This is a genomic window from Virgisporangium aliadipatigenens, assembly GCF_016863615.1.
GTDB lineage: Bacteria > Actinomycetota > Actinomycetes > Mycobacteriales > Micromonosporaceae > Virgisporangium > Virgisporangium aliadipatigenens.
Window position 1 is genome coordinate 1 of record NZ_BOPF01000048.1, and the last position, 57,671, is coordinate 57,671.

The following is a 57,671-nucleotide window of genomic DNA, read 5'->3' on the forward strand; positions in this document are numbered from 1 at the left end:
GGTCCGTCCACGGGTGGATGCGGCGTGCGCATAGTGCGCATCCGCGATCCGCGTTGGCCGGGTTCGTCACCCGTCGGCACGCTCGTCCACATGATCCAGTCAGTCAGAAAAGCAGGCGTGGTCGTCGCCGCGACGGCTGCCGCCCTCGCGGCCCTGTCCCTGTCTCCGGCAGAGGCCGCCGACGCCGGCCGCGGGCCGGCCGTCACGCACATCGACCTGCCCGACGGGTTCCCACCCGAGTCCATCGCCGTCGAGAACGGCACGGCCTACCTCGGTTCCCGCGCCGACGGCGACATCTACGCCCTCGACCTGAGGTCCGGCCGGGGCAAGGTGATCAGCCAGGGTCCGGGAACGCAGTCCCTCGGGCTGGCCATCGACAGCCGGCGGCGCCAGTTGTGGGTCGCGGGCGGCGTGTCCGGCGACGCACGCGTGCTCGACCTGCGAACCGGCGCGATCCTCGCCGAATACCAACTGGTGCCCGCGGGGTCGCCGGCGTTCATCAACGACGTGCTGCTGACCCCGCGGGGCGCGGTGTTCACCGACTCGGTCCACGACACCCTGTACCGGGTCCGGGACGGCCGGGTCGAACGCGTTCCGCTGACCGGGGAGTGGGTGGAGACGCCGCAGTACAACGCCAACGGCATCACCACCACACCCGACGGCCGGGCGATGCTGATCGTCAACTCCACCACCGGCGAGCTGTTCCGCGTCGAGGAGGACGGCCGGGCGACGCGGGCCGATCTCGGCGGGCAGATCTTCACCCATCCCGACGGCGTGCTCCGCGAGGGCCGCACGCTGTACGTCGTGCAGAACGCGATCGACGCGATCGCCGTCGTCGAGCTCGACCGTTCCGGCACGGCCGGCCGGCTCGTCGAGACGCTGCGGACGGACGACTTCGACGTGCCGACCGCGGTCGCCCGATTCGGGGACCGGCTGTACGTGCCCAACGCCCGGTTCGGTGTGGAGGAGCAGCCGGACACCGAGTACTGGCTGACCGCGCTCAAGGTCGACCGCCACTGACCCGAACCGCGCATCGGGGGCACGCCTCACCACGAGACGTGCCCCTTCGCGTCGCGCACGTGGAGCGGAGTACTGGGTGGAGGACCAGTGTTTCGGGAGACCGGCGGTGGAATGTGCCGGTTGCACGGAGAAAGCAGCGGGGTCGCTTTCGGCGAATTTGTACTGTGGCCGGATGCGTGGCGCTGCCTATCAACTGGGGATCGACCTGGGATCGTCGACGACGGTCGCCGTTGTCCGGGGCGCCGACGGGCTGGTGCGGCCCCTGCTGTTCGACGGGTCGCCGCTGCTGTCCTCCGGCGTGTTCGCCGGCCCGGACGGCATCCTCACCGGCGCCGACGCCGAACGGGCGGCCGTCGCGCAACCGGCCGGCCTGGAGGCCAATCCGAAGCGCTGCGTCGACGACGAGAACGTCTGGCTCGGGGATCGCGCGTACCCGGTCGCGGACCTGCTCGGCGCGATTCTCGCCCGGGTGCTGGCCGAGGCGCGGCGGGTCACCGGCGGCGAGCCGGAACACGTCGTGCTGACGCACCCGGCCGGTTGGGGAGCGACGCGGCTGGCCGTGCTGAGCGAAGCGGCGCGACGGGGCGGGCTGGGGGCGTTCGGTCTGGTGCCGGAGCCGGTCGCCGCGGCCTACCACTTCGCCTTCACGCAACGGCGGCGGATCGAACCGGGGCAGACGCTGCTCGTCTACGACCTCGGCGCGGGGACGTTCGATGTCAGCGCGGTGCGCGCGACGGCGGACGGGTTCGAGATCGTGGGCTCGGCCGGACTGGTCGACGTCGGCGGGCTCGACCTCGACGCGGCGGTCGTGGCGTACGCGCGCGCGGCCACCGCGGGGGCCGTTCACGAGTGGCAGCGCCTCGACGCGCCGGCGAACGCGGCCGACCGGCAGGCCCGGTACGTGTTGTGGCGGGGCGCCCGGGCCGTCAAGGAACAGCTGTCCCGCCATCCGACCGCCGACCTGCAGGTGCCGCTGGTCGACACCGGCGTCCGCGTCGTGCGCGACGAACTGGAGGCGATGGCGACGCCGTTCCTGGATCGCACCGTCGAGTGCGTGCGGGGGCTGCTGCGCGAGAGCCGGCTGACCGGAGCCGACCTCAGCGCGATCTTCCTGGTCGGCGGCTCCACGCGGGTGCCGTTGATCGCCACGATGCTGCACCGGGCGTTCGGGGTGGCGCCGACCGTGCTGGACCAGCCGGAACTGGTCGTCGCGGAGGGCAGCCTGCACGGGCTCGCCGCGGTGCGGCCGGACGCGGCGGCGGGCACAGCAGAGGCCGCGGCGGCACCGGGAACGGCGGCACCGAGCGCCGTCGCGCCGGGGGTGACGGCCGCGTGGCCGGCGTACGGGCCGGATCTCGCGGGGCAGGTCCCGGTTCCGGCGCCGACCCCGGCTCGGCGGCCGAGAGGGCGCCTGCTCGTGGCCGGCGGCGTCGCGGCGCTGCTGCTCGCCTCCGCCGGCGCTGTCACGGCCTACAACGCCGCCGCGTCCCGCGGGGAGAAGAGCGGCCGGAAGACGTCGTCCACCGGACCGGCCTCGGCGCCGAGATCGCCCGGGCCGGCCGGGCCCGGTGTGTCGGGTGCGCCCCAGGCAGCGGGGGACCCGAAGGGGCAGGCGCTCGGCGGGCACACCGACATCGTGTCGGCCGTCGCGTTCAGCCCGGACAGCGCGGCGCTCGCCACCGCCAGCAACGACCGCACGGTGCTGCTGTGGAGCGTCGCTTCGCCCGACCGCCCGCGGTTCACCCTCGGCGGCCACAACGACTCGGTGCTCAGCCTCGCGTACAACCCGAAGGCGGAGAGCCTCGCCACGGGCAGCGGCGACGGCACCGCACGCATCTGGACGCTGCACAACAACCAGACCCTGCGCACGCTGAGCGGACAGTCGATCGCGGTGTGGAGCGTGGCGTTCAGCCCGGACGGGAAGACGCTGGCCACCGGCGGTGACAACGGGTCGATCCGGCTGTGGGACGCCGGCACCGGGGCGTTCCAGCGCGACCTCACCGGCCACACGCAGTCGGCGCACGGCCTGGCGTTCAGCCCGGACGGCAAGACCCTCGCCAGCACCGCGCACGACAACACCCTGCGCCTGTGGAACGTGGCGACCGGGGCGCAGAAGTCCGTCTACGAGGACTCGGCGTCCAGCGGCGTGGCGTTCAGCCCGGACGGGAAGTATCTCGCCGCGGTCACCGGCGACGAGGGGCTGCGGGTGCGGGACGCCGCGAGCGGCGCGGAGGTGCGGGTGATCCGGGCCGACTTCGGTGCCGCGGTCGACGCGGTGGCGTTCAGCGCCGACGGCAAGCGGATGGCCGTCGCTACGGACAAGGGGACGATCGCCCTGTACACCGTGGCGGACTGGCGCGCGGTGGGCTCGTTGACCGGACCCACCCAGTCCATCCGGTCGGTGGCGTTCAGCCCGGACGGGAAGTTCCTCGCGGCCGGGTGCGTCGACCGGAACGCGTGGCTGTGGCGGCTGTAGCCCCTACTTCTCCGGCGGGGCGTGGGGCTATCCTGCCGAGCGGCCGCCGTGTCGAAATCCCGGACGCGGTTCGGTATTTCGAAGGGACTGGATCCATGCCCCGTGTGGTGCCGGCGGTCATCCGCTCACTCGACATCCTCGAACTGTTCCTGGACAACGCCCGGCTGTCGGCCCGGGAGATCGCCGAACGGCTCGGCCTGCCCCGCACCACCGTGCACGAACTGCTCGTCACGCTCGTCGCCCGTTCCTACCTGATCTCCGTGCCGGGTCAGCCGGTGCAGTTCCGGCTGGGCATGTCGGTACTGCGGCTCGGTGCGGCGTTCGCCGGGCAGCTGGACCTGGTCCGCGAGGCGCAGGACGTGGCGCAGGACGTCGCCGCCGCCTGTGACGAGGCGGTGCACGTGGCCGTGCTCGACGGCACCGACGTGATGTACGTGGTGAAGGTCGACAGCACCCACCCGGTCCGGATGGTGTCGGCGGTCGGCCGGCGGCTGCCCGCGCACTGCACGGCGGTCGGCAAGATGCTGCTGTCCAGCCTCGAGCCGTTCGACCTCGACGCGCTCGTCCCGGACCGCGAGCTGGTGGGCATGACGCCGGCGAGCGTCACCGACCCGGTGCGGCTGCGCGCGGAACTCGAGCGGGTCCGCGTCGCCGGCGTGGCGTTCGACGACGGCGAGTCCGACAGTGCGGTGCGCTGTGTCGCCGCGCCGGTGCGTGAGCACTCCGGCCGGACCGTCGCCGCGATGAGCGTCTCGGCGCCGATCATCCGCTGGACGCCGGACACGCACGACGAGTGGACCCGGCTGGTCAAACAGGGGGCGGCCGCGCTCTCGTCCCGACTGGGGTTTCTCCCACCAGCCTGACCTCCGGCGCCGCCGGCGGGGCGCTGTTCATTGACACCTCCAGCGCCGTCCTCTAGCGTCGCGACCACTCGAATCGATATCTCGAACTCTGTTCGAAATTTCGAACCACGGGGAGGTGGCGCGAAGAACGGTCGACGCCGTGCCTTTTGCACGTGCGTCATTGCTTCATGTTCTTTTCGCTATTCCGTTCGGCACGCAGAAAATAGCCTATTGACCCGCTCCATTCTTTCGTCGTAGCGTGCGGCACGCGCGTAATCCATCGGGAGAATCACTCGGAAGTTTCGGAACATTGCGAGTGATGAATTGGCGCACGCCCCTCGCGCACCGCCTCCCGAGCCCCTCGTGCGTGCTGTGCTGAGGCGACGAAGGAGGCAACGTTCCATGGAAGCAAAGCCGGTGTGGACACGGCGTGGCGTGCTCGGGATGGGCGCGGGGGTACTCGGCGCGGCGGGTCTCGCCGCGTGCGGCGACGGCGGCTCGGGGTCGAAGCCCCCGGTCGCCGCGGAGGTCCCGAAAGAACTCGTCGACGCCGCGGCGTCGATGAAGGGCTCCTCGATGGGAGTGCTGTCCCAGAAGCTGTATTCGGTGGCGGCGAACGAGGCGCTCGACGTTTCCATCAAGAAATTCGCCGACGCCACCGGCACCAAGATCGAGAACAGTCTGGTCCAGGCCGACGCGGGTGACGTGGTGGCCAAGATCCACGCCGAGGTCCAGGGCGGCGTCGCGCGCGACCTCGCGTTCATGACCGACAACCGCTTCGTCGCGCAGTTCCAGGCGCTGGGCGACCTGGAGGACGTGACCGACGTCGTCAAGGCGCTGACGGCCAAGTACGGCGAGCCCAGCAGCGAGGCCAAGAACTTCTGCGTCTTCGACGGCAAGTGGGTGGCCATCCCGTATCACTTCATCGGCATCGGGTCGTTCCTGCGCAAGGACTGGATGCAGGAGAAGGGCATCACCCCCAAGGAGAACTACACCTGGGAGGAACTGCGCGACCTCTGCCTGGCGATCTCCAACCCGGACAAGCGCCGGTTCGGCTGGGGCATGACCGTCAACCGCTCCGGTGACGCCAACGGCATGATCGAGGCGCTGATCAACGCCTACGGCGGGGCGATCGCCTCCAACGACGGCCGCAAGGTCACCTTCGACTCGCCAGAGACGGTGCAGGCGGTGACCTTCCTCGGCGACATCTACACCAACAACAAGTACAAGCCGATGCTGCCGCCCGGTGTGCAGAGCTGGACCGACTCCAGCAACAACGAGAACTGGCTCGCCGGCATCCTGGGCTACACCCGCAACCAGTTCAGCGTCTACGCGGACTCCAAGACGAAGAAGAACCCCGTCTACGAGAACACCCACGTCTTCTCCGACTGCACCGGGCCGGCGACCGACAAGCCGCTGATGTTCGGCCAGTCCCAGGCGTTCGTGGTCTTCAAGGGCGCCAAGAACGCCCCGCTCGCCAAGCTCCTCGCGCAGTACCTGATCACCGCGCCGGCGCTGCTCGGCGTGGCGAAGGAGGCGCCCGGCCTGGCACTGCCCGCCTGGGAGAAGGTCTGGGACGCCGACCCGTACTTCACCAGCGGCGACCCCGGCTTCCCGATCATGCGCAAGATCACCCAGCAGCCGCTGCCGCTGACCACGAAGAACGGCCTCAGCTTCCCGCAGAAGGCCAGCGCGGGCCAGCAGGCCGCCGTCGCCGCCTACGTGCTCACCGACATGATGCAGGAGGTCGTGCAGGGCAAGGCGCCCGCGCAGGCGGTGAAGTCCGCGCACGCCAAGATGGTGCAGATCTTCAACCAGCAGGGTCTGCCGCAGTGACGACGCTCCGGCCGGCGCCGGCCCCGGCGAAGCGGGCATCCGCACCGCCGGGGTCCGGCTCGCTCACCCCCACCCAGCGCCGGCTGGGTCGCGACTGGCGGCTCGCGACGCTGTTCCTGGCGCCCATGGCCGTTCTGGTCGGCGGGCTCGTGCTGCTGCCGATCGCCCGCTCCGCCATCACCAGCACGACCGAACGCCACGGGTCGGAGAGCGTCTTCGTCGGCCTGGACAACTACGCCGCCCTCGTCGACGACGAGATGTTCCGCACCGGCGTGCTGAACTCCTTCGTCTTCACCGCCTACGCCGAGGTGTTCAAGGTGGTGCTGGGGCTTTCCGCGGCGCTGCTGCTGCACCATCGCAAGCGCGGGCGGGCCGTGCTGGCCGGGCTGCTGCTCCTGCCGTGGGTGGTGCCGACGGTGGTGACGGCGTTCAGCTGGCGTTCGCTGCTGGACCCCATCTTCGGCAGCGTCAACATCCTGCTCACCGACTCGGGGATCGGGCCGCTGCTGGCCCAGCTCCACCTCGTCGACAGCTGGCCGGCGGGCTGGCTGTCCGACCCGAACCTGGCCATGCCGTCGGTGATCATGGTGAACGTGTGGAAGGGCATCCCGTTCTTCACCGTCACGTTCCTCGCCGGGTTGAAGGCCATCCCCGCGGACCTGTACGAGGCGGCCACCATCGACGGCGCCTCGGCGTGGCAACGGTTCCGCCACGTGACGCTGCCCGGGCTGCGCCACGTCATCACCGTCACGGTGACGCTCTCCTCGATCTGGACGTTCAACAACTTCGACCTCATCTGGCTGCTGACGCAGGGCGGCCCGGGCGACGCGACCGCGCCGTACGTGCTCGTCGCCTACTCCAAGGCGATCCTGCAGCTCCAGTACGGCGCCGGGGCCGCGGTCACGCTCGTCATGCTGCCGATCATCGGCGCGCTGGTCTTCGTCCTGGTCCGGTTGATGCGACCGGACACCGGCGCCCCGGCACCGCGCAAGGCCCGCACGGAGGAACGGTTCGCGACGATGCGCAAGGCGCTGCCGTGGGCCGTCACCCTGCTGGTCACCGGCCTGCTCGCGGTGGCGTCGCCGCAGATCTTCTGGAAGGCGCTGGTGGTCCTCGCGGTGATCCTGCTGATCGCGGCGGCGGTCGGCAAGGTGGTGTCGACGCTGCAGACCCGGGGACGCCGCCGCGCGTCGTCGGTCGCCTCGCGGCTCGGCTCCGGGGTCGCCATCGCCGGGCTGCTCTTCTTCGTGCTGAGCCCGCTGTACTGGATCCTCGTCACGGCGTTCAAGTCCGAGGACCAGATCGTCATGCGCAACAGCGACCTGTGGCCGACGCCGTGGACGACGCAGCAGTTCACCGACCTGTTCACCCTGCAGCCGTTCGGCCGCTGGTACCTGAACACCATCCTGGTCTCGCTCGCGTCCACCCTGGTGGCGCTGGTCTGCGCGGCGCTCGCGGGGTACGCGCTGGCCCGGCTGCGGTTCCGCGGGGCACAGAGCTTCACCGTCACGGTCCTGCTCACCTACGTCATGCCGGGCGCGTTGCTGTTCATCCCGCTGTACCAGCTGCTGATCGGGTTGCGGCTCACCGACTCGCTGTGGTCGCTGATGCTCACCTATCCGACGTTCACGCTGCCGTTCGCCACCTGGTTGCTGACCGGGTACTTCGCCTCGATCCCGGTCGAGCTGGAGGAGGCGGCGCTGGTCGACGGCTGCACCCGGCTGCAGGCGTTCGGGCGGGTGGTGCTGCCGCTGGCCAAGCCGGGGTTGCTGGCGGTCGCGCTCTTCACCCTCACCAACGCCTGGAACGAGTTCCTCTTCGCCTTCGTCTTCATCACCAAGGACGAATACAAGACGCTTCCGGTCGGGATGCAGGCGATGATCACCGGAGACGTGACGCCGCAGGGGCAGCTCGCCGCGGCGTCGCTGCTGGTGAGCATCCCCGTGGTGATCATGTACGCCTTCGGGCAGCGCTTCCTGACGGAAGGGCTCACCGCGGGCGCGGTGAAGGGTTGAGGGTGGCGGACAGGATCTGGGAGCACCGCACGGCCGAGGTCACCCTCACGGTCGTGGCCGACGGGGCTCCCCTGGTCGAACGGGAGGTCGTGCTCGCGCAACGCGATCACAAGTTCCTGTTCGGCTGCATCGGTTTCGAGTTCGTGCCGCTGGCCAACGACGAGCCGGCGGCCGGGCCCGAACTCGCGCGGCTGGCGGAGCGATGGCTCGACGTGTTCAACTTCGCCACGCTGCCGTTCTACTGGGGCCAGTTCGAACCGGAGCGCGGAAAGCCGGACACCGAGCGGCTGCGCCGCGCCGCGCGCTGGTTCGTCGAACGCGGCGTGCCGGTGAAGGGCCACCCGCTCGCCTGGCACACCGTCACCGCGGACTGGCTGCTCGACCTGTCCAACGCGGAGATCGCGCGGGCGCAGGTCGACCGGATCCGGCGGGAGGTGGCCGACTTCCAGGGCCTGATCGACACCTGGGACGTCATCAACGAGGTCGTCATCATGCCGGTGTTCGACCGGTACGACAACGGCATCACCCGCGTCTGCCGCGAACAGGGCCGCATCCCCACGGTCCGCATGGTGTTCGACGCCGCCCGCGACGCCAACCCGAAGGCGACCCTGCTGCTCAACGACTTCGACCTGTCGACGGCGTACGAGTGCCTGATCGAAGGGGTGCTGGAGGCCGGGATCCGGATCGACGCGCTCGGCCTGCAGAGCCACATGCACCAGGGCTACTGGGGAGAAGAGCGGACGCTGGCGATCCTCGACCGGTTCGCCCGCTACGGCCTGCCGATCCACTTCACCGAGACCACGCTCGTCTCGGGCGACCTGATGCCGGCGCACATCGAGGATCTCAACGACTACCAGGTCCCGGACTGGCCGACGACACCCGAGGGTGAGGCCCGCCAGGCCGACGAGATCGTGCGCCACTACCGGACGCTGATGTCGCACCCGTCGGTCCGGGCGCTGACGTACTGGGGCATCGCCGACGGCGGCTGGCTCGGTGCCCCGAGCGGGCTGGTGCGGCGCGACGGTTCGCCGAAGCCCTCGTACGACGCGCTGCGTTCCCTGGTGAAGGAGGAGTGGTGGGTGGCGCCCACCACGCTGCGCACCGACGCCGAGGGCCGGGTGCGGTTCAGCGGGTTCCTCGGCGAGTACGGGATCACCGCCGGCGGCCGGGCGGCGACGTTCCGGCTGGAGGAGCCGGGCCCGATGAGTGCATCCATCAGCGTGGGAGAAAGGCGTGATCGGTGACCTTCGTGTTCCATGTGGCGACGGACGGCTCGGACACCGCTGACGGTTCGGCGGAACGGCCGTTGCGCACCATCAACCGGGCCGCCGCCCTGGCGCGCGCCGGCGACACCGTCGTCGTGCACGCCGGGGAGTACCGCGAACGGGTCGTTCCGCGCCACGGCGGCCTGAGCCCCACCCGCCGCATCACCTACGAGGCGGCCGCGGGCGAACACGTCGTCATCAAGGGCTCCGAACGCGTCACCTCCTGGGAACCCGACGGCGGCACGGTCTGGCGGGCGGCGGTGCCGAACACCCTCTTCGGCGACTTCAACCCGTACGCCGAGGAGGTCGCCGGCGACTGGATCGTCTACCGCGACGGCGCACCGCCCAAGCATCTCGGCGAGGTCTACCTCAACGGCGTGAGCTTCTACGAGGTCGCCTCCCGCGCGGAGGTGAACGACCCGCCGCGGCGCACCGAGGCGTTCGACAACTGGACCGGCACCACGGTCCCGATCCGCGACCCCGACCGGACCCGGCTCGTCTGGTACGCCGAGGTCGGCACGGACACGACCACGATCTGGGCCAACTTCCAGGGCGCCGACCCGAACGTCGAACCGGTCGAGATCAACGTGCGCCGCTCCGTCTTCTACCCGGAGGCGCACCACCTCGACTACATCACCGTGCGCGGCTTCGAACTCGCGCACGCCGCCACGCCGTGGGCGCCGCCGACCGCCGACCAGCCCGGCCTGATCGGCCCGAACTGGGCCAAGGGCTGGATCATCGAGGACAACGTCATCCACGACGCGAAGTGCTCGGCGATCTCGATCGGCAAGGAGGGTTCCACCGGCCACAACTACTCCACCGAACGCGGCGACAAGCCCGGCTACCAGTACCAGCTGGAGTCGGTCTTCACCGCCCTGCAGCACGGCTGGGACCGGGAGACCATCGGCTCGCACGTCATCCGCCGCAACACCGTCTTCGACTGCGGCCAGAACGCCGTCGTCGGCCACCTCGGCTGCGTCTTCTCCACCATCGAGGACAACCACATCTACGACATCGCCGTCAAACGCGAGTTCTACGGGTACGAGATCGCCGGGATCAAGCTGCACGCCGCGATCGACGTCACGATCCGCGGCAACTACGTGCACGACTGCTCGCTGGGCGTGTGGCTGGACTGGCAGACGCAGGGCTCGCGGATCTCCCGCAACGTGCTGCACAGCAACAGCCGGGACCTCTTCGTCGAGGTGAGCCACGGGCCGTACCTGGTCGAGCACAACGTCTTCGGGTCGGCCGCGGCGGTGGAGCTGTACAGCCAGGGCGGCGCGTTCGCGCACAACCTCGTGCTCGGCACGGTGCGCCTGGAACCGGTGCTGGACCGCGCCACCCCGTACCACCGCCCGCACAGCACGCAGGTCGCCGGCTACGCGGTCGTCATGGGCGGCGACGACCGCTGGATCGGCAACGTGTTCGCGGCCGTCGACCCCTCCGCCGCCTACGGCCCGAACGCCGAGGGCGTGGGGCCGCCGACGTTCGGCACGTCCGGCTACGACGGCCATCCCGCGTCGTTCGACGAGTACCTCGAACGCCTCGCCGCGCAGCCGCCCGGCGATCACCGCCGCTTCGCGGCCGTCGCGCAGCCGGTCTACGTCAGCGGCAACGTGTACCTGCCGGGCGCCGCGGCGTTCGCGGGCGAGCACGGCGCCACCGTCCTGCCGTCGGGCACGCTGTCGATCGTCGCCGAGGACGGGGGCTGTTTCCTGCTGAGTGAGCTGCCGGAGGAGTTCGACAAGGCGCGGCTCGCCCCGGTCGGCGGCCGGGACCTCGCCCGGGTGCGCCTCGTGGACGCGGACTTCGAGGAGCCGGACGGCACCCCGGCCGTGCTGGACGTCGACCTCGCCGGTGCGCGCCGGGAGGCCGGGCAGCCGGCCGCGGCGGGACCGTTGGCGGGGCTGGGCTCCGGCCGCGCGCGCACCCGCCTCCGGTAGCCGGCGGCCGGTCAGCCGCCCAGCGTGACCTTGAGGATCCGTTCGTTGCTGTTGTCGGGGATGCTGTCCTTGTCGCCGCCGGTGCTGGTGGTCAGCCACAGCCCGCCGTCGTCGGCCGGCTCGACCGTGCGCAACCGGCCGTAGGTGCCGACGAAGTACTGTTCGGCGGCGGCCAGGGTGTCGCCGGTGATCGCCGCCCGGTACATCCGGGTGCCGCGCAGGCAGGCGATGTAGAGCACGTCGCGGACGACGGCGATGCCGCTGCACGACGCCGCCGCGACCGGGTAGGTGCGCACGGGCGCGACCAGTCCGGCACCGCCGCACTCGCCCGAGGTGCCCTCGCAGGCCGGCCAGCCGTAGTTGCCGCCCTTGACGATGAGGTTCGTCTCGTCCATGACGTTGTTGCCGAACTCCTGCTCCCACAGCCGGCCCCGCGAGTCGAACGCCAGCCCTTGCGGGTTGCGGTGCCCGTAGCTCCACACGTAGCTGCCCCGGAACGGGTTGTCGCCCGGCACGCCACCGTCCGGGCGCAGGCGCAGCACCTTGCCGCCGAGGCTGGACAGATCCTGCGCCACGTCGGGATCCTGGCCGTCACCGGCCGCCGCGTAGAGCATGCCGTCGGGACCGAACCGCAGCCGCCCGCCGTTGTGGTACTTGTTGCGCGGAATGCCGGTGAGCAGGACCTGCACCGTGTCGGTGCGCAGCGTCCCGTCGTAGCGGATCCGCACGATCCGGTTGTCGGACGCGGTGGTGTGGTAGATGTACAGCCACCGGTCGGCGGTGAAGTCGGCGGAGACCGCCAGCCCGAGCACACCGCCCTCGCCGTCCGTGCCCTGCACATCGGGCACCGTGCCGATGCTGTGCTTGCCGCTGCCGTCGGGGCTCATCGCGACGATGTCGAAGCGGTCCCGCCGGCCGTAGAGGACGGTGCCGTCGGGCAGTTGCACCAGACCCCACGGCAGGTCCGACTCGGTGGTCACGACCGTGGCGGCGCACACCGGCGTGGCGCAGGCGGTGCCGGTCGACGCCGATGCCGGTGCGCTCTCCGCGGACCGGTTGCCCTGGGCATCGCGGGCCACGACGGTGTACCGGTAGGTGGTGTTCGGACGCAGCCCGCTGTCGGTGTAGGTGGTGGCGGGCGGGTTCGCGGCGGAGCCGCCGACGGTGGCGACCGTGGCGCCGTCGCGGAGGATCAGGTAGGCGGTGACGGCCACGTTGTCGGCCGCGGCGTTCCAGTGCAGCGTCACGGTGGTGCCGGTCGCGGCCGCGGTGAGTCCGGTCGGCGTCGCCGGCGCCTCGTCGTCGGGTGCGCAGAACGGCGGCGTGACGGTCACGGTCGGCCCGGCCTGCGAGACGTTGCCCGCGGCGTCCCGGGCGTTGACGTAGAAGCCCCAGGTGGCTCCGCCGACCACGGGCACCGACACGGAACGGGTGTCGCCCGGTACGGCGGTGACGAACTGGCCGTCGTGATAGATGTCGTAGCCGGTGACGCCGACGTCGTCGGTTGCCGCCGACCAGGTGAGCGTCACCGAGTCACACGCCAGGTCGTCGGCGCGCAGTTCGCCCGGCGCGGACGGCGGTGTGGTGTCCACCGGTGCGCTCCACCGCTGCCCCCGCTGATCGCGGCAGGTGCGCAGCGCCACCGTCGCGCCGTTGCCGCCCGAGCCGCCGTCCAGGCACAGCCCCGAGGACTGGGCGGTGATCCGCCCGTCGGCACCCACCCGGAAGCGCTGTGCCGCCGACGCGTCGCAGGCGAGGACCCGGGCCGACGACGAACCGGGGGCCGGGGTGGTGAGGCAGCGGGCGCCGTCGGCGGTGCGCACCTCGCCGGCGGCGCTCACGCTCCAGCGCTGCGCCGCCGCACCGGTGCAGTCGTACAGGCGGGCGGTGCCGCCGCGGGCGTCCAGACAGCGGTTGGTGGCGGCGTTGACGATCGCGCCGGTGGGCGCGGCCGTGGCCGGCGATTCGACGGTCACGAGTCCGGTGCCGCCGAGGCCGATCAGGGCCAGGACCAGGGCGCGCCGAGGTAGAGGTCGCATGCGTGCACCTTCGGGTGGTCGGGGGTTCAGTACGGATATCCGGGAACGGCGAGACGCACGGCGTACACGCCGAAGTCGCCCTGCTGGCCGGCGGTGACGTACAGCGTGCGGCGGTCGGCTCCGCCGAAGGCGGCGTTGGTCGCCCGCGCACCGGTGGAGACGGTGCCGAGTGCGGCACCCACGGGGGAGAAGACGTGTACCCGGCCCTCGTTGTGCGAGACCCAGTACACGTTGCCGGCACAGTCGACGGTCACGCCGTCGGGGCCGTTGACGGCGGCGAAGACGGTGCGCGTCCCGGTGCTGCCGTCGGGCCGCACGGGGTAGGCGTAGACGCGGTTCTCGGCGAACGCGCCCACGTACAGCGTGCGTCCGTCGGGCGACAGCGCGATGCCGTTCGGCTGGCGCACGGTGTCGTCGACGAGGGAGACCTGGCCGCCGGCCGACCGGAACACCCCGGTGCGCCCGCCCATCGCGTCGGGGCGGCGGCCGCGCTGGAAGTTCGGGTCGGTGAAGTAGACGACGCCGTCGGCGCGCACGGTGACGTCGTTCGGCGAGTTGAACGCCCGGCCCTGGTAGTCGGCGGCGAGCACGGCGCGGGAACGGTCGGCGACCCGGTACGTGGAGACCGTCCGGTTGTCGTGCGTGGCGGCGACGAGCTGCTGCCCGTCGGGTGTCAACGCCAGGCCGTTGCTGCCGGAGTCGGCGACCCACGTGTCCACGGTTCCGGCGGGATCCATGCGGCGGATCGTCGACGGCTGCACCCCCTGGCTGCCGGTCGCCGGGGCGAGGTCGGACATCAGCAGGTATCCCGGGTCGGCGATCCACACCGGCCCCTCGAGGAACGAGTAGCCGCCGCGCACGCGTGCCGCGGACACGTTCGCCGCGGGCAGCGGCGGGCCGTAGGAGGCGCCGTCCGGGCACACCCCGGGCGGCGCCCCGGCCGGTGGGTCGACGGCGACGTGCGAAGCGGGCACCGGAGCCGCGGCGGAGGCGCCGGCGTCGCCGAGACCGGCGCCGACGAGAAGGCACACGGCGGCCGCGGCGAGCCGTCCCGCCCAGCCGGCCCGATCGGATCCGTCAGGTGTCATGACCGGACCGTAATTCAGGGCAATCGATATGCAACCCGGATGGCGAACGACGTACCGCCCCATCGGGCCCAGAACCGCATCAAGTCCCTGGTCGTGGGGGTCGGGAGGCCGTCGGTGCGCGGACGGCACTCCCGTCGTCATCCTGAAAACGACGTCAGACTCGCGGGACAAGGTCGCCTCTCAACCGCGGATCCACGACTGGTTGGCGCCGCCGTTGCAGGTCCAGATCTGCACCGCGGTGCCGTTCGCCGTGCCGGCGCCGTTGACGTCCAGGCACAGGCCGGAAGCGACCCCGACGATCGTGCCGTCGGCGTTGACCCGCCACTGCTGGCCGGTGCCGCCGGTGCAGCCCAGGATCCGCGCGCGGGTGCCGTTGGCGGTGCCCGGCACGTCCAGGCACTTGTTGCCGTAGACCGTCAGCTGGTTGCCCGACGTGAGGGTCCACCGCTGGTTCGCCCCGCCGTTGCAGTCCCAGATCTGGACGACCGCGCCGTCGGACTGGCTCTGGCCGTTGACGTCGAGGCAGCGGTTGGAACCGGCGCCGCGGATCTCTCCGGTCGGACCCGACGAGCCGCCGAGCGGGGTGACGCTCAGGTTGTCGAACTGCGCGGTGACGCCCTGACCGGTGCCGTAGCCGACCTGGCCGGCGACCCAGGCGGTGTCGGTGGCGCGGCCGACGACGGTGCCGTCGATGCTCGCGGTGAGCGTGCTGCCCTCGACGGCCACGGAAAGGCTGTGCCAGCGACCGGTGCCCAGGGCGGCGACGGTCCCGGAGGCCAGCGTGCGCCACTGGCCGCTGGTGTTGTTGCTCAGGATCGACCAGGCTCCGGCGTCGGTGACCCGGAAGTAGTAGCCGTTGAGATTCTGCGGCCCCTGGTGGTTGTAGGTGTTGGCGCGGGCCAACAGTTGCGCGTAGCCGGATCTCTCGAGCATGACGTCGGAGGAGACGGTGTAGTTGCGCCAGGTGAGGTCGCCCAGCAGCGTGTACGGTTCGGCGCGGCCGGAGGTCCAGTAGATCGGCGCCTGTTCGGACATCTGGCGCACGCACTGCCCGGTGCGGCCGGCGCCGCAGCCGGCGATCTCGAACGAGCCCTGCTGATCCATGAGGTAGGTCGCTTCGCGGCCGGTCGGGTAGCTGTCGAAGGTGTCGCCGTAGGGCAGCTTCAGGGTGCCCTGCGCCGGGCTGGTCGCGGAGCCCTTACCCTGCCCCGTCGTGGTGGTGATGCTGTAGACGCGACCGGGCTGCACGGTGAGGGAGAACCCGCCGCCGGTCGGCGTGATGTCGGCGACCTTCGCCAGGTGGTCGGCGGGGTTGGTGGAGCGCACGTCGGTCGACCAGACGTGCACGGTGCCGGTGGACAGGCCGCCGGTCACGGTGAAATTGAGGGTCTGCGCGCCGCCGGCGTCGATGGTCTCGACGATGGTGCTGTAGTCGCGGTTGTTGGGGGACTTCAGCGAGACGTAGCTGCCGTTGTTGCGGTTGCCCTCCAGGTATCCGCTGGAACTGTCGAGGTAGCGCCAGCCCGGGGCGGTGAACTGCGTGGTCTGCGCCATCACCCACGCGTTGCGCCCGATCGCGTAGTAGCCGGACCAGGGCTGCGGCGCCACCGCCAGACCGGTGGTGGCCCACGGGATGTTGGGCGTGATCGCGGCGATGACGGGCCAGTTGATGTAACCGGTCATCCGGCCGTCGATGTAGCCGCGGTTGATGCCGCGGGCCAGTGCCTGGGCGCCGGCGTTGTAGTCGTCGGAGCCGTTCTCGCTGGCCCACAGCGGCTTTCCGGTCGCCTGGGCGTTGCCCGAGCTCGGGCAGCTGCTCTGTGCGCTGCGGTAGCCGCAGACGTAGTGGCTGCCGAAGACCGACACGGCGTTGCCGAACGCGGGGTCGCGCAGCGCCTCGTCGGCGGCGCCCCAGCCGAAGTCGTCCGAGGCGACGATCTTCACGCCGCTGTAGCCGCGGGAGTCCAGCGCGGAGCGCAGGTTCTTGTACCAGGTGGTGTTGTAGCCCTTCTCGTTCCAGCCGCCCAGGTAGTTGATGGTCAGGCCGTGCGAGGTGGCGCAACCGAGCCAGGAGAGCAGATAGTCGATCGAGTCGGTGGACCAGAAGTTGCCGTTGCCGATCCAGCCCGGGGCGCCCCAGGCGAGGCCGACGAGGGAGATGGCGGGGTTGCGCGCCCTCGCCTGTTCCATCAGCCACCACTCGTAGCCGCGGTCGCAGTTGACGGCGCCGCGGGTGTGTTGGTGGCTCGGCTCGGCGCCCGAGGTCGAGTTGGTGTCCCCACCGATCTCCACCTTCATGATCTGCATCGCGGCGCCGTAGCCGGGCTTGAACAGGTAGTCGAGGATGTCGCTGCGCTGCGGCTCCGGATAGTCGATCAGCAGGCGGCTGTTGCCGCCCCCGCCGCTGACGGCACCGACGCCGTCGAACACCCGCCCGCCCGAGGACCCGTTGACGGTGATCGCGGTCGCCGCCCGGGCGGGGGAGGCGACCGCGACCAGGACGGCGGCGGCGGTCAGGGTCATGGTCACGAGTGCTGTCAGGCGCCTGGACATCGGCGGTGCCCTCCGAAGATCGATCGACTCACTTCGATCGGACCACATCATACGTCTGATGACTTCGCAAGGAACCGGTCCGCAACCGCCCGGACCGGGAGCCGGGAGGTGAAACTTTCACCCCTGGAACGGGCTATCCGCCGATCGATGATGATCGCTTGACGGTCGCATCAGGGCCGCCCTAGCGTGGCCGCTGTTTACGTCATACGTCATACGAACCCGGGAGGGATCCATGGCCGTGTCGCCGTTCCCACCGCTTCGACGCGCACTGGCTGCCGCGGCCGCCGCCGTGCTGTCGAGTGCGACCGCCGTGCTGGCCTGCACCGCCCCGGCGTCGGCGGAGGCCACCACCGTCCACGCCGCCCCCTCGGGCACCGGCACCGCCTGTTCCGCGACGCAGCCGTGCTCCCTCGCGCAGGCGCAGGCAACGGTGCGGTCACTCAACGACGCGATGGTCGACGACATCGTCGTGCAGCTGGCCGACGGGACGTACCGGCTCTCGGCACCGCTGCGCCTCACCGCCGAGGACTCCGGCTCCGGCGGTCACACCGTCCGGTGGCGGGCCGCCCCGTCGGCGCGCCCCGTGCTCAGCGGCGCCCGGGCGGTCACCGGCTGGACGGTCGCCGACGCGGGCCGCAACATCTGGCGCGCCAGCGTCACCCCGGGCTTCGACTTCCGGCAGCTGTACGTCGACGGCGCCGTCGCCACCCGGGCGCGCACCCAGGTCAACCGCGCCGACTTCACCGCCTCCGCCACCGGCCTGCGCTTCTCCAACGGCGCGCTGGCCTACCTGAACAACCTGGCCGACCAGGGCCGCGTGGAGATCGAGAGCGTCAACTCGTTCACCGACCGGTACTCGCCGGTGCAGAGCATCGGCGGGAACGTCATCACGATGAAGCAGCCGGCGTGGAACAACAACAACTTCGGCTACGACACGTTCACCAGCCCGCACCGCGCCGGCCCGCTGTACCTGACGAACGCCTACGAGTTCCTCGACGCGCCCGGCGAGTGGTACCTCAACCCCGCGGCCGGGGCGCTCTACTACATCCCCCGGCCCGGCCAGAACATGGGCACCGTCGGCGTGGAGGCGCCGGCGCTGCAGTCCCTGGTGAACATCGGCGGGACCTACGACGCGCCGGCGCACCACATCGCGTTCAGCGGCATCACCTTCACCGGCACGACCTGGCTGGGTCCCAGCAGCAACCAGGGTTTCGTGGACCAGCAGACCGGTGCCTACATCACCGGCACCTGGAACTGGCCCGCCTTCTCCGCCTGCCACCAGGGCTGCCCGCAGTTCGAGGCCACCCGCCCGAACTGGTCGCAGATGCCGGCCGCCGTGCAGATCTCGGCCGCCGACACGGTGACGTTCAGCGACTCGCAGTTCGTCAACCTGGGCCAGACGGCCATCGGCATCGGCAACGACGCCAACGCCCACGCCAGCGGGGTCGGCCTGGGGGCCAGCAACATCACCGTCACCCGTTCGGAGATCGCCCGCAGTTCGGCCGGCGGGATCGTCGTCGGCGGCGTGCGCGCCGACGCGCACCACCCGAGCGACCGGCGGATGGTCAACCGCGCCATCACGCTCAGCGACAACCGCCTCCACGACCTCGGCCTCGAGTACCGCGGCATCGTCTCCGTCCTGGCCACCTACGTCACCGACGCGACGATCTCGCACAACGAGGCCTACAACCTGCCCTACACCGGCATGTCGATCGGCTACGGCTGGGGCTCCAACGACGCGGGCGGCAGCAACCACTACGCCGATCGCGGCCTGTACAACTACCAGCCGCGCTACGGCACCCCGACGACCGCCTCGGGCAACCGGCTGGTGGGCAACTACGTGCACGACGTCATGCAGCAGATGACCGACGGCGGGTGCATCTACACGCTGTCGGCCAACCCGAACGCCGTCATCCGCGACAACTACTGCCTGCGCACCAACGGCTGGTTCGGCATCTACTTCGACGAGGGTTCCCGCTATTACACCGCCACGAACAACGTCTTCTCGGGGACCGGCACCTGGGCCACGGCCAACTACTGGTTCGCCGAGAACATGGGCAACTTCACCGTCACGAACAACTGGACCGGCAACGGCAGCACGAACGTCACCAACGGCGACCGCGGCAACGTCGTGTCGGGCAACGTCACCGTCACCAACGGGAACTGGCCGTCGGGGGCGCAGGCGGTGATGGCCGCGGCCGGTCCGGGCACCGGCGCGCCGGACCCGGCCGCCGCGACGATCGTCGGCGTGCCGTCGGGGCGCTGCCTGGACGTGCCGAACGCGAGCACCGCCAACGGCACCCAGACGCAGCTGTGGGACTGCTCCGGCGGCGCGAACCAGGCGTGGACCTACACCTCCGGCCGGCAGCTGACGGTGTACGGCACCAAGTGCCTGGACGCCAACGGGCAGGGCGCCACCAACGGCACCACCGTGATCATCTGGGACTGCAACGGCCAGAGCAACCAGCAGTGGAACCTCAACGCCGACGGCACGATCACCGGTGCGCAGTCCGGCCTGTGCCTGGACGCCAGCGGGGCCGGCACGGCCAACGGCACGAGGATCACCCTGTGGGCCTGCCACGGCGGCACGAACCAGCGGTGGCTGCGCCGGTGACCGCCGCGTCAGCGCCGCAGCCGGGTCGGATTTCCCGGCCCGCTGCGGCGCACGAGCCACGCGTCGGTGATGTGCGCGAACATCGCGGCCGCCGCACCGGCGGGGTCACCGGCGGCGATGCGTTCGTAGATGCGCCGGTGACCGGCGTTGGAGGCGACGCACAGCGCGCGCGCTGTGCGGCCCACGTAACGCGCGGAGTGGATGACCTGGCCCTGCAGGGAGGCGACCACGGCGCGCGCGATCCGGTTTCCGGAGGCCCGCATGATGACGTCGTGGAACGCCCGGTCGTGTTCCTCGTACGTCGCGGGGTCGTCGACCAGCTCGTCCATCCGGTCGACGAGCTCGCGCAGCCGTCCGAGCGTCTCCTCGTCGGACTGGCGGGCGGCCACGTCGGCCATGTCCGACTCGAGCAGCCGTCGGGTGACCACGAGATCGTCGAGCACGGCGAGCGTCTCGTCCTCGGCGATGGTGGCCGCCAGCACCATCTCGTCCAGCAGGTTCCACCTCGACGGCGGCGTCACGATCGTGCCGGCGCCCTGGCGGACCTGGACGAGACCCTTCTCCTGGAGGATCTTGACCGCCTCCCGGGCGACGGTGCGACTGACCGAGAACGTCTCGCACAGGGCGGGCTCCGGCGGCAGCGGCGTGCCCGGCGGGTGGTGCCCGCGCACGATCCGTCCGACCAGTTCGGCGGTGACGGCGCGCCCGAGGTTGGCCGGCCGGCGGGTCCACGCGAGCGCCTCCGCGGCGGCCCTCTGCGGTGTGCTCATGTCTCCTCCGAACGGCCGCCCTCGTCGACTTCCGGCGCGGGCCAGTGTATGTCGACGCATTGACGGCCGACGTTCGCTGCCGTTGCGGGCCGCCCGGGGCCGCGGCGTGCGCGCCGGTGGTTCAGCCGGGGAAGGGCCGGTTGAACCGTTCGGGAGCGAAGGGGATGTACCGGCCGGCGGGCCCACCGGGGACGACCGCGGCGGCCCGGGCGTTCATGGCGCGCGGGCCGGTGTCGGGCCAGTGCCCGCCGCGCAGGCGGTCGACCATGACCGAGATCGCGGCCACCTGTTCGGCCGGCGTGAAGGCGCAGTGGCCGGCGGACTCCACATAGGACTGTCGCAGCAGCCGGCCGTTGCCGTGCGCGCGCACGATCGCCTCGTAGGACTGCTGCTGGGCCACCGTCGAGATCTGGTCGCCGACGTTGCTGACCGCGAGGACGGGGATGCGCAGGCGGCCGGTGAAGACGATCCCCTCGGCGAAGCGTTCGACGGCGGCGGGGTCGGCCACGGTGCGCGGTGCGGCGTTCAGCCGGGCGAGGTCGGCGTCCAGGTCCAGGCCGGCCTGCCGGTACAGCCGGCGCACCGCGTCGCGGTACTCCGGCCGCGCGGCCTGCCACTGCCGGGCGTAGTCCACGCCGACGTTCCACGACGGGTTGCCGCCGGTGACCTGTTCGATCTGGCGGCGGCTGCTCATCGCCTGGCCGATGTAGGGCAGCGGCCCACCGGCCAGCGCCAGGTACATGCCCTCCTGCACCGCCGCGGCGTCGCCGGGATCCGGCCGGGGGGTCGGCGAACCGTCCGGCGCCACACCCCAGCCCGGCAACTGTCCGACGGCGGCGGACAACGCGATCCGGGCGCGGCCCGGTGCGGTGGCCTGCGCCTGGCCCAGCGCGCCGATCCAGGCCCGCTGGGCCGCCGGCACGTCGGCCGGGATGCCGGTGACCGGCAGGGTCGTGTCGGGGAAGAGCAACGTCTTGAGCGCGTGGACGGTGTCGAGCTTCTGGTTCCACTGCGCGACGGACCCGCTGAGGCCGCCGCAGAACGCGACGGCCGCGTCGAAGCGCTGCGGGTGCACCTGTGCGACGCCCGCGGAGACGAATCCGCCCATCGAGTTGCTCGACGCGATCGCCCACCGGACCCGGCCGAAGGCGGCGGTGAACGCCGCGAGAGCCGCCGCCTGGTTGTCGATCGCCCGGCGGATGTTCCATCCGGTCACCAGGCGGGTGGTGCCGCCGCGGGCGAAGCCGCGCTCCAGCAGCCGTGCGGTCAGCGGGCTCTCCAGGCCGCCCGCGGCGAAGTCGAGGTCGACCAGGACGATCCGGTTCCAGTCGCGGGGAACGGCGAATCGGTACGCGGTGCCGTCGGGCAGCGTTCCCTCGGTGCAGACCGGCTGCGCGGACGACGACGGCAGGCAGGGGGTGGCGTCGGCGGGCGGCGGGCGGTCGCCGGCCGAGGCCGGCAGCGCGGCGCTCACGCAGAGCGCGGCGGTCAGGACGGCGGTGGACACCAGTCTTCTCATGGCGGGCTCCAGGCGGTAGATAGACGACACCGTAACGATCGACATAAAATATGTCTACTAACGGGTCGGGTGGAGGCCGGTCGGTCGGAGATGGTCCGCCGGGGTGATGACCTTGTAGATCCGTGCTTCTGCGTGAATGTTTCGTGCGACGAGTGGCAGATTTTGACACGAACGTCGAAACATAAAGTTCCTGACCTCGATGGCCGGATTTTTGGCGGCGGTCCGCGTGGCGGCCCGTTGACCCGCAAGATGTGCGCGTTAACACTCCCGGTGTCAGGCATTGACGTTCGTGATCCTGAAGCTCCGAACCCGCTGATGGAGGGGCATGTGAAACGCCACGTCGCCGCGGTGGCGGCCCTCGTAGTGGCCGCGTCGCTCGTTGCCGGATGTTCCGGCGACTCGGGCTCCGACCCGAAGACGTTCGAGTTCTGGTCGTTCACCGGCATCAACCAGAAGGCCGACGTCGAGGTCTACACCAAGGCGCACCCCGACATCAACGTGAAGCTCACCGAGGTCGGCAGCACCACCGAGACCGCGCAGGCGCTCACCGCCGCGCTCGCCGGCGGGAAGGTCCCGGACCTGGTGCTGATCCAGGGGGACGACCTACCCAAGTTCATGCAGGCGCCCGACAACTTCCTGGACCTCAACTCCCGGGGCGCCGACAAGATCAAAGGCAACTATCTCGACTGGGTGATGAACCAGTCCACGACCGGCGACGGGAAGATCATCGGCATTCCGACCGACGTCGGCGGCCTGGCGATCGCCTACCGCACGGACCTGTTCAAGGCCGCGGGGCTGCCGACCGACCGGGACGCCGTCTCCCGGCTCTGGCCGACCTGGGACGACTTCCTGGAGGTCGGCAAGCGGTACGTCGGCGCGACCGGCAAGCCGTTCCTGGACAACGCGCCGACCAGCGTCTACTTCCAGGCGGTCAACCAGGGCACCCAGCGCTACTACACCCCCGAACGCAAGCTCGACTACGGCAACGCCCAGGTGAAGTCGGCCTTCGACCTCACGCTGAAGTTCCTCGCCGCGAACGTCACCGCGAAGCAGAGCTCGTTCTCGGCGGGCTGGACGGCCGGCATGGACAAGGGCGAGTTCGCCGTCGTGGCGGCCCCGTCCTGGATGCTCGGCTCGATCCGCACGAACGCCCCCGGCACGGCCGGAAAGTGGGACGTGGCAAGGATTCCCGGCGGTTCCGGGAACTGGGGCGGCAGCTACCTCGCGATCCCCAAGCGCGCGAAGAACCCGACCGCCGCGTGGAACTACATCAACGAGATGCAGTCACCGAACGCCCAACTCGAACACTTCCTGACCTCCGGCGCACTGCCGAGCACGCCTTCGGTCTACGCGGACCCGAAGCTCACCTCCCGCTCGGAGCCGTTCTTCTCGAACGCGCCGATCGGCAAGATCTACACCGACTCGGTGACCGGCCTCAAGCCGTTCTACATCGGGCCGGACGACGGACCCATCGGCACCGAGTTCCTCAACGTGCTGGTCAGCGTCGAACAGGGGAAGGTGCCCCCGGACAAGGCCTGGAGCACCGCGTTGGCCAACGTCAAGAACGCCGTCGAGAAGTGACCTCGTGGCGACGATCCTCGACCCGGCCGTCGTCACGCGCAAACCGCCGCCGGCACCGCACGGAGGCATCCGCGAGAGCGTGCGCGAACGGCTGGCCCCCTACGGCTACATCGCGCCGTTCTTCCTCCTGTTCGCCGTCTTCGGGCTGTTCCCGCTGCTGTTCACCTTCTACGTCGCGCTGTTCGACTGGAACCCGATCGGGGAGCGCACCTTCGTCGGGCTGGACAACTTCACCCGGCTCGTCGACGACCCGCGGTTCTGGAACGCGGTACGCAACACCTTCAGCATCTGGGTGCTGTCGACCGTCCCGCAGCTGCTGCTCGCGCTCGGGGTGGCGCACCTGCTCAACCACGCACGACTGCGCGCGTCGGGCTTCTTCCGGATGTCGGTGCTCGTCCCGTACATCACCTCCGTCGGCGCCACGACGATCGTCTTCGGGCAGCTCATCGACCGCGACTACGGGATGGTCAACTGGTTCCTCGAGCTGCTGGGCCTGGCGCACATCGAGTTCACCGCGTCGGTCTGGGGCAGCCACCTGACGATCGCCGCGATGGTCATGTGGCGTTGGACGGGGTACAACGCCCTGCTGTACCTCGCCTCGCTGCAGGCCCTGCCGCGGGAGATCTACGAGGCGGCCGCCGTCGACGGTGCGGGCCAGTGGCGGCAGTTCCGCCACATCACCGTGCCGGCGCTGCGGCCGATCATCGTGTTCACCGTCGTCAACTCCACGATCGGCGGGCTGCAGATCTTCACCGAGGCGCTGCTGCTCAGTCCGTCGGCGGCGCAGACCTGCGGCGCGGCGCGGCAGTGCCAGACGCTCACCCTGTTCCTCTACGAACAGGGTTTCGGGCGCTACCAGTTCGGCTACGGCTCCGCCATCGGTGTGGCGCTGTTCGTCATGGTGGTGATCACCGCATTGGTCAACTTCCTGCTGGTCAGCCGGTCCCGGGCGGAACGATGACGCGACGACGCTCCGGCCACCGCGTTCCGCTGTGGGTGTACGCCGTGCTGACCGTCTTCTGCGCGATCTCCTACTTCCCGCTGTACTGGATGTTCGTGGTCGCCACGACCGACTCGGCCACGGCCACCCGGCTGCCGCCGCGGCTCGTGCCGGGCGACAACTTCCTGGACCTGGCGGGCCTGGTGCTGGAGACGGTGCCTTTCGTGCGGGCACTGGTGAACAGCTTCGTCATCGCCACCGCGATCGGGGTCGGCCAGGCGTTGGTGTGCTCCCTGGCCGGATTCGCGTTCGCCAAGCTCTCCTTTCCCGGCCGGCACACCCTGTTCGTGATCGTGGTGCTGACCATGACGGTGCCGTTGCAGTTGGCGATCATCCCGCAATACATGATCATCTCGCGGCTCGGCTGGGTGGACACCCTCCAGGGCGTGATCGTCCCCGGGTTCGTCAACGCGTTCGGCATCTTCTGGATGCGCCAGCACATCGTCGCGACGATCAGCGACGAGCTGATGCAGGCGGCCCGGGTGGACGGCGCGACGACCTGGCAGGTGTTCTGGCGGGTGGTCTTCCCGCTGGTCCGGCCGGGGGCGATCCTGCTCGGACTGTTCGGCTTCGTCTGGGCGTGGAACGACTTCCTGTGGCCGTTCATCGTGCTCAAGTCGCCGGAGCGCTACACCGCCCAGATCGCCATCAAGGCGCTGCAGAACAGCCGCGACATCGACCTGGGCCTGGCCATGTCCGGCTCGTTCCTGGCGACGTTGCCGCTGCTGGTGCTGTTCGTCTTCGTCGGGCGGCGGCTGGTCGGCGGAATCATGGAGGGCGCCTTCAAGGGATGACACACATCCGCCCATCTCCCCCCAGGAGGCAGTGCATGTCAGGAACACATCGGCTGCTGAGCGCGGCCCTGGCCGTCACACTCGGCATCGTCGGACTCGGCGCGTGGAGCGACGCGGCGACCGCGGAGTCCAACGGAGGCGTCCGGGTGATGCCGCTCGGCGACTCCATCACCGAGGGCACCCAGGTGCCGGGCGGCTACCGCATCGGTCTGTGGCAACGCCTGGCGTCCGCCGGGTACCGGGTCGATCTCGTGGGAACGCAGTTCAACGGCCCGTCCTCGCTCGGCGACCACGACCACGAGGGCCATCCCGGCTGGCGCATCGACCAGATCGACGCGAACATCACCACCTGGCTGCGCAACACCACCCCGCGCACCGTGCTGCTGCACATCGGCACCAACGACATCCTGCAGAACTACAACGTCGGCGGTGCCCCCGGCCGGCTCTCGACGCTGGTCGACCGCATCACCGCCGCCGCCCCCAACGCGGACGTCTTCGTCGCCACGATCATCCCGCTCAGCAACTCCGGCCAGGAGGCCGCGGCGCGCACGTTCAACGCCACGATCCCGGGCATGGTGCAGAGCAAGGTCTCGGCCGGCAAGCGGGTGCACCTGGTCGACATGCACGCCGCGCTCACCACCGGCGATCTCATCGACGGCGTCCACCCGACCGCCCAGGGCTACGACAAGATGGCGGCCGCCTGGTACGCGGCCCTGCGCGCGGTACCGGGCACCATCGGCGATCCCGCCACGGGCACCGGTTCGACGCTGGTCGGCGTCGGGTCGGGGCGCTGCCTCGACGCGCCGAGCGCCACCAACGGCGTCCAGCCGACCGTCCGGGACTGCACCGGCGCCGCCAACCAGAGCTGGACGAGCAGCGGCCAGGCGTTGCAGGCGCTCGGCAAGTGCCTCGACTCGCCGACCGGCGCGACGGCCGGGGCCAGGGCGCAACTGTGGGACTGCCACGGCGGGGCGAACCAGCGCTGGAACCTCAACGCCGACGGCACGATCAGCAACGCGCAGTCCGGCCTCTGCCTCGACGTCAGCGGCAACGGCACGGCCAACGGCACCGCGGTCATCCTCTGGACCTGCACCGCGGCGTCGAACCAACGCTGGACGAGGCGCTAACCGCCCGCCCGGTCCCCGCTCAGGTACCGCGTGACCATGTCGACGAGTTCGTTCTCGAACGTCTCGACCGGCGTGGCGCGCGGTGCCGCCATGAGCTTGTGCGCGTTGACCTCCACGGTGAACGTGATCAGCCCGGCCGCGGTGTCGAGGTCGCGCACCTTGACGTCCGGGTGCCGGGCGAGCAGGCCGCGCAGCTGGGCCACGCGGGTCCGCTCGTGCCGGTCGATGGTGTCGGCCAGTTCCCGGGAGAACGGCGCCTCCTCGATCATCATCCGCAGCAGCTGCGGGTCGTCGTCGTGGTTGTCGATCGCGTTGCGCACCAGTGCGCGGACCATGTCCCGGAGGCTGCCGGGGGACAGGTCGACCCGATCGGCCTGCGGCCAGGTGCCGCGGTCGATGTGCCGCACGAGCAGCGCGGCGAGGATGGCGTCCTTGTTCGGGAAGTACTGGTACAGCGATCCGATCGAGATCCGGGCGTGTTCGGCGATGCGGTTGGTGGTCCCGGCCGCGTAGCCGTGCTCGGCGAAAATGTGAGCAGCTGCGGTGAGGATGCGCTCGCGGGTGAGTGCGGCGCGCACCTGGCGGGGCTTGCGACGCGGGTCGAGGCGGCGGTCGGGCGACGGCATCCGTGGTCTCCTGCGGGGCGCTGAAAAGCGAGTAGCCAAAGAGCTGAGCTTTTATTCACAATAGCGCTGTGAGCTGCGAAAACAAGACCGGCAACGGCCGATGATCCCGAAGGTGCGGATGCCCGTGCGGCGTTCGATGATCACCCTGGAGGTGCGCCGCCGGGAGGTTCTCACGCCGGGCTTCGCGAGCGTCACCCTCGGCGGACCGGCGGTCCGGGATCTCGTCGTCACGGGCGCGGACCAGGCGGTCCGGCTGTTCTTCCCGCGCGGGTCCCGGTCCGCGCTGCGGATGCCCACGCTGTCGAACGAGGCGTGGATGGCGCAGCTGCTGATGATGCCGAAGTCGACGCGTCCCTGGGTGCGCAACCTGACCGTCCGGCGCGCGCGGCCCGCCGACAACGAGATCGACATCGAGTTCGCGCTGCACGGCGACTCGCCGATGTCCACCTGGGCGCGGCGGGCCCGGCCGGGCGACCCGGCCGGGATCTTCGACATCGGCGCGGTCTACCGGCTGCCGGAGGGCGTGCGGAGCCAGCTGCTGGTCGGCGACGAGAGCGCGCTGCCCGCCGTCCTGTCCATCCTCGACGCGACGCCGCCCGGGCTCGCCACGGAGGTGTACCTGGAGGTGGCGGCCGCGGCCGACGTCCGCGCCGTCGAGGCCCCCGCCGGCGTGCGGATCCACTGGTTCAGCCGGGACGGGCGCGACGTGCGGCCCGGCGCCCTGGCCCTGGAGGCGCTGCGCGACGCGACGCTGCCACCCGGCCGCTTCTACACCTGGGTCGCCGGCGAGTCCCGGCTGGCCACGACGGCGCGCCGGCATCTGGTCAACGACCGGGGGGCGGCCGGGCGCGACGTCTCGTTCGTCGGCTACTGGCGGCTGGGCCGCTCCGCACCCGGCTGAGGAGGCCGCACCCGTGAACCGCATCGCCACCGTCGCCGACCTCGAGGCGATCATCGGCCGGCCGCTCGACGCGGTGACCCGCAAGCAGATCGACGCGCTGGACGAGGGCTGCCGGCGCGTCCTGGCCGCCGCGCCGCTGGCCGGCTTCGGATACCGCGACGCCGACGGGAAGTCGCGCACCACGGTGGTCGGCGGACGGCCGGGCTTCGCCGCGGTGGACTCGCCCCGGCGGATCTCCCTGACGCCGCCCGCCGGCGAGCCGCCACCCGTTGCCGGCAGCGGGGCGTCGTTCGTGTTCCTGCTCCCCGGAGTCGGCGAGGTGCTGCGCCTCAACGGATCCGTGGCCGGCATCGGCGAACGGCTCACCGTCGACGTGCGGGAGGCCTACGTGCACTGCGCCCGGGCGGTGGGACGTTCCGGCCTGTGGGCGGCACCACGCGCGGCGCCGACCGGGGCGACCCGTGCGGCCGACGGGCCCCTCGCCGACCCGCGGGTCGCCGCGTTCCTGGCGGCCACGCCGTTCCTCATCGTCTCCTCGGTGGACGCGGGCGGCGGCGGCGACAGCAGCCCGCGCGGCGACAACCCCGGCTTCCTGCGGGTGCTCGACGGCCGCACCCTGGCCCTGCCGGACCGGCGCGGCAACAAGCGGGCCGACACCTTCCACAACCTGCTCGAGGACGAACGCCTCTCGGCCGTCGCACTGGTGCCCGGGCGACTCGAGGTGCTCCGCCTGAGCGGGACCGCCCGCCTGACCGACGATCCGCAACTGCTGCGGACGATGGCGCTCGGGACCCAGGTCCCGCACGCGGCCCTGCTCTTCACGGTGTCGGAGGCGGGCGTCGTCCCCAGCCCCGCCGTCGAGTCCGCACGCCCCTGGGACCGCAGCCGGCACGTCGACCTGACCGCTGTGCCGGATCTCAACGCGCTGGCCACGATCCACCTCGCCGCGAACGCGCCGCGCGGTGTCACGGGCCGGCTGCTGCGGCTGATCGCCCGGCGGCTGGACCGGTACCCGCGCCTGACCCGCCGGCTGATGGCGGCCCTGTTCAGCCGGCAGCTGCGCAGCGAGGGGTACGGGGCCGTCCCGGGAACGCCCGCCGCACCGGGGCGGCCGGTCCGCGTGGCCGAGGTGATCCGCGAGACGGCCGACGCGACCACGCTCGTCCTGGACAGCGTCGACGGTGCGCCGTTCGACTTCCTGCCCGGCCAGTTCTTCACCCTGGTGCTCACCATCGGCGGCAGAACCGTGCGGCGGGCCTACTCGGCGTCGTCCGTTCCCGGGTCGGGGCGGCTCACCCTCACCGTCAAGCGCACCGTGGACGGCTACGCCTCGGCCCACGTGCACGACGGCGTGCGGCCGGGTGACGAACTGCGCCTCCTCGGCCCGTCGGGTTCGTTCCGCGTCGCCCGGCCGCCGAAGGAACTCGTCCTGCTGGCGGCCGGCAGCGGCATCACCCCGATGATGAGCATCGTGCGCGCGACACTCGCCGGCACCGCGGACACCCGGATCACGCTGTTCTACGGCAACCGCACCGAGGCCGACATCATCTTCCACGCGGCGCTCACCGACCTGGCCCGCGCGCACCCGGACCGGCTGCGCGTGCACCACGTGCTCTCCCGCCCGACCCCGCGGTGGAACGGCCGGCGCGGGCGGCTCGACCGGCAGACCGTCCGCGACGCGCTGGCCGCGCTGGCGCCCGGCGACGAGGCGCACTTCTACAGCTGCGGGCCGGCGGGCATGTCGGCCGGTGTCCGCGACGTCCTCGACGAACTCGGCGTTCCCGCCGACCGGCGCCACGAGGAGACGTTCGCCGGAGCGCCGCTGCCGGCCGGCGACGGCGCCGAGCAGACGATGACCGTCGGCGACCTGGGCACCGTCACCGTCGCCGCCGGACAGACCCTGCTGGAGGCCGGCCTCGACGCGGCACTGCCCATGCCGTACTCGTGCACCGTCGGCAGCTGCGGGGAGTGCCGGGTCCGGCTGCGCGACGGAGAGGTCACGATGGCCGAACCGAACTGCCTCAGCCCGCGGGAACGGGCGGGCGGCTACATCCTCACCTGCGTCGCGCGCCCCCGCACCGGGACCACCGTCGAGATCGACGGGTAGCGGAGCCGGTGCGGGAGCACGGATCGCTCACACCTGCACGAGACGCCAGCGGTTGTCGGCCGAGCCGTTGTCGGAGTCCTGCACCGCCTGCGCGCCCCACGCGGTGGAGCCGTTCAGGACCGCCAGGAGCTTGCCGCTGTGGGCGTTGCGGATGCGGACGGTGCCGTCGCCGTTGTCCAGCAGCGTCCAGCGGTGGTCGGCCGTGCCGGTGTCGCTCCACTGCAGGACCCGGGCGTTGTCCGCTGTGGACATGTTCTCGACGCCGAGGACCTTGCCGCTGTTGACGTTACGCAGCTTCCGTGTGCCGTCGCCGTTGTCCACGACGTTCCAGCGTTGGTCCGCGGTGCCGGTGTCTCCCCATTGAACGGCCAGACCGCCGTCACCCGTCGCCATGTTCTGCACGCCGAGGACCAGTCCGGTGCCGGCGTTGACGAGCTTGTGCACGGGCGTGCTCGAACCGCCGCCGGTGTTCCAGTAGACGGTGTAGTTGAACCCGTGCGCGTCGTGGAACGGGCCGAGGTTCACCGTGGAACCGTTGGCGGTGGCCGTGAACGCCAGCGACGACGTGCCGGTGCGGGTGACCGACGCGGTGTTCAGCGCCGGCAGCGACGACAGCGCCGTGTTGCCGTAGTTGCCGGCCAGCACCACGGGGCCGAACGTGACGGCGGCGACGTTCGCGTTGTCGTTGGCCGGCATGAGGAGCACCCGCATCGGCAGCCGCACCGTGACGGTGTCGCCGGAGGCCCAGGAACGGGTCAGCGCCGCGTAGCTGCCGGGCGTCGTGGCGATCGACTGCACGGTGCCGTTGACGGCGATCGTGGCGCCGCTCGTCCACGCGGGGATGCGGATGCGCATCGTCCACGAGCCGCCGGCGTTGCCGGTGACGCTCAGCGTGGTGGTGTCGCCGACCGGGTAGGTCGTGGACTGCGTGACCGTGATGCCGCGCTGGGTCCAGTTCAGCGTCGACGGCGTGAACAGGTTGACCGTCAGCGTGCTGCCCTCGAAGAAGTAGACCGAGTCCATGAGGGCGGTGTTCACCTCGATGCCGGTGCCCTGGCAGCACCAGAACGAGGCGTAGTCGGTGCTCCACGTGCCGCCGCCCCACGCCGGTCCGACGCCGCGCCGGCCGCCGGGGCGAAGCGGCGTGAAGTAGGTGACGTGGCCGTGGCCGTCGGCCGGGTTCTGCGCACCGAGGATGTGGTTGAACAGCGCCCGCTCGTAGAAGTCGAAGTAGGCGGCCCGGTCGGGGTTCAGCAGCCACAGTTCCCGGGTGAGCTTCAGCATGTTGTAGGTGTTGCAGTGCTCGCAGGTGTCGTTGGCCAGGTAGCCGGCGATGGCGTTCGGCGCGCGGAAGTGCTCGGCCTGGCTGTTGCCGCCGATGGCGTAGGTGTGCGCGCCGACGGTGATGTTCCAGGCGTTGGTGGCGATGTCGCGGTACCGGGTCGTGCCGGTGGCCTTGTACTCCCGCGCCGCGCCGATCCACTTCGGCACCTGGGTGTTGGCGTGCAGGCCGTTCAGGCTGTCCACATTGGACGCCAGCGGGTTGAACACGGCGGCGTGGTCGAAGCGCTGCGCCACGGTGAGCCAGCGGCCGTCGCCGGTCTGCTGGCACAGGTCGGTCAGGACGGCGTTCATGCCGCCGAACTCGGTGCCGAGCATCGCCTGCATCTGACTGGCGGACAGCCGCGACGTGCGGGTGTCGACCCAGCCGGCCAGCGCCAGCAGGACCGTGCGCGCCTGGGTGTTGCCGATGAGGCGCCACGCGTCGAGCAGCCCGGCCAGGGTCTTGTGCACGCAGTAGTAGGGAACGTTGCCGTTCGACAAAGTCCTGTTCTCCAGCGCGGTGAAGTCCGACTCGGGGAACCCGGACAGATAACCGGCGGTGAACCCGGCCGCGCCGTTGTTCGCCTGGCACCTGGCCAGTTCGGCGACCATGTAATTGGCCTTGTCGCGGCAGGTGGTGTCGCCGAGCACCGCCCACGCCTGCGCCCACGCGGTCAGGAAATGACCCTGCACGTGGCTGCGGAAGGGAAAGGTCGGCGCGTCCCAGCCGCCGTTGGCCGCCGCGCCGTTGGTGGAGAGGCGATGGTTCGCCCGGAACACGTACAGCAGCCGCTCGACGTCGACGAAACGCAGGTAGGCGAGGGTGCGGTTCTGGTTGTCCAGCCAACGGCCGGAGGTCAGGCGCACCTGACCGGGTTCGAACGCATAGGCCGAGACACCGATGTCCGGACGCGTCGGCGGGACGACGGCGGCCGCGGCGGGGCGGGCGGCGGTGAGGCCGGCGGTGGCGAGCGCGCCGGCGCCGGCGGTCTGCAGGGCGCGCCGGCGGCTGATGGGAAGGGACAACGCAACTCCTGGGGGTGCGGAGGGGGACATGCCGCCCGACCCGTTGGCCGAGCGGCATGTCCCCCTGAACCGTGTGATGGATCTGGATGCCGGTCAGCGCTGCAGGGTCAGCAGGCCCGGGCGCCACGGCAGGTTGTTGTAGTCGCCGCCCGCGCTGGGGTTCTTGCCCTGGTACAGCAGTTGGAGGTTGCAGGGGTCGACGGTCTTGGTCTGGTCGGGGTTGGTGCGCACGAGGTCGCCGTGGCTGATGTCGTTGGTCCACGTGGCGCCGCTGTTCGCCCGGCCGGCGAAGGGATTGCTCTCAGTGGCGGCGTTCGGCGTCCACGAGCCGCTGAGGCTGCTGGACGTGAACGAGCGGAAGTAGCGGTTGCCCTGACTGCCGATCGCCTCGACGATCATCAGGTACTGGTTCTGCCCCTGCACCTTGTAGACCTCGACCGCCTCGAAGAGGTTGTTCGTCGAGTCGCTCATGATGGTCGTGTACGAGGAGCCGAAGCTGCTCGGGAAGTTGCCGATCGGCATGCTGGCCCGGTAGATCTTCCCGTTGTCGCCGGCGAAGAAGAGGTACATGTTCTGGCCGTCGGCGATGAGCGTCTGGTCGATCGGGCCGGTGCTGGAGCCGGAGATGCTCCCGGTGAACAGCGGCTGGGGAGCGGACCAGCCGTTGGGGTTCGTGGGATCGGTGGAGGTGCGGTAGATGAACGGCCACTGCCCCCACTGGTAGGCCAGCACCCACAGGTTCTTCGGCGCGAAGTAGAACAGCGTCGGCGCGACGGCGCCCTGGTTCATGCTGTTCTGGCTCGCCGAGGCCATGTCGGACCAGTTGGTGAACGGGGTGAAGTTCATCGACCCGTAGTTGCCGTTGGAGACGTTCGACGCGTACACGAGGTGCTTGCCGTTGTAGACGACGTTGGTGAAGTCCTTCAGCGACACCCAGCCCGACCTCGGGTTCGCCAGCACACCGGAGGAACTCCACCGGTAGCTCGACGGAAGGCTGCACGACGGTCCGGGCGAGGACGGCCCGGGCGACGACGGCCGCGGCGAGGACGGTGCCGGCGACGACGGGCCGGGGGACGACGGGCTTCCGGTGACCGGCGCGCCGGTACAGGTGGTGCCGTTCAGCGCGAAGCTGGCGGGTTTGGGGTTGCTGCCGTTCTGGGATCCGTTGAAGCCGAAATCGACGCTGGCTCCGGTGCCGATGGAGCCGTTGTAGGCGGCGTTGGTGACGGTCACGTTCGCGCCGGACTGGGTGTGGGTGCCGTTCCACAGCTGGGTGATGGTCTGGCCGGCGGTGAACGACCAGGTGAGGTTCCAGCCGTTGACCGGGTCGCCGAGGTTGGTGATTTTGACGGCGGCGCCGAAGCCGCCCTGCCACTCGTTGTTGATGGTGTAGTCGACGCGGCAGCCCGCGGCCGCCTGCGCCTCCGTCGTCGCGGCGAGCACGGCGGAGGCGCCGAGCGCGGCCACCGCCGCCCCGGTCAGCGCGAAGCGATGAGATCTACGCATGGGAATCCCTTCTCAGGAACAGGTCGGGGTGCCGCTGGGGGCGGAACCCGTGCCCTGGAAGCCGAACTCGGTGGTCTGTCCGGCGCCGACGGTGCCGTTGTAGGAGACGTTGGTGAACACGACCGTGCCGGTGCTGCCCGACGCGGTGGCGTTCCAGGTGTTGGTGACGGCCGATCCGCTCGGCAGCGTGACGTTCGCGCGCCAGCCGTTGAGGCCGCCCGATCCGGCGGTCACCCGGACACTTGCGGTGAAGCCGCCGTTCCACGCGTTCACGGAGATGGTGGCGGTGCAGCTACCGCCGGCGGGCGGCGGGCTCGAGGCCGGCGGGTTGGACGACGCCGGCGGGTTCGACGACGCGGGCGGGTTGGAGGTGCCGGGGCTGACCGGGACCCCGCTGCCGTTGAGGGCGTTCAGCGTCGAGGTGTAGGCCGCCTTCTTGTTGCCGCTGTTGTCGAAGAGCAGCGGGTTCTCGCCGGTGCGCCACGAGTCGCTGTCACGGATGCCCCACACGGTGATGCCGGTGCAGCGGGCGATCGCCTTGCACGCCCGCACGACGGACGCGAAACCGTTGGCCTGGCTGGATCCGGCGATGTCGAGCTCGGTGATCTGCACGTCCACACCCAGGTCCGCGAAGCGCTGCAGGTTGGCCTGGTAGTCCGAGGGCGGGCCGTTGGTCAGGTGGGACTGGAAGCCGACGCAGTCGATCGGGACGCCGCGGCTCCTGAAGTCCCGCACCATGTTGTAGACACCGGTCGACTTCGCGTTGATGCCGTCGGTGTTGTAGTCGTTGTAGCAGAGCTTCGCCGTCGGGTCCGCCGCGCGTGCGGCGCGGAACGCGGCCTCGATCCAGTCGTTGCCGGTGCGCTGCAGGTTGGAGTCGCGCCGGCCGCCGCTGCCGCCGTCGGCGAACGCCTCGTTGACCACGTCCCAGGCGAAGACCTTGCCCCGGTAGTAGGTGGCGACCTTCGTGACGTGGTTGATGGCGGCATTGCGCAGCGCCGTTCCGGACATGCCCTGCGCCCAGCCGGGCTGCTGCTGGTGCCAGAGCAGAGCGTGCCCGCGGACCTTCTGTCCGCGCGCCAGCGCCCGGTTGGCGATCTGGTCTCCCCGGCTGTAGTTGAACGAGTTCTGCGACGGCTCGGTCGCGTCCCACTTCATCTCGTTCTCGGCGGTGACGGAGTTGAACTCCCGGTCGAGGATGCCGGTGTACACCGAGTCCGAGAGCCGGCCGGCGGCGATGGCGGCGCCGAAGTAGCGTCCGGACTCCGCGGCCGACGCGCCGAGCGTGGTGCCCGCGTCGGCGGGCCGGACGAACACGACCAGCAGCAGCCCGGCCGCGAGGGTGGCCGGCACAGCCAACCAGTGACGACGTTTCATCGACATGACCTTTCTCAGGGGGTGGTGAGGCCTTCTCATGGCGTCGTGAGGTCGAACGACCGGACCGTGACGGCGCCGCCGAGCGCCTGCGTGGCGTGGTTGAACATCGCGTAGCGGTAGCCCATGAAGAACTGCCAGGCGTTGTTCAACGTGAAGGCGGAGCCGAGGGGGGTGAAGTTCGTGCCGTCGGTGCTGTAGGAGAAGCGCGCCGTGCGCCCGGAACCGGGGCGGACGTCGGCCGTGACCCGCAACCAGATGCGGCCGCCGGAGATGTTCGCGCCGGCCACTTCGGTGCCGGTGCCGGTGGTGTTCCAGGAACCGTCCATCGTGAGGCCGTTCACCATCACGACCCGGTTGGCGCCGTTGTCCTTCTTCACGCCGATGTAGGCGGACTGGTCGCGCAGCATCGCCAGGCCGGCGCGGTCGCCGTTCGCCATCGCCGAGTAGTCCAACTCGACGGTGGCCGTCGACGTGGGGCCCTGGATCCGGTGGGTCAGCGTGTTGCGGGCGTTGTAGAGGTCGTTCGTCACGGTGGCGGTGCGCAGGGTGAGGCCGCTGCCGACCGACCACTTGCTGTTGTCGGGGTTGTGGTTCCACTCCCAGCGCGGGCCCAACGTCGAGCCGGTGAACGTGTCCCGGCCGATCATCGGTGCCACCGTGCGGGTGGTCTGGATGTTCGGCTTCGGGTACGTGGTGCCCCACGCGCCGTTCACGGTCTGCAGCACCGGCCAGCCGTCGGCGGACCACGTGATCGGCGCCAGCGCCGGGACACGGCCGCCCGGATAGGCGTCCACGAAGGACATGTAGTACCAGTCGCCGGCCTGCGTCTGCACCAGCCCGCCCTGGTGCGGAACGCCGCCGCCGGAGATCGGGCCGGGCAGGTTCAACAGCACCTGGCGCATCTCGTACGGCCCCCACGGGCTCGAGGAGCGCAGCACGTACTGGCCGTTGGCCGGGCGGGTCAGCCAGATGTAGTAGTAGCCGCCCCGCTTGTAGAACCGGGCGCCCTCCAGGGTCCCCGGGTTGGACGGCGTGCTGAACACCTGCTGCGCCCGCACCTGGGACAGCCCGTCGGCGGACAACTGCGCGACGCTGATCTGGCTGTTGCCGTAGGCGACGTACATGGTGTCGTTGTCGTCGACGAGCAGCCCCGCGTCGTAGTAGCAGTTGTTGATCTGCGAACGCTTCGACCACGTACCGTCCACTGTGGACGCCGTGTACACGTACGTGCGGTTGAACTCGACACAGCCGATCCAGTAGTACGTGCTGTTGCTGCGGCGGTAGTTGAGGGTCGAGGCCCAGATGCCCTTGACGTAGGCCCGGCCGCCGCTGAGGTTGTAGGCGTTCGAGCCGAAGTCGAGACTCGGCACGGAGTGGCCGGCGTACTCCCAGTTGACGAGGTCGTAGGAGCGCAGGATCGGCGCGCCCGGCGAGTAGTGCATCGTCGAGGCGGAGTAGTAGTAGGCGTCCCCGACCCGGATGATGTCGCCGTCGGCGAAGTCCTGCCACACCACCGGATTCGTGAAGCGGGTCGACGGCGAGGGCGAGGTCGACGGTCCGGGCGAGGACGGGGCGGGCGAGGACGGGGCGGGGGACGAGGGCCCGCCGGTGACCGGTGCGCCGGTGCAGGTGGTGCCGTTGAGGGCGAAGCTGGCGGGTTTGGGGTTGCTGCCGTTCTGGGATCCGTTGAAGCCGAAATCGACGCTGGCTCCGGTGCCGATGGAGCCGTTGTAGGCGGCGTTGGTGACGGTCACGTTCGCGCCGGACTGGGTGTGGGTGCCGTTCCACAGCTGGGTGATGGTCTGGCCGGCGGTGAACGACCAGGTGAGGTTCCAGCCGTTGACCGGGTCGCCGAGGTTGGTGATTTTGACGGCGGCGCCGAAGCCGCCCTGCCACTCGTTGCTGACGGTGTAGTCGACGCGGCAACCGGCGGCCGCCCGTGCGGGGCTGAGGTTCACCGCCGTGACGAGGCCGGCGGTGAGAGCGGCGGTGGCCAGCCCGACGAGCAGCCGGTGCCGGTGCGGTGGACGTCTCATGGCGATGTCTCCCGGGGGTCGGCCATGCCGGTCGATGCACCTGACGCATTCTGTTACCGGTAACACTCACGGGCCGGTATGGGGGGTGGCCCGGACCGTACATGGCGGGCGGAGCAGGAAATCGGGGTCGGCCGAGAGTCCCAAACTGTTTTCCGATTTTCAAGGCGAGCCGTGGCGGGTGTCGGGTGGGGGCGGGCCGGCGAAAGCGAATCATCGTACGTTTGCGCACGTCAGTACCGTGGTGTGGGGCACCTCAGCGGGGGTGTGGTGCCCCTGAAACATTTTCGGTAATCAGTCGAGACCTTTACCGGTAAGGCGGCATAACACTTTTGGACGCCGGTCGCACGCGGCGGCGTTCGGTCAAAAGTGTTATGCCGGCGCCGGCCAAGAAGTCGCCATTTCCGTCGGCTTGCGCCGCCTGTGAGGAGTCTGTAATTCTCTGCTGATCCGGGGGTCCGCCCCCTCCGGATAGTGAACGTTCACACCGCGTTGTCCGCCTCAGATCGACACGCAGGAGCACCCCCATGAACCGTTCCCTACGATCGCGCGGCCTCATCTGCGCGGCGATCGGACTTCTCCTGACCGCCATGACCGCTCTCGCCGCCCCACCCGCGCAGGCGTTGGACAACGGCGTCGGTCGAGTGCCGCCGATGGGCTGGAACAGCTGGAACACCTTCGGCTGCAACATCAACGAGACGCTCATCAAGCAGACGGCCGACGCGCTGGTCAACAACGGCATGCGCGACCTCGGCTACAAGTACGTCGTCGTGGACGACTGCTGGATGGACTCGACCCGCGACTCGGCCGGCAACCTGCGCGCCAACCCGTCCCGTTTCCCGAGCGGGATGAAGGCGCTCGGGGACTATCTGCACGCCCGCGGCCTCCTGTTCGGCATCTACCAGGCGCCGCTGGACCGGACCTGCGCCCAGTACTTCGGCTCCTACCCCGGCGCGACCGGCAGCCAGGGCCACGAGTACCAGGACGCGCGGACGTTCGCCTCGTGGGGCGTGGACTACCTCAAGTACGACTGGTGCTCGCCGACCGGCACGATCGACGACCAGGTCCGCGTCTTCGCGCTGATGCGCGACGCGTTGCGGGCCTCCGGGCGACCGATCTTCTACAGCATCAACTCGAACAGCATCCACGACAAGACCGGCCCGCGGCGCAACTGGAGCGACGTGGCCAACATGTGGCGCACCACCGAGGACATCACCAACGCGTGGAACACCGGGCAGACCAACGGCTACCCGATGGGCATCCAGAACATCGTCGACGTGACGGTGCCGCTGGCGCGCTACGCCGCCCCGGGCGGGTTCAACGACCCGGACATGATGGAGGTCGGCCGCGGCGGCATGAACGACACCGAGATGCGCAGCCACTTCGCGCTGTGGGCAATCATGGCGTCGCCGCTGATCGCCGGGAACGACGTGCGTTCCATGAACGCCGCCACCACCACCATCCTGACCAACAGCCGGCTCATCGCCATCAACCAGGACACGCTCGGCCTGCAGGCCGGCCAGATCTCGTTCGACGGCACGCGCCGCGTCCTCGCCAAGCGGCTGGCGAACGGCGACGTCGCGGTCGCCCTGTTCAACCAGGGGAGCGCCACCACGACGATCAGCACCACGGCCGCCGCCATCGGCAAGTCCGGCAGCGCCTTCACCCTGACCGACGCGTGGACCGGCGCCACGAGTTCCACCACAGGTGCGATCAGCGCGAGCGTCCCCGCCCACGGCACGGCGGTCTTCCGGGTCAGCGGCGGCGGCACCACCGAACCGCCACCGCCGAGCACCACGACGTTGGTCAGCGCCTCCTCCGGCCGCTGCCTCGACGTGCCCGACAGCGCCACCGCCAACGGCACCCGGCCGGTCATCTGGGACTGCCACGGCAACGCGAACCAGCAGTGGACGCGCAACGGTGAGGCGCTCCAGTCGCTCGGCAAGTGCCTCGACGCGCCGACCAACGCCACGGCGGGCACGTTCGTCCAGCTGTGGGACTGCAACGGCGGCGCCAACCAGCGGTGGAACCTCAACGCCGACGGCACCATCAGCAACCAGCAGTCCGCGCTCTGCCTCGACGTGGACCGCAACCTCACCGCCAACGGCACCGGGGTCCTGCTGTGGTCCTGCGGCGCCGCCGCCAACCAGCGCTGGACCAGGCGCTGAATCCGTGCCCGCACGCGGATTACGCCGCGGTGACGAGCCGGGTGCCGGGATGCGAGTTCCCGATCGCAGACTGACCCACCTCGTCATCGCGGCGCAGGGCGGCGACCGCCGCGCCCGCGACGAACTGGCGGCCGCCGCGCTGCCGCTGGTGTACGCCGTCGTCCGTCGGGCGATGGGCGAGCATCCCGACGTCGACGACGTCGTGCAGGACACGATGGTGCGCGCGCTGCGCGAACTGGGCGCGTTACGGGCACCGGAGAGCTTCCGGCAGTGGCTGATGGCGATCGCCGTCAACCAGGTCGGCACCGCGCTGCACCGGCGCGACGTCGCGGCCGAACGCACCACCGTTCTGGACACGGCGACGGCGATGCCGGATCCGGGTGCCGCGCACGAGGACGCCACGATCCTGCGGCGCGACCTCGCCGCCCAGCGCCGCCAGCTCGGCCGCGCCGCCCGCTGGCTGGACCCGGGCGAGCGGGCGCTGCTGTCGTTGTGGTGGCTGGAGAACGCGGGCGAGATCAGCCGGGCCGAACTCGCCGCAGCCGTCGGCACGTCCGTCCCGCACGCGGCGGTGCGGATCCAGCGGATGCGCCAGCACCTGGAATCGAGCCGCGCGCTGGTCGCCGCGCTGGAGGCGAGACCGCGCTGCGCCGGCCTCAGCCGCCTGGTCCGCGGCTGGGACGGCCGCGCGAGTGCGGTGTGGCGCAAGCGGATCGCCCGGCACCTGCGCTCCTGCCCGGTCTGCGGGCCGGCCGCCGACCTCGTGCCGGCCGAACGGCTCTTCGTCGGCTTCGGGCTGCTGACCGTGCCGTTCCCGCTGACCACCGCGGTGCTCGCGAAGGCCGCCGCCGGCGCGGCCCACGGCGCGGCGGGCTCGGCGCTCAAGGCGGGACCGCTCGGACACCTGGCGACGGTGATGGTCTCACATCCGGTCGCCTCCCTCGTCGCGGTCGGCGCACTCGCCGTCGGCGTGGCGGTGCCCACCGGGGCACTGCCCGTTCTCGGGCCGCGGGTCGCCGCCGTCGCCACCGCGCCGGGACGCTCCGGTCAGGGCGGCGTTCCCGGCCCCTCGCCGTCCGCCGCCCCGGCGCTGCCGCTGGGCCCGGTTTCCCTGGAGTACGCGGGGGAACGGGGCCGCTACGTCACACTCGCCGACACGTTCGGCGTGCTGGCGCCGGCCGGCCCGGCCGCCGATCCGACGGCGCGCGGGCGGGCGACGTTCACCGTGGTGCCGGGTCTGCTGGATCAGCGGTGCGTGAGCCTGCGGGCGTCCGACGGGACCTACCTGCGGCACGCCTCGTGGCGGCTGCGGCAGAGCCCCGACGAGGGCACCGTGCTCTTTCGGGGCGACGCCACGTTCTGCGTCCGGCCGGGCTCCGCCGACGGGTCGATCGCACTGGAGTCGGCGAACTATCCGGGGTACTTCCTGCGCCGCGTGCGACAGGAGCTGTGGGTCGACCGCACGGACGGCTCCGCGTCGTTCCGTGCCGACAGCGCGTTCGTGGTCCGGCCGCCGCTCGCGTGACGGCCGGTCCACTGTGGACGATCAGGCGCAGGCCGTGCCGTTGACGGTGAACCGCGTCGGCGGGCTGTTGGTGCCGCTGTACGTCGCCTGGAGGCCGAACGTCGTGCTGCCGCCCGGGGCGATGGTGGGGTTGTAGCTGACGTTGCGCGCGCTGACCGAGGCGCCGGTCTGCGTGACGGTGGCGTTCCACGCGTTGGTCACCTGCTGGTTGCCCGCCCAGTCCCAGGTCACCGTCCAGCCGTTGAGCGGCGCGCTGCCGAGATTGGTGACGGTCACCTCGGCGGTGAAGCCGTTGTTCCAGGCGTTCATCCTGAAGGCGACCCGGCAGCCGGACGCGCCGGACGACGGCGACGGACTCGTGGGGACGGAGGCACTCGGCGACGGCGAGACCGGGTTGCTCGGCGAGGGCGAGATCGGGTTGCTCGCCGACGGCGACGTGGGAACCGTGCGGTCCAACCCGAAGAACTGGATCGCGACCTCGGCCATGCCGGCGGAGGGCAGCGAGTGGCCGGCGCCCTCGATGCTGTACGCCTCCACCTGCACCGTGCCGGAACCGTCGGCGTAGCGGCGGCGCTGCCAGCCGGCGCGCGGCGTGTCCGTCGAGGTCGGCGTCTGGCTCAGCCCGAACACATCGGTCCACTGCTCGATCGACTCGCGCAGCAACGTGTACGGCACGAGCGTGTCGGCGGTGCCGTGCCACAGCTGGACGCGCGGCCGCGGGCCGGTGAAGCCCGGATACGCGCGCCGCACGGAGTCACCCCACTGCTGCGGCGTGCGGTCCATCGAGCCGCCGGTGCACCGGCTGCTGCCCGGCGGATAGTCGGCCGCGCCGGCGAAACAGTCGAACGGCACGCCCATGAACGACGCCCCGGCGCGGAACAGGTCCGGGTACACGGCGAGCATGTGTTGGGTCATCATGCCGCCGGAGGAACTGCCGGTGGCGAAGACCCGGGCGGGGTCACCGCCGTAGCGCTGCTTGACGTAGTTCACCATCGACACCAGCGAGACCGGATCGCTGCCGCCGCCCCGGCGCTTGGCGGCGTCGGACCACGTGTCGAAGCAGTTGCCGAAACCGGCCTGCTGGGTCGCGCTCGGGTAGATGACGACGAAGCCGTACCGGTCGGCGAGACGGGCGAACTCGCTGCTCGAGTAGAACCCGGGACCCGTTCCGCCGCAGCCGTGCATCGCCACCACGATCCCGGGCGCGGCCGGGCGGGTGTCGGGCACGTAGAGGTGCATCCTCATGCCACCGGGGTTGTCGCCGAAGTTCGTCACCTCCACCAGCGCGGCGGCGGACGCCGGCGACGGCGGCACGAGACCGACGACGGCGAGGATCGCGGCTGCGGCGAGAGCCAGTGCTGTTCTCGGACGGTTCATCACATCCTCCTCGGGTGGGGCCCGGGGGCGGCCTGCCGTGGTCCGCCCCCGGGTGCTCGATGCCCGGTCAGGCCAGGGCGCAGGCCGCGCCGTTGAGGGTGAACGACGTCGGCTTGCCGGTGTTGCCGGTGTGTGTCGCCTGGAAGCCGATGCTGACCGACGTTCCGGGCGCGATGGTGCCGTTGTAGCTGACGTTGCGCGCCGTCACGGCTCCGCTGGTCGGCGAGTAGGTCGCGTTCCAGCCGCTGCTGATCGTCTGCCCGGCCGGCAGCGTGAACGCGAGCGTCCATCCGTTGATCGGGCTGCTGCCGGTGTTCGCGATGGTGACCGAGGCGGTGAAGCCGGTGTTCCAGGCGTTGACGGAGTAGCCGACGGAGCAGCCGCCGGACGGGTTGGGGCTGCCGTTCGACGGGCTGACCGGCGGGCTGGAGGGCGGTGCGCTCGACGGCGCGGCGCTCGACGGCGGCGGACTCGACGGGGTGGTGCCGTCGAACTGCGTGAAGAAGCGCCACACCTCGGTCTTCGTCCACGTGCGCGCGCCGCTGTCGCCGGAGGCCCCGTCGACCGGCGCCGGCCCGTGCCCGCCGTCGAACGCGGCCCACACGACCGGATAGCCGGCGCGGCAGCCCGAGTACGTGGTGGTGATGTGGGTGCGGCTGCCCACCGCCGGTTCGCGCGGGCTCTGTGCCGTGCAGCCGTTGTTGCGCACGAACGTGTCGCGCAGCCCCCGGCCCTGGGAGATGTTCAGGACGTTGTCGCTGAGGCCGTGGATGCCCATGTACGCGATCGGCTGGGTGCCGCCGCTGCAGCCGCTCAGCTGCGCGCCGGAGAAGACGGCGACGGCGCGGAAGACGTTCGGGCGGGAGCACGCCAGCGAGTAGCTCATCCCGCCGCCGTAGCTGAAACCGAGCGCGAAGCGCTGCGTCGTCTCGACGCACAGGTCGCCTTCCAGCAGCCGGATCAGGTCGTCGACGAAGGTGACGTCCTGGCCGCCGGAGTTCGCCCAGCCGTTGTTGAACCCCTGCGGCGCGACGAAGATGGCGCTGTTGTTGGCCTGCGCGCGCAGGCCGTAGTACGACCAGACGAAGCCGTCGCTGCCGCCGGAGTCGACGTCGTTGGCGGTGCCGTTCAACCAATGGAAGCCGAAGATCAGACGGTACGGATGGTTGCGGTCGTAGTTGTCGGGGATCCGCAGGATGTAGGTGCGGTTCTGGCCGCTGCTCTGGATCGTGCGGACGCCGCTGGTCAGCGTCGGCGCCTTGCCGCAGCCGGCGGTCGCCGCGCTGGTGCCGGCATCCGCCGCCGCGGCGAGATGGGTCCCCACACCGATCCCGGCGGCCGCGAACGCCGTGGCGGCGGCGATCACCGTGAGGTGCTTTCTCAACTTCATGTGTTGTCCCCCTTACGGGCTGGTGCAGGCGATGGACGGGTTCGAGGCGGCGCCGGTGGCCAGGAAGCCGAAGGTGACCGACGAACCCGCCCCGACGGAGGCGTTGTACGAGACGTTGGAGACCACCGCGGTGCCGCCGCTACCGCTCAGCACGCCGCCCCAGATCTGGTTGACGGCCTGGTCGGCGCGCAGCGGCCAGCGCACGGTCCAGCCGTTGACGGGCGTGGAGCCGGCGGCGACGGTCACCTCGCCCTGGAACCCGCCCGCCCACGTGCTGACGGTGCGGTACGAGGCGGTGCACGCCCCGGTGGACGGACTGTCCGATGTGGACGGTGACGGCGACGCGGGGTTGGACGGCGACGCCGGTGCCGACGGCGACGGACTGCTGCCGGTGCCGTCGAACTGCCACCAGTTCAGGTTGAACAGGTCGCCGCTGCCGCCGGTGAAGCGCAGGAACAGGTCGTGCGTGCCGGTCGCGGCGCTCACCGGGCAGGAGACCGTGGTCCAGGTCTGCCAGCCGCCGGTGCCGGCGACGGTGCAGGTGCCCACCAGGGTGCCGGTGGCGCTGTCGAGGCGCAGTTCGATGCGGCCGCCGCTGGTCGCCGAGGCCACCCGGGCCCGGAACGCCGTCGCGCCGGCGCCGAACGCGACCCCCTTCACCTTGATGGAGTCCCCGTTGTTGATGAACCCGACGTTGCGCCCGCCCTCGCCGGCGACCTCCGTCTCGACGCCGTTGGCCCAGGCGATCGTCTCGGCCTCCTGGCGCACGTACGGATTCAGCGTCCCGATCTGCGGTGCGCCCGTCGTGGTCATGTTGATGGTCGGGATGGTTCCGTTGCTGCCGTAGCTGAACTTCTCCACGGCGACCGAGCGGGTGTAACCGCCGCCGCCGGGCAGCGCGCCGTTGTGGTAGAAGAAGTACGACCCGCCGTTGAAGTCGACGATGCCCGGGTGGTTGGTGAAGCTGCTGCCCTGGGTGGGCATGACGGTCCCGCGGTAGGTCCACGGTCCGGTCGGTCCGGTCGCCGTCGAGTAGGCGATGTGCTCACTGCAGCATTTGGCGGCGTACACGTTGTAGTAGAGGCCGTTGCGCTTGAAGACCCACGGGCCCTCCTCGTACAGCGTCGGCCGGTTGGCGTCGCCGGTGCGGGTGCCGAAACCCGCCGTGGTCAACGGAATCTTCGTCGCGCTGCCCGAGTACGAGACCATGTCGGCGTTGAGCCGCACGTACCAGAGGTTGGGGTTGCCCCAGTACAGGTACGCCTGCCCGTCGTCGTCGATGAACACCGTCGGGTCGATCTCGTTGGTGTCCACCAGCGGATGGCCGAGGGCATCGCGGAACGGCCCGGTCGGGCTGTCCGCCACCGCGACCCCGATCGCCATCCGGCCGGTCGCGCGGACCTTCATCGGGACGTACCAGTAGAACTTCCCGTTGCGTTCGACGGCCTGGCCGGCCCAGGCGTCGGCGCTCGCCCAACTGAACGACGCGAGATTCAACGGCGAGCCGTGATCGGTCCAGTTCACCATGTCGGCGGAGGACCACACCCGCCATTCCTTCATCGTGAACCACGTCGAGCCGTCCTCGTCGTGACCGGTGTACAGGTACACGCGGCCGTTGTGCACCAACGGTGCCGGGTCGGCCGTGTAGATGGTCTGGACGATCGGGTTGTCCGCTCTGGCGATGTCCGGCGACAGCGCAGCGACACACACCGCGGCCACGAGGCACGCGAGTATCCGCTTCGCATTCATCGTTTCCTCCCGCGAATATCGATGTGTGCCGAACATTGCCAGAGCGTTTCCGGGTCGTTCCAGTCGTTTCATAATCTTTCAGGACGACCTTCTCCGCCCCGCCGCCATAACGCTTTTGCGGGTCAGAGGGTCAGGTTCTTCTGCTGCACGGTCCACTGGGTGTTGCACAGTCCGCAGTTGCTGCCGACGAACGCGGTACCGGCCGTGGTGTCTCCCTTGAGGCGCCACTTCAGATACAACACCGTCACGCGGCCGAACTCACCGCCGTTCGTCTGGTCGTAGGTGCCGCCGTGGCCGACGTTGAGGTTGCCCATGAACGCGGGCAGGCCGGCGGGCAGCTTGCCCCAGTCGTCCATCGCGTTCGGATAGGCGATGTCGCTCGGCCCACCGATGAAGTACGCGATCGGCTTGGTCAGCCTGCGCAGCTGGTAGTCGTTCGCGTCGTTGAGCAGGCCGCTGCTGTAGATGCCGGTCGTGGTGACGCGCGGGTCGTTGGAGACCTCGTACGCCTCCAGCCCGCCGCAGGAGAAGCCGGCGACGGCCACCTTCGACGTGTCGATGCGGCCGAACAGCGCGCTGCCCTGCCGGCTGTTCTCCGCGAACACCCAGTCGATCGACTGGGTCAGCATCGCGGCCGTCGTGGAGCCGCTGCCGTTCGGGTTGCCGTTGGCGATCGCGAGGAACCCGTGCGAGGCGATCTCGCGCAGGAAGTTCAGCTGTCCGGTGCCGTTGGCCGCGCAGGCGCCGTTGCCCCACACGAAGACGGGCATTCGTTCCGCGGGGAGGTTCACCGGGCGGTAGATGGTGTGGTTCGGCAGGCTGCCCGCCGTCTCGTAGCGCGCCGGGTACGGACCCGAGCCGCCGCCCCCGGGAACGGGTGACGGGCTGGTGCTGCGGCTGGGGCTGGGGCTCGCACTGGGACTGCTGCCGCCCGTCGGCGAACCGGTGGCGCCCGGCGACGACGGGGTGAGATCGCCGGTGCAGGTGGTGCCGTTCAGCGCGAAGCTCGTCGGGGCCGGGTTGCTGCCGTTCCAGGTGCCGTTGAAGCCGAAGGCGGTGCTGCCGCCGGTCGGGATGGCGCCGTTGTAGGGGGCGTTGGCGACGCTCACCTGCGCGCCGGACTGCGTGACGGAGCCGTTCCACAGCTGGGTGATGCTCTGACCGGCGGCGAACGACCAGGTCAACCGCCAACTCGTGGTGGGCTCGCCGAGGTTGGTGACGGTGACGTTGGCGCCGAAGCCGCCGGGCCACGAACTGGAGACCGCATAATCGACCCGGCAGCCGGCCGCGGCCTGGGCGGCGCTGGTGTGCAGGACGCCGACCGTGGCGGCTGCGGCGAGACCGAGGACGGCGGCGATCGTTGTCGTACGGCGTCGGCGGGTAGGTGCCATCCGGACCTCCGGTGGAAGTGACAGAGGGTCAGCGCCCGCCGCGGCGCTTCGTATGACAGTTAGCGTCACCAGCACCATGGCTGATGTCAAATGAATCAATCGAATGCCTGAGCTGACGCGGTTAAGCGCTGAAATCGCGTTTCAGAACGCCTCGCAAACATGGATGTGGCAGCGGCACACTTCTGTCGCCCGTGGGCCGAAGAGCAGCCTTTCGTCGAAACTTTCGATCGCCGGGCCGCTGAAACCGCGATCTCACAGTCGAAACTTTTCCGAAAGATATTGACGCTCATGGGGACCGATGTAACGCTTCGCCTCACCCCCAGTGCGCACCACCGCCGTCCGCCGCCGGCCCCGGATGCGTTCTCTCCCGCCCATGAGAAAGGCTCTTCATGCCCGCACGCAGAACCCGCACCGCGCTCGCCATAGGCGCGGTCGCCCTCGCCGCCGTCACCACCGCCGTGGCGATCGGCAGCGGTACCGCCTCCGCCGCCAGCACCCTGGGCGCCTCGGCGGCCGAACACGGCCGGTACTTCGGCACCGCCATCGCCGCCGGCCGGCTCAACGACGGCACCTACACCACCATCGCCGGCCGCGAGTTCAACATGGTCACCCCCGAGAACGAGATGAAGTGGGACGCGACCGAGCCGTCCCAGGGCAACTTCCAGTACGGCTCGGCCGACCAGATCGTCAACTTCGCCACCTCCCGCGGCATGCGGGTGCGCGGGCACGCCCTGGCCTGGCACGCCCAGCAGCCCAGTTGGGCGCAGGGGATGAGCGGCACCGCGCTGCGCAACGCCATGCTCAACCACATCACCCAGGTCGCCACGCACTTCCGCGGAAAGATCCACTCCTGGGACGTGGTGAACGAGGCGTTCGCCGACGGCGGCAGCGGCGGCCGGCGCGACTCCAACCTGCAGCGCACCGGCAACGACTGGATCGAGGCCGCGTTCCGCGCCGCCCGCGCGGCCGACCCGAACGCGAAGCTCTGCTACAACGACTACAACACCGACAACTGGAACGACGCCAAGACCCAGGGCGTCTACCGGATGGTGCAGGACTTCAAGAGCCGGGGCGTGCCGATCGACTGCGTCGGCCTGCAGTCGCACTTCACCGGCGGCTCGGACTACCCGAGCAACTACCGCACCACGCTGTCCAGCTTCGCCGCGCTCGGCGTCGACGTGCAGATCACCGAGCTCGACATCAGGAACGCCAACGCGACGGCCTACGCCAACACGGTGCGGGACTGCTACGCCGTTCCGCGCTGCAACGGCATCACCGTCTGGGGTGTGCGGGACAGCGACTCGTGGCGCAGCAACGAATCCCCGCTGCTCTTCGACGGCAGCGGCAACAAGAAGCAGGCGTACAACTCGGTGCTCAGCGCGCTGAACGAAGGCACGCCGACCAGCCCGCAGCCGACCACCCCGGGGCCGTCCAACCCGCCGTCCAGCCCGCCGCCCGGCGGTAGCGGGTGCACCGCGTCGATCGTCCCCGGGACTGTCTGGGGCGACCGCTACAACACCACGGTGAACGTCTCCGGTTCGACCAACTGGATCGTGACGGTCTCGCTCACCTCGCCGCAGCGGATGAGCAGCTCGTGGGGCGCGAACTTCACGTGGCCCGACGCCTACACGGCGACGGTGCGGCCCAACGGTTCCGGCAACAGCTTCGGCTTCACGACGATGTTCAACGGCAACAGCTCCGCACGACCGAGCGTCACCTGCCGGACGTCCTGAGCCGGCGCAGTACGGGTAGGACTGTAGGGCGGCCGGGAGGCCGCCCTACAGTCACGGGTCCAGCAGCAATGGCGACTTCGTCACACTTATAACTTGAAGATTTCTTCAAGTTATAAGTTCTTCAGGCGATGTGGTTGCGAGGACCGGGGGTGATGGCGTGTCGGTGCCGCTGTATCAAGCCAAGGCGGAGCTGTTCCGGACGTTGGGGCACCCGGTGCGGATCCGGGTGCTGGAGTTGTTGCAGGACGGCCCGAAACCGGTGAGTGCCCTGCTGCTGGAGATCGACGTGGAGGCGTCGAACCTCTCCCAGCAGCTGGCGGTACTGCGCCGAGCCGGCCTGGTGGAGTCCACCCGTGACGGCGCATCGGTGATGTACACGTTGAGCACGCCTGACGTGGCCGATCTGCTGGCCGCCGGCAGAAGGATTCTCGGCTCGGTGTTGGCCGATCGTGATGGGCTGCTGGTGCAGCTGCAGGCAGACGGACGAGGCCGATGAAGGCCGCCGCAGTCGTTCGGGTCGCCGAACGGGTCGGTGCGTTGCTGCCGCAGCGCGCGGACTGGGTCGCGGCACGTCGCGCCCCCCGTCGGGACCTGGTGGCCGGGTTGACCGTGGCGGTGGTGGCGTTGCCGCTGGCGCTGGCCTTCGGCGTCAGCTCCGGTCTCGGCGCGCAGGCGGGCCTGGTCACCGCGGTGGTCGCCGGCGCGGTCGCGGCTGTCTTCGGCGGGTCCAACCTTCAGGTGTCCGGGCCGACCGGGGCGATGACGGTGGTGCTGGTACCGGTGGTCGTGCGGTTCGGCGCGACCGGAGTACTGATGGTCGGCGTGCTGGCCGGGCTGGTGCTGATGGGTTTGGCGCTGGCCCGTCTCGGCCGCTACGTGCGGTACCTGCCCACCCCGGTCATCGAGGGCTTCACCGCCGGCATCGCCGTGGTCATCGCGCTGCAGCAGGTCCCCGCCGCGCTGGGGGTCACCGACGCGCACGGGGAGAAGGTGTGGGCGGTGGCCGCCGATGCCGCGACCCGGTTCGCCACACATCCACACCCCGCTCCGATCGCGGTCGCCCTGGGCGTCGCCGCAGTGATGCTGCTCGGCGCCAGGTGGCGTCCCGGACTGCCGTTCTCCCTGATCGCGGTGGCCGCCGCAACCGGTCTGGCGCAGGCGGTGCCGCTGAACCTGGCCCGCATCGGTACGCTGCCCGCCGGACTGCCCACCCCGTCGCTGGAGTTCCTGGACCCGCACGCCGTCGCCGCGCTGGTGCCCTCGGCACTGGCCGTGGCCGCACTCGCCGCGCTGGAAAGCCTGTTGTCGGCCACCGTCGCCGACGCGATGAGTGTGGGCGAGCAGCACGACCCCGACCGCGAACTGTTCGGCCAGGGCCTGGCCAACGTGATCGTCCCGGTGTTCGGCGGCATCCCCGCCACGGCCGCGATCGCCCGGACCGCCGTCAACGTGCGCGCCGGCGCCGGCTCGAAACTCGCCTCCCTGACCCACGCACTCGCCCTGGCGGTGATCATCCTGGCGGCCGCGCCGCTGGTCTCCCACATCCCGCTCGCCGCCCTGGCGGGAGTGCTGCTGGCCACCACGGTCCGAATGGTCGAGGCCAGCGCACTGCTCGCCCTGGCGCGTTCCACCCGCGGCGACGCAGTGGTCCTCGCGCTCACCTTCACCGTGACCGTCGCGCTGGACCTGGTCACCGCCGTCGCTGTCGGTCTCGGCGTAGCCGTCGTCCTCGCCCTGCGCGCCGTGGCCCGCACCGCCCGGCTGGAGCAGGTCCCGCTGGAACCAGGCGACCACTCCGCCGAAGAACACCAGCTACTCGCCGAACACATCGTCGCCTACCGACTCGACGGTCCACTGTTCTTCGCCGCCGCTCACCACTTCCTGCTCGAACTGACCGAGGTCGCCGACGTGCGGGTCGTCATCCTGCGCATGTCCCGGGTGTCCACCATCGACTCGACCGGCGCACACGTACTCGGCGACGCCATAACCCGCCTACAACGACGCGGAATCACCGTACTGCTGTCAGGCATCGCGCCCGACCACGAGCAGATCCTCACGACCCTCGGCGTGGGAGACCAACTGCGACGCAACGGGCAGGTCTTCCCCGACACCCCCACCGCCATCGCACACGCCCGTACCCAGCTACTCAACCCGGCTCCACACGGCCGTGAACCACACGCCGGCAGCGACGCCGCGAAGCCCGTTCAGGCCAGAGCACACCGCCCTCGGCCCTGACCGGGCGTGGACAGCGGGGCGTCACCCCCAGATCGAGGTCGCCCACTCCGGATGGTCGATGAACGGGTTCCGGTTGTGCTGCCAGGCAGCGTAGATCCGCTCGTTGCGCCGCTTCTCGAACGCGTCCGGCGGATCCTGCCGGTGCCACTGCAACAGCACCGACAGTTTGCCGATGCGGGGCGCTGACCCGTTGGCGACCGAGTTGTTGATCTCTAGGTCGGGCCAGCCGTCGTCGCCCTCGTAGCGGACCGCCATGTACATGATCATGCGGGCCACGTCGCCCTTCACGGCGGCGCGCGGCTCGAAGGAATCGCTGTCGCTCAGGCAGCCGGGCGCCTCGCTGACCGCCGAGCCGCCGGCGTCGAAGTCCTTGTTGCCGCGCGCCGAGTTCACCGAGACGTCCTCGGGGCGCAGGTGGTGCACGTCGGTGCCGGGGCCGGTCGCGGTGCCGAAGTCGCCGTGCGACTTGGCCCAGACGTGCTCGCGGTTCCAGTCGTTCGCGCCGCCGCCGTTGGTGGATTTCGCCTGGGAACGCCCGGAGTACAGCAGGATCACGTTGTTGGCGTTGCTCGGATCCTGATCGGTGTCCTTCAGGGCGTTCCACACCTCGTCGTAGGAGATCCTGGTCTGCACCTTGATGATGCCGTGCAGGGCGCTACGCAACGCGGCGCCGCTCTTGCCCGTGGCGGCGGCGTAGTACGCGTCGACGGACCCGGTCGGGGTCGGACCCGCGCTCGGCGTGGCACCGGCGTCGGCCGCGCTCATCGCGGTCGGCGACTTCAGCCCCGGATGCGGCGAGAAGTACGGGGTCAGTTGCCCGGTGACGACGATGCGGCGGCCCATCAGCGACGGATTGCCCTGCAGCCCGAATGCGGCCCGGAACCCGGCGGTGACCTGCACGTACAGCATCCGCGCGGTACCCGTCTCGGCCGCCGAGTCGGCCAGCGCCAGCGCGGTGTCAGCGGTGAACCCGGAGCGCAGCACGGTGCTCTCGGCGGTCGGCTGCCCCACCACGTAGCCGATGACGGACGCCGTGCGGCCGTCCTGCGCGGCGAGTGCCTGGCTCACCGACAGGTCCGCCGCCACGGCCGCGGTCGAGGTCGCCACGACGGCGGCGCCGGCCACGGTCAGGGCGAGGGAGAGCACCAGTGCGAATCGTCGGTTTCCACGCATGGTCGTTACCCGCTTCCGGCCACACATCCAACTGTGCCGATAGCGTAGATCGCCGGACGGGTCAGCGGAATGTCAACGCCGCGTCGGCCGGGTGAACAGCGTCGCCGACCTGGACCGCTTTCGTCGCGCGGACCCGCGCCGCGCGGTTTCGTGGCTGTCGACCGGGGTACCTCCCCAGCCGTGGATTGGCTGATCGAGGCACGTCGACGGGCCCGCGAACGGGTGGAGCTCGCGCGGCGGGGCGGTGTCGTGCCGCCGTTCGTGGCCGACGAGGACATCATGCCGGCGACCCCCGTCATCGCCGTCGAGCGAACGTCCACAGTGGACGACGGCATCCCGCACGGGGTGCGCGTCGCCGCGGCCTGGGCGTGGCGCGTCGTCCTGTTCATCGTCACCGCCTATCTGGTGCTGCGCGTGATCGCCCTGCTGCGGGTGGTGGTGATCCCGGTGGTCGTCGCGGTGCTGCTGGCCGCCCTGTTCGAACCGGCGGCCGCGGCGCTGCGCCGGCGCGGGGTCCGACGCTCGCTCGCCGCCGGCATCGTGCTCGTCGGCGGGCTGCTCGTCGTCGGCGGCGGGCTCGGCCTCATCGTGCGCACCGTGCTGGTGCAGTTCTCCGACCTGTCCACACAGGTGAGCGGCGGCCTCGCCGAGGTGCGCACGTGGCTCGTGCAGGGGCCGTTCCACCTGTCGCAGGAGCAGCTCGACGCGGCGGTCGCCCAGCTGCGCGAACAGGTGTCCAAGCAACAGGGCGCGCTGGCCTCCGGCGCGTTGAGCACCGCCGCCACGCTGACGGAGATACTCGCCGGCTTCTTCGTCGTGCTCTTCACGCTCTTCTTCTTCCTGCGCGACGGGAACCAGATCTGGCAGTTCCTGTGCCGGCTGCTGCCCCGGCCGGCGCGGGTGCCGGTGGCGCGTTCCGGGCACTACTCGTGGCACACGCTCGTGTCGTATGTTCGGGCTACGGTGCTGGTGGCGTTCGTCGACGCCCTGGGCATCGGCATCGGGCTGGTCGTCATGCGGGTGCCGCTCGCGTTGCCGTTGGCGGCGCTGGTGTTCCTCGGGGCGTTCGTCCCGGTGGTCGGGGCGACCGTGTCCGGCGGGGTCGCCGTCATCGTCGCCCTCGTCAGCCGGGGGCCGGTCGCCGCCCTGATCGTGCTGGCGATCGTGATCGTGGTGCAGCAGTTGGAGGGCCACGTCCTGCAGCCGCTCATCATGGGGCGCGCCGTAGCGTTGCATCCGCTCGCCGTCATCCTGGCGATCACCACGGGCGTGGTCACCGCCGGGGTCGTCGGCGGGCTGGTCGCCGTTCCGCTGCTCGCCGTCGCGAACACGGCCGTGCGGTATCTGGTGGCGCATCCGTCCGGGGAGCCGACCCCGGACCGGACGCCTCCGGGCACCACGCCGACCGATCCGAACCAGGCGGCGGTCGAGGAAGCCGTCGACGAGGCCGTCGAACGGGCGGACCCGGACGCGCCGCCGCCCCTGGAGACCTCCCTCGACCCGACCGTCCCCCCGACGGTCAACGCCCCACCGCCGGGCAGCGACGTCCCACCGTCGGGCGACGCCGCGCCGGCCGGGGGTGCCGCGCCGTCGGCACGGTCGGGCGGCCCGGAGCCTCGGCCGCTGCACCCGACGGGCGCCGACCGTCCGACCTGACCGTCCGGGCCGCCCACCCCGGCGGATCCCGGCCACGCGCTCGCCGATCTTGCAGTTATGGCGCGGACATCGCGGGGCGAACCCGGACGCACCGGGCGCCACAACTGCAAGATCGGCGTGGCCAGGTCTACGGCGCGCGGCGGAAGGCGACCGTGACGGCGAGGCCGCCGGTCGGGTTCGCGGTGGCGGACAGCGCCGCCCGGTGCGCGTCGGCGACGGCGCGGACGATGGCGAGCCCGAGCCCGTGGCCGCCCCGGACCCGCCCGGCCTCCCGGTAGAACGGCTCGAACAGCCGTTCCACGTCGGAGACCACCGGCCCGGTGTTGGTGATCCGCAGCGTCTCGTCGTGCAGCGCGATCTCGACCCGCCTGCGTGCGTCGTTGTGCCGAACGGCGTTGTCGACCAGGTTCGCCACGAGGCGGCGCAGCAGCACGGGATCGCCGTCGACCGAGGTCGGTTCGAGGTGCAGCCCCACGCCGTCCGGGGTCTCCTCGGCGACGATGGCGGTCAGGTCGACGACCTCCGGCGCGAGCGGTGCATGGGTCGCGTCGGCCAGGGCCAGCAGCGCCTCGGTGGTGTCGATGCTGCGCTGGTTGGCGACGAGGAGCTGCGCGGCGAGGGTGGCGACGTCGTACGCGGCGGGATTGGCCCGGGCGACCTGCAGCACGGTGCGCGACGCGGCGAGCGGGGTGCGCAGTTCGTGGGCGGCGTTGGCGGCGAAGCGGCGGTGCGCCTGGAACTCCGCGTCGAGGCGGGCCAGCATGCTGTCGAGCGTGTCGGCGAGCCGCTTCAGTTCGTCGTCGGGTCCGGTGAGCGCGATGCGTTCGTGCAGGGTGCCGGTGCTGGCGGCGTTGGCGGTCGCGGTGATGCGGTCCAGCGGCCGGAGCACCCGCCCGGCGATGATCCACGCCGCGACCATGCCGAACGCGGAGACCACGACGAATCCGCCGATACAGGCCCACAGCAGCACGTCCAGGAAGTTCGACCGGGAAAGCGCGACGGCCTGGGCGCCCCCGAGCTCCGGTTTATCGACGGGGAACACCTCGAACGGCGGCACGAGGCGCACGACCAGGTAGACCAGGACGAGCAGCGCGCCGGAGGAGAGCGACAGGAACGCCCCGTTGACCAGGGTGAGCCGGGCGCGGACGGTCATCGCGGCGCTCCCAGGTAGTAGCCGACGCCGACGGCGGTGTGCACGACGGCCGGCGGGCCCAGCTTGCGCCGCAGGGTCGACACGGTGATGCGCACCGCGTTGGTGAACGGGTCCGCGTGCTCGTCCCACGCCTTCTCCAGCAGTTGCTCGGCGCTGACCACACCACCGTCGGCCTGCGTCAGCAGCAGCAGGACGGCGAACTCCTTGCGGGTCAGGTCGAGGTAGTGCCCGGCGCGGTAGGCGTGGCGGCGGTGCGGGTCGACGGTGATGTCGGCGTGGTGCAGCACGGGCGGGCGGGCCGGGGTGAGCCGGCGGCCGAGGGCGCGCAGCCGGGCGACGAGTTCGGGGAAGTCGAACGGTTTCACCAGGTAGTCGTCGGCGCCCAGGGACAGGCCGGTCACCTTCTCGTGCAGGGTGGCGGCGGCGGTGAGCATGATCACCCGGCAGTGCGGATGTTCGGCGGCGATGCGCCGGCACACCTCGTCGCCGTGCACCACCGGCAGGTCGCGGTCGAGCACCACGACGTCGTAGTCGTTGACGGCGAGCCGGTCGAGGGCCTCCCGCCCGTCGGCGGCGATGTCGGCGGCCATCGCCTCGTGCCGCAGGCCGCTGCGGATCGCCTGCGCCATCATCGGCTCGTCCTCCACGATCAGCACGCGCATGTGCGCCAGTTCAACACAGCAGACTTATGGTCGGCGTATCGAATCGGCCGTACGCGGGTGATATGCCGGCCGCGCCAGGGTGGCGGGCATGAGCTTCGTCAAGAGAGCGGGCCTGAGCCTGCTCGCCCGCAGGGGCCGGACCCTGATCCTGCTCGCGCTGTTCGCCGTGATCTGCACGCTGGTGCTCGGCGGGTTCCTGGTGCAGCGGGCGGCCGAGTCCGCGGCCGAGGGCGCCAAGCAGCGGGTCGGCACGGAGGCGACGCTGCAGTGGGACATGGAGAAGGCGTTCGCCAAGGGCGGGTTCGGCGGAACGCTGCCGGACAACGCGCGGCTGGGCAGCGCCGCGGCGGACAGGTTGGGCCGCTCCGAACTGGTCACGAGCCACAACTACACGTTGGAGAGCGGCACCGTGCCGGTGAGCGCCAAGCCGGTGGCCGGCGTCGCCCCACCGGCCGGGCTGCCCGCCGAGATGCGCGAGGACCGGATGCTGCCGCTGCTCGGGGTGCGCGACTCCACGCGGCTGCGGGACTTCCGCGACGGCCACTTCACGCTGCTGTCCGGGCGCGGCATCGGCGCCGAGGATCGGGACCGCGACGCCGTTCTGGTCGAGGAGCGCTTCGCGGCGACCAACGCGCTGAGCGTGGGCAGCAGGGTGACGCTCGGCTCGGCCGAGGGGAAGAACCCGCGCGAGTTCGAGGTGGTCGGCGTCTACCGCGATCCGGCCCGCTCGCCGGAGACCTGGGCCGCGCCGCAGATGGAACCGGGCAACAAACTCATCGTGCCGCTGGACGCGATCGGCCGCCTCGACCCCTCCGAACGCCTCGACGGCGGCATGCGCATCAACGAGGCCACCTACCTGCTGCGCGATCCGTCCACCTTGGACAGGTTCCGCAAGCAGGCCGAGGCCGCCGGTCTCGACCTCGACGTCTTCAAGCTCGACGTCAATGACAAGCAGTACCGGCAACTGGTCGGCCCGATCCAGAACGTCGCCGCGTTCGCCACCGGCACCGTGTGGCTGGTCGGACTGGCCGGGGCGGCGGTGATCGGACTGCTCATCGCGCTGTGGACCCGGGAGCGCCGCCGCGAACTCGGCGTCCTGCTCGCCGTCGGAGAACGCCGCTGGCGACTGGTCGCCCAGCAGATCGTCGAGGTGAGCGTGGTGGCGGTGCTGGCCCTGGGGGCCGCCGCGGCGGCCGCTCAGGCGATCGCGCCCGGGGTCGCCGACGCGCTGGTGAGCCGGGAGGTCGCCGACGTTCCCCCGCCCGTGCCGCAGCAGCCCGGCCGCGCCACCACGGAACAGGCGCCGGCCGTCGCCCCGATCGACCGGCTGAACATCGACCTGCGCACCCGCGACCTGCGCAACGTCGCCCTCGTCGGGCTGGCCATCGTGCTGGCCACCGTGGTGGTCCCGACCGGCCGGATCGTCCGCATGCAGCCCCGCGCCATCCTCACGAAGGGCGAATGATGGTCCTCGAGATCGACACCGTCAGCCACTCCTACCCGGGCCGGCGCAACAAGCCCCGATGGGTGCTGAAGAAGGCGAGCCACACCTTCGAGGCCGGCACGTTCACCAGCATCCTGGGTCCGTCGGGCAGCGGGAAGACGACCCTGCTCAGCCTCGCCAGCGGCCTGGACACGCCGAGCGAGGGGACGATCCGCTACCGCGGCGAGGATCTGCGCGGCATCGGCCTGTCCCGTTACCGGCGCCGGCACGCCGCGACGGTGTTCCAGTCGTACAACCTGCTCACCTACATGACCGCGATCCAGAACGTCCGCACCGCCATGGACATCACCGGCATCCGCGGCGGCCGCAAGCACGCCCTCGAGTGGCTCGAACGGGTCGGCATCCCCGCCGACGAGGCCCGCCGCAACGTGCTGCAGCTCAGCGGCGGCCAGCAGCAACGGGTCGCGATCGCCCGGGCGCTCGCCTGCGACGTCGACATCCTGCTGGCCGACGAGCCCACCGGCAACCTCGACACCGAGACGGCCGACCAGATCATCGACATCTTCCGCGAACTGGCCCACGAGCGCGGCACCTGCGTCATCGTGGTGACCCACTCGCACCACCTGGCGAGGAG

The 57,671-nt window shown here is 70.8% G+C and carries 39 protein-coding genes (1 of these 39 running past the window's edge); 22 read left to right on the plus strand and 17 right to left on the minus strand.

The features are described 5' to 3' along the window. Nucleotides 1-90 precede the first annotated feature (90 nt). The 7 genes from Val02_RS41335 to Val02_RS41365 all read left to right on the plus strand — a co-directional run bounded on the left by Val02_RS41335 (nt 91) and on the right by Val02_RS41365 (nt 11,397). A complete protein-coding gene (locus Val02_RS41335; protein ID WP_203904812.1) occupies nt 91-1,020 on the plus strand; it encodes an SMP-30/gluconolactonase/LRE family protein in 930 nt (309 codons plus the stop codon). A 172-nt stretch (nt 1,021-1,192) separates the two neighbouring features. After that, complete coding sequence (locus Val02_RS41340) at nt 1,193-3,496, plus strand: Hsp70 family protein (RefSeq protein WP_203904813.1); 2,304 nt, start codon at nt 1,193-1,195, stop codon at nt 3,494-3,496. A 95-nt stretch (nt 3,497-3,591) separates the two neighbouring features. Continuing rightward, a complete protein-coding gene (locus Val02_RS41345) occupies nt 3,592-4,359 on the plus strand; it encodes an IclR family transcriptional regulator (protein WP_203904814.1) in 768 nt (255 codons plus the stop codon). 381 nt (nt 4,360-4,740) lie between these two features. Further along, complete coding sequence (locus Val02_RS41350; RefSeq protein WP_203904815.1) at nt 4,741-6,174, plus strand: extracellular solute-binding protein; 1,434 nt, start codon at nt 4,741-4,743, stop codon at nt 6,172-6,174. After that, entirely contained in the window at nt 6,171-8,189 is a 2,019-nt protein-coding gene (locus Val02_RS41355) for an ABC transporter permease (RefSeq protein ID WP_203904816.1), read from the plus strand. The genes Val02_RS41350 and Val02_RS41355 overlap by 4 nt, the downstream gene beginning before the upstream one ends. A gap of 2 nt (nt 8,190-8,191) precedes the next feature. Further along, nucleotides 8,192-9,433, plus strand: coding sequence for an endo-1,4-beta-xylanase (locus Val02_RS41360; protein WP_203904817.1), 1,242 nt, complete (start codon nt 8,192-8,194; stop codon nt 9,431-9,433). Further along, nucleotides 9,430-11,397 (plus strand): right-handed parallel beta-helix repeat-containing protein, encoded by a 1,968-nt coding sequence (locus Val02_RS41365; protein ID WP_239153727.1) that lies wholly within the window; start codon nt 9,430-9,432, stop codon nt 11,395-11,397. Before Val02_RS41360 ends, Val02_RS41365 begins: the two co-directional genes overlap by 4 nt. 11 nt (nt 11,398-11,408) lie before the next feature. Here the strand turns inward: Val02_RS41365 and Val02_RS41370 are convergent, their stop codons facing one another. The 3 genes from Val02_RS41370 to Val02_RS41380 form a co-directional block, all read right to left on the minus strand. Then, nucleotides 11,409-13,436, minus strand: coding sequence for a PQQ-dependent sugar dehydrogenase (locus Val02_RS41370; protein WP_203904818.1), 2,028 nt, complete (start codon nt 13,434-13,436; stop codon nt 11,409-11,411). A 26-nt stretch (nt 13,437-13,462) separates the two neighbouring features. Beyond that, nucleotides 13,463-14,524, minus strand: a complete 1,062-nt coding sequence (locus Val02_RS41375) for an SMP-30/gluconolactonase/LRE family protein (protein ID WP_203904819.1) — start codon at nt 14,522-14,524, stop codon at nt 13,463-13,465. A gap of 180 nt (nt 14,525-14,704) precedes the next feature. Beyond that, complete coding sequence (locus tag Val02_RS41380) at nt 14,705-17,077, minus strand: ricin-type beta-trefoil lectin domain protein (protein ID WP_203904820.1); 2,373 nt, start codon at nt 17,075-17,077, stop codon at nt 14,705-14,707. 232 nt (nt 17,078-17,309) lie between these two features. Here Val02_RS41380 and Val02_RS41385 point away from each other — a divergent pair, with 232 nt between their 5' ends. Beyond that, nucleotides 17,310-19,691 carry an RICIN domain-containing protein gene (locus tag Val02_RS41385; protein ID WP_203904821.1) on the plus strand — a complete coding sequence of 794 codons (2,382 nt, stop codon included), beginning with the start codon at nt 17,310-17,312 and terminating at the stop codon, nt 19,689-19,691. A gap of 8 nt (nt 19,692-19,699) precedes the next feature. Here the strand turns inward: Val02_RS41385 and Val02_RS41390 are convergent, their stop codons facing one another. Together Val02_RS41390 and Val02_RS41395 are read right to left on the minus strand one after the other, a co-directional pair. Then, entirely contained in the window at nt 19,700-20,461 is a 762-nt protein-coding gene (locus Val02_RS41390) for a FadR/GntR family transcriptional regulator (protein ID WP_203904822.1), read from the minus strand. 121 nt (nt 20,462-20,582) lie between these two features. After that, nucleotides 20,583-21,980, minus strand: coding sequence for a hypothetical protein (locus Val02_RS41395; protein WP_203904823.1), 1,398 nt, complete (start codon nt 21,978-21,980; stop codon nt 20,583-20,585). 327 nt (nt 21,981-22,307) lie between these two features. Here Val02_RS41395 and Val02_RS41400 point away from each other — a divergent pair, with 327 nt between their 5' ends. From Val02_RS41400 to Val02_RS41415, 4 genes are read left to right on the plus strand one after another with little or no spacing between them, the layout of a single operon-like run. Beyond that, on the plus strand, nt 22,308-23,561 hold the full coding sequence (locus Val02_RS41400; protein ID WP_203904824.1) for an ABC transporter substrate-binding protein: 1,254 nt from the start codon (nt 22,308-22,310) through the stop codon (nt 23,559-23,561). Nucleotides 23,562-23,565: 4 nt separating this feature from the next. Next, nucleotides 23,566-24,522, plus strand: coding sequence for a carbohydrate ABC transporter permease (locus tag Val02_RS41405; protein ID WP_203904825.1), 957 nt, complete (start codon nt 23,566-23,568; stop codon nt 24,520-24,522). Further along, a complete protein-coding gene (locus Val02_RS41410; RefSeq protein WP_203904826.1) occupies nt 24,519-25,355 on the plus strand; it encodes a carbohydrate ABC transporter permease in 837 nt (278 codons plus the stop codon). The genes Val02_RS41405 and Val02_RS41410 overlap by 4 nt, the downstream gene beginning before the upstream one ends. A gap of 35 nt (nt 25,356-25,390) precedes the next feature. Then, nucleotides 25,391-26,482, plus strand: a complete 1,092-nt coding sequence (locus tag Val02_RS41415) for a ricin-type beta-trefoil lectin domain protein (protein ID WP_203904827.1) — start codon at nt 25,391-25,393, stop codon at nt 26,480-26,482. Here Val02_RS41415 and Val02_RS41420 read toward each other — a convergent pair. Further along, on the minus strand, nt 26,479-27,108 hold the full coding sequence (locus tag Val02_RS41420; protein ID WP_203904828.1) for a TetR/AcrR family transcriptional regulator: 630 nt from the start codon (nt 27,106-27,108) through the stop codon (nt 26,479-26,481). The genes Val02_RS41415 and Val02_RS41420 overlap by 4 nt on opposite strands. 118 nt (nt 27,109-27,226) lie before the next feature. On the opposite strand from Val02_RS41420, the gene Val02_RS41425 reads away from it, so the two are divergent. Beyond that, a complete protein-coding gene (locus Val02_RS41425) occupies nt 27,227-28,009 on the plus strand; it encodes a siderophore-interacting protein (RefSeq protein ID WP_239153735.1) in 783 nt (260 codons plus the stop codon). 13 nt (nt 28,010-28,022) lie between these two features. Continuing rightward, complete coding sequence (locus Val02_RS41430; RefSeq protein ID WP_239153728.1) at nt 28,023-30,116, plus strand: 2Fe-2S iron-sulfur cluster-binding protein; 2,094 nt, start codon at nt 28,023-28,025, stop codon at nt 30,114-30,116. 27 nt (nt 30,117-30,143) lie between these two features. On the opposite strand, the gene Val02_RS41435 is transcribed toward Val02_RS41430, so the two are convergent. The 4 genes from Val02_RS41435 to Val02_RS41450 all read right to left on the minus strand — a co-directional run bounded on the left by Val02_RS41435 (nt 30,144) and on the right by Val02_RS41450 (nt 37,384). After that, complete coding sequence (locus tag Val02_RS41435) at nt 30,144-32,465, minus strand: beta-L-arabinofuranosidase domain-containing protein (RefSeq protein ID WP_239153729.1); 2,322 nt, start codon at nt 32,463-32,465, stop codon at nt 30,144-30,146. A gap of 93 nt (nt 32,466-32,558) precedes the next feature. Further along, on the minus strand, nt 32,559-33,971 hold the full coding sequence (locus Val02_RS41440; protein WP_203904831.1) for a non-reducing end alpha-L-arabinofuranosidase family hydrolase: 1,413 nt from the start codon (nt 33,969-33,971) through the stop codon (nt 32,559-32,561). Between the two features lie 12 nt (nt 33,972-33,983). Continuing rightward, nucleotides 33,984-35,354 (minus strand): glycoside hydrolase family 10 protein, encoded by a 1,371-nt coding sequence (locus Val02_RS41445; RefSeq protein WP_203904832.1) that lies wholly within the window; start codon nt 35,352-35,354, stop codon nt 33,984-33,986. A gap of 29 nt (nt 35,355-35,383) precedes the next feature. Further along, complete coding sequence (locus tag Val02_RS41450) at nt 35,384-37,384, minus strand: family 43 glycosylhydrolase (protein WP_203904833.1); 2,001 nt, start codon at nt 37,382-37,384, stop codon at nt 35,384-35,386. Nucleotides 37,385-37,908: 524 nt separating this feature from the next. Between Val02_RS41450 and Val02_RS41455 the strand changes: the two genes are divergently transcribed. Together Val02_RS41455 and Val02_RS41460 are read left to right on the plus strand one after the other, a co-directional pair. Then, nucleotides 37,909-39,549 (plus strand): glycoside hydrolase family 27 protein, encoded by a 1,641-nt coding sequence (locus Val02_RS41455; protein WP_203904834.1) that lies wholly within the window; start codon nt 37,909-37,911, stop codon nt 39,547-39,549. Between the two features lie 49 nt (nt 39,550-39,598). Continuing rightward, nucleotides 39,599-41,074, plus strand: coding sequence for a sigma-70 family RNA polymerase sigma factor (locus Val02_RS41460; protein WP_203904835.1), 1,476 nt, complete (start codon nt 39,599-39,601; stop codon nt 41,072-41,074). Nucleotides 41,075-41,095: 21 nt separating this feature from the next. Here Val02_RS41460 and Val02_RS41465 read toward each other — a convergent pair whose 3' ends face one another. The 4 genes from Val02_RS41465 to Val02_RS47935 all read right to left on the minus strand — a co-directional run bounded on the left by Val02_RS41465 (nt 41,096) and on the right by Val02_RS47935 (nt 46,981). Then, nucleotides 41,096-42,451 (minus strand): extracellular catalytic domain type 1 short-chain-length polyhydroxyalkanoate depolymerase, encoded by a 1,356-nt coding sequence (locus tag Val02_RS41465; RefSeq protein ID WP_203904836.1) that lies wholly within the window; start codon nt 42,449-42,451, stop codon nt 41,096-41,098. A 67-nt stretch (nt 42,452-42,518) separates the two neighbouring features. Then, on the minus strand, nt 42,519-43,841 hold the full coding sequence (locus Val02_RS41470; RefSeq protein WP_203904837.1) for a CE1 family esterase: 1,323 nt from the start codon (nt 43,839-43,841) through the stop codon (nt 42,519-42,521). A gap of 12 nt (nt 43,842-43,853) precedes the next feature. Beyond that, on the minus strand, nt 43,854-45,590 hold the full coding sequence (locus Val02_RS41475; protein ID WP_203904838.1) for a family 43 glycosylhydrolase: 1,737 nt from the start codon (nt 45,588-45,590) through the stop codon (nt 43,854-43,856). A 122-nt stretch (nt 45,591-45,712) separates the two neighbouring features. Next, nucleotides 45,713-46,981: a cellulose-binding domain-containing protein gene (locus tag Val02_RS47935; protein WP_239153730.1), complete on the minus strand. Its 1,269-nt coding sequence runs from the start codon at nt 46,979-46,981 to the stop codon at nt 45,713-45,715. 389 nt (nt 46,982-47,370) lie between these two features. Here Val02_RS47935 and Val02_RS41490 point away from each other — a divergent pair, with 389 nt between their 5' ends. From Val02_RS41490 to Val02_RS41500, 3 genes are all read left to right on the plus strand, one after another. Continuing rightward, the gene (locus tag Val02_RS41490) at nt 47,371-48,714 is read left to right on the plus strand and encodes a glycoside hydrolase family 10 protein (RefSeq protein ID WP_203904839.1); all 1,344 of its coding nucleotides are present in this window, start codon (nt 47,371-47,373) and stop codon (nt 48,712-48,714) included. A 157-nt stretch (nt 48,715-48,871) separates the two neighbouring features. Further along, on the plus strand, nt 48,872-49,210 hold the full coding sequence (locus tag Val02_RS41495; RefSeq protein ID WP_203904840.1) for an ArsR/SmtB family transcription factor: 339 nt from the start codon (nt 48,872-48,874) through the stop codon (nt 49,208-49,210). Further along, a complete protein-coding gene (locus Val02_RS41500) occupies nt 49,207-50,949 on the plus strand; it encodes a SulP family inorganic anion transporter (protein WP_203904841.1) in 1,743 nt (580 codons plus the stop codon). The genes Val02_RS41495 and Val02_RS41500 overlap by 4 nt, the downstream gene beginning before the upstream one ends. A gap of 21 nt (nt 50,950-50,970) precedes the next feature. Here Val02_RS41500 and Val02_RS41505 read toward each other — a convergent pair whose 3' ends face one another. Beyond that, entirely contained in the window at nt 50,971-52,095 is a 1,125-nt protein-coding gene (locus Val02_RS41505; RefSeq protein ID WP_239153731.1) for an endonuclease, read from the minus strand. Nucleotides 52,096-52,302: 207 nt separating this feature from the next. On the opposite strand from Val02_RS41505, the gene Val02_RS41510 reads away from it, so the two are divergent. Next, complete coding sequence (locus Val02_RS41510) at nt 52,303-53,778, plus strand: AI-2E family transporter (protein WP_239153732.1); 1,476 nt, start codon at nt 52,303-52,305, stop codon at nt 53,776-53,778. A gap of 127 nt (nt 53,779-53,905) precedes the next feature. On the opposite strand, the gene Val02_RS41515 is transcribed toward Val02_RS41510, so the two are convergent. Both Val02_RS41515 and Val02_RS41520 read right to left on the minus strand, forming a co-directional pair. Continuing rightward, nucleotides 53,906-54,931, minus strand: coding sequence for a sensor histidine kinase (locus Val02_RS41515; protein ID WP_203904844.1), 1,026 nt, complete (start codon nt 54,929-54,931; stop codon nt 53,906-53,908). Further along, nucleotides 54,928-55,593 carry a response regulator transcription factor gene (locus Val02_RS41520; RefSeq protein WP_203904845.1) on the minus strand — a complete coding sequence of 222 codons (666 nt, stop codon included), beginning with the start codon at nt 55,591-55,593 and terminating at the stop codon, nt 54,928-54,930. Before Val02_RS41520 ends, Val02_RS41515 begins: the two co-directional genes overlap by 4 nt. An 88-nt stretch (nt 55,594-55,681) precedes the next feature. Between Val02_RS41520 and Val02_RS41525 the strand changes: the two genes are divergently transcribed. Continuing rightward, nucleotides 55,682-57,058: an ABC transporter permease gene (locus Val02_RS41525; protein WP_203904846.1), complete on the plus strand. Its 1,377-nt coding sequence runs from the start codon at nt 55,682-55,684 to the stop codon at nt 57,056-57,058. Beyond that, nucleotides 57,055-57,671: the 5' portion of an ABC transporter ATP-binding protein gene (locus tag Val02_RS41530; protein WP_203904847.1), read on the plus strand. It continues 43 nt past the right edge of the window; the window shows 617 of its 660 coding nt (coding positions 1-617); the start codon lies at nt 57,055-57,057; the stop codon falls past the right edge of the window. The genes Val02_RS41525 and Val02_RS41530 overlap by 4 nt, the downstream gene beginning before the upstream one ends.

Excerpts from the sequence above, each read along its gene's own strand:
- Val02_RS41500 (WP_203904841.1), top strand. The coding sequence starts at position 49,207 with ATGAAGGCCGCCGCAGTCGTTCGGGTCGCCGAACGGGTCGGTGCGTTG.
- Val02_RS41525 (WP_203904846.1), top strand. The coding sequence starts at position 55,682 with ATGAGCTTCGTCAAGAGAGCGGGCCTGAGCCTGCTCGCCCGCAGGGGC.
- Val02_RS47935 (WP_239153730.1), bottom strand. The coding sequence starts at position 46,981 with ATGGCACCTACCCGCCGACGCCGTACGACAACGATCGCCGCCGTCCTC.
- Val02_RS41490 (WP_203904839.1), top strand. The coding sequence starts at position 47,371 with ATGCCCGCACGCAGAACCCGCACCGCGCTCGCCATAGGCGCGGTCGCC.
- Val02_RS41340 (WP_203904813.1), top strand. The coding sequence starts at position 1,193 with ATGCGTGGCGCTGCCTATCAACTGGGGATCGACCTGGGATCGTCGACG.
- Val02_RS41395 (WP_203904823.1), bottom strand. The coding sequence starts at position 21,980 with ATGAGAAGACTGGTGTCCACCGCCGTCCTGACCGCCGCGCTCTGCGTG.
- Val02_RS41350 (WP_203904815.1), top strand. The coding sequence starts at position 4,741 with ATGGAAGCAAAGCCGGTGTGGACACGGCGTGGCGTGCTCGGGATGGGC.
- Val02_RS41475 (WP_203904838.1), bottom strand. The coding sequence starts at position 45,590 with ATGAATGCGAAGCGGATACTCGCGTGCCTCGTGGCCGCGGTGTGTGTC.
- Val02_RS41385 (WP_203904821.1), top strand. The coding sequence starts at position 17,310 with ATGGCCGTGTCGCCGTTCCCACCGCTTCGACGCGCACTGGCTGCCGCG.
- Val02_RS41425 (WP_239153735.1), top strand. The coding sequence starts at position 27,227 with ATGCCCGTGCGGCGTTCGATGATCACCCTGGAGGTGCGCCGCCGGGAG.
- Val02_RS41415 (WP_203904827.1), top strand. The coding sequence starts at position 25,391 with ATGTCAGGAACACATCGGCTGCTGAGCGCGGCCCTGGCCGTCACACTC.
- Val02_RS41420 (WP_203904828.1), bottom strand. The coding sequence starts at position 27,108 with ATGCCGTCGCCCGACCGCCGCCTCGACCCGCGTCGCAAGCCCCGCCAG.
- Val02_RS41520 (WP_203904845.1), bottom strand. The coding sequence starts at position 55,593 with ATGCGCGTGCTGATCGTGGAGGACGAGCCGATGATGGCGCAGGCGATC.
- Val02_RS41440 (WP_203904831.1), bottom strand. The coding sequence starts at position 33,971 with ATGCGTAGATCTCATCGCTTCGCGCTGACCGGGGCGGCGGTGGCCGCG.
- Val02_RS41460 (WP_203904835.1), top strand. The coding sequence starts at position 39,599 with ATGCGAGTTCCCGATCGCAGACTGACCCACCTCGTCATCGCGGCGCAG.
- Val02_RS41345 (WP_203904814.1), top strand. The coding sequence starts at position 3,592 with ATGCCCCGTGTGGTGCCGGCGGTCATCCGCTCACTCGACATCCTCGAA.
- Val02_RS41375 (WP_203904819.1), bottom strand. The coding sequence starts at position 14,524 with ATGACACCTGACGGATCCGATCGGGCCGGCTGGGCGGGACGGCTCGCC.
- Val02_RS41515 (WP_203904844.1), bottom strand. The coding sequence starts at position 54,931 with ATGACCGTCCGCGCCCGGCTCACCCTGGTCAACGGGGCGTTCCTGTCG.
- Val02_RS41410 (WP_203904826.1), top strand. The coding sequence starts at position 24,519 with ATGACGCGACGACGCTCCGGCCACCGCGTTCCGCTGTGGGTGTACGCC.
- Val02_RS41455 (WP_203904834.1), top strand. The coding sequence starts at position 37,909 with ATGAACCGTTCCCTACGATCGCGCGGCCTCATCTGCGCGGCGATCGGA.
- Val02_RS41470 (WP_203904837.1), bottom strand. The coding sequence starts at position 43,841 with ATGAAGTTGAGAAAGCACCTCACGGTGATCGCCGCCGCCACGGCGTTC.
- Val02_RS41370 (WP_203904818.1), bottom strand. The coding sequence starts at position 13,436 with ATGCGACCTCTACCTCGGCGCGCCCTGGTCCTGGCCCTGATCGGCCTC.
- Val02_RS41390 (WP_203904822.1), bottom strand. The coding sequence starts at position 20,461 with ATGAGCACACCGCAGAGGGCCGCCGCGGAGGCGCTCGCGTGGACCCGC.
- Val02_RS41380 (WP_203904820.1), bottom strand. The coding sequence starts at position 17,077 with ATGTCCAGGCGCCTGACAGCACTCGTGACCATGACCCTGACCGCCGCC.
- Val02_RS41450 (WP_203904833.1), bottom strand. The coding sequence starts at position 37,384 with ATGAGACGTCCACCGCACCGGCACCGGCTGCTCGTCGGGCTGGCCACC.
- Val02_RS41335 (WP_203904812.1), top strand. The coding sequence starts at position 91 with ATGATCCAGTCAGTCAGAAAAGCAGGCGTGGTCGTCGCCGCGACGGCT.
- Val02_RS41445 (WP_203904832.1), bottom strand. The coding sequence starts at position 35,354 with ATGTCGATGAAACGTCGTCACTGGTTGGCTGTGCCGGCCACCCTCGCG.
- Val02_RS41465 (WP_203904836.1), bottom strand. The coding sequence starts at position 42,451 with ATGAACCGTCCGAGAACAGCACTGGCTCTCGCCGCAGCCGCGATCCTC.